The organism is Robertmurraya korlensis NBRC 107688 (assembly GCF_001591645.1).
Taxonomy (GTDB): domain Bacteria; phylum Bacillota; class Bacilli; order Bacillales; family Cytobacillaceae; genus Robertmurraya_A.
Window position 1 is genome coordinate 57,099 of the sequence record NZ_BCVH01000001.1, and the last position, 57,671, is coordinate 114,769.

A 57,671-nucleotide genomic window follows, 5' to 3' on the forward strand; every position below is an offset into this window, starting at 1 on the left:
TTGTATAAGTAATTTCAGCATGAAGTTTTCCGGAAATCCAAAGTCGATTCGCCACTAGGTTTATTTGATATTCAGGTGGATTGGTAGTCCAATTAATATCGAGAATTTTATTTGTTCTTTCACTGATTTTAATGGTTTTATTGATGGTAAAGTCAAATTTAGAGTGAACGATTTCAACAGGACCTCTCGTATAACGTGGGACAGAGTTAGAATTTGGTGAGAGCGGTTCATGAGAGTGATTGTTATTTCTTGTTTGATCATTCATAAAATCCCTACTATCGTATTAATGTTTTACTTAAAAATATGATATTTACTCAACAGTTATCACAAGTCGGACAAAGTTTTGTTTTTGCTCGTACATAATTGATCATATATATTCAAGTTGTGGTATTTCATATATACTTAAAGAACTAATACAATTAGGGTGGACGTCATTCATGGACCTAATAAACAATGAATATTTTCATATGGAAGAGGAGAACGGAGTTATATTTATCACTGTTTCACGGAAGGGTTACTCACTTAGTAAACTTGACCAGCTTGTTCGAGAGCATCCGAGAATAACAATTACTAATTTTGCAGAGTTGAAAGCTAGTTTGGAACAGGCAACGAATGAGAAGACACAGATTGGTGAATGGAAGCCTCTTATTTCTGTCTCTATTAGTGAGGATAAAATGGTTGCGAAAATGCGCATTCATGTAACAGAAGCTCAACTATATAGTGAGCGGGAGAAAATAGATTCAGAAATAATGGATGCTCTTCATGCACATGGAATTAATAACGGAGTATTAGAGATGCAGGTAAAGCAACCACTTGCAAATAAAGAGTTTGTCATAGCAAAAGGTGAACCAGCCCTAGCTGGGGCGGATGCAGTTGTCCGTTATTATCAATTATCTGATCGTAAACCGATGATTCGTGAAGACGGGAAAGCTGATTTCTTTGATCTGCAATTTATTGATGAAGTAAACGTTGGAGATTGGCTTGGTGAAAAGGTGCCATTTTCAGAAGGTGTTCCTGGAAGAACAGTATTGGGAGAGGTTTTGCTTCCGAAAAAAGGGAAAGATAAGCCATTGTTTTATGACCCTAAGACAGTTGAAAAGATAGAAAACGACGATGTAACGATTTTAAAGGCCCTAGTTGATGGGGTTGTTCAATACATTGATGGGAAAATCTCAGTAGGCAATCATCTGATGATTAATAGTGATGTTGGAACCGGTACGGGAAACATTCATTTTGATGGAAGTGTCACAATTAACGGAATTGTTTCGGCTGGCTTTAGTGTGAAAGCTACTCAGGACATTTCAATTTTAGGGGAACTTGGTATTAGTGGAGTCAAAGAAGTTGAATCCGAAAGTGGAGACATTTTTATTAAAGGTGGAGTATTTGGTAATAACTTGACCGTTATAAAAGCTGCAAAAAATATATTCTTAAAACACGCGAATGAATGTACACTAGAGGCTGGAGAAGACATACATATTGGTTATTATGCTTTAGGAGCAAAGATAAAGGGAAGAAATATAATCGCGAATGAACAAAAAGGAAAAATCATTGGCGGAACCATTGAGGCGAAGGGGAAGGTAAGTGCAGCCGTTTTTGGCAATAGGCTTGAAAGAAAAACGTATATTCACGTTGAGGGATTTAATCGCTTTGAATTAGAACAAGAGCTTTCTGAGTTGTTGCCTAGGTATAAAGAAAAGATTATTTATGTGGAAGGGATTAAGAAGCAACTTGATTCATTTGAGGACCTACAACAGCATTTAAATGAAGCTCAAAAAAGCCAATCTGAACTATTAAAGGCTAGGTATGAGAATGAAATGATGGAAGTCTCCTTTTTAGAGGTGCGAAGAAAAAACATAATGAAGCTACTAGAGACAAAGGGAGAAGGTCAGGTATGTATTCAGGTTGCAGCGTATCCTGCAACGACTTTACAGATCAAAAATCAAAAAAAACATGTTGAATCATTAATAAAAGGCACGATTTACTGGGAAAAAAATACACTTTACTCTGACTAATGGGGGGCTTAATCGTTATGACAGAAGTAATTGCACATAGGGGCTATTCAGCTAAGTTTCCAGAGAATACCATGAAGGCATTTAAAGAGGCTGAAAATGCAAATGCGGACGGGATAGAGTTAGATATCCAGCTTTCAAAGGATGGTGAAGTTGTTGTCATTCATGATGAAAAGCTAAACCGTACGACAAGTGGAAAAGGCTATGTGAAGGACTTTACTCTTCAAGAATTGAAAAAACTGGATGCGGGAATATTGTTCCCTGATTTAAAAGAAAAACAAACGATTCCCACGTTAGAGGAAGTATTGGCTTGGCTAACTACAAATACGTTAACTTGTAATATTGAATTAAAAAATGGTGTGTTTCGTTACCAAGGAATGGAAGAGAAAGTAATCCAATTAATACGTGATTACAGTCTCTCAACAAGAGTGGTTTTTTCTTCGTTTAATCATTATAGTATTGTTCATTGCTATAGACTTGCCCCAGAAATTGAAATAGCTCCATTGCTTTCAGAAGGCCTTTATATGCCGTGGGTATATTCAGCATCTATTCAAGCAAAAGGGTTTCACCCCCATTATTTAGCTGCGCCAAATGAGGTAATCGCAGCCTCTTTAGAGGCAGGGATTGCTGTTAGGCCATATACAGTAAATAAAGAAGCAGAGATGGAGAGATTATTTCAGCTTGAGTGTTCAGCGTTTATAACAGATCAGCCGACTAAGGCGGTTGAATTGAGAAAAAAATACAAAAAAGACAAAGCATAGTCTGACTCTACGCTTTGTCTTTTTTTGAGTTGCGAAACCGAGCTTGTACTTTGTTTTTTTTACGATCTCTGTGAAGGATAAATCCTGCAACAAAAGATAGTCCAGCGATAAATAGAAACAAACCTATAAGAAACTGTAGCCAAAGATAAGGAAAAGGTGATAGAAGAATCCCGAACATCATATCACGCATTAGTTTTATACCATATGCAGCTAAAAAGCCAGGTATTAATAAGATAAGTAACGCAAATATTCTAATCATAGGCATTCCCTTCAAACCGAAAGTGTTGTCTCCTCTGCCATCATAAATTATTCTCCCGATTTGTCAAGACAGAACATTCACATTAAAATAGAGATATGCAATATTTTTCATTATTCATATAGAGTAGGTGATTTTTTGCAGACAGTCATGATTGTAGGAGCCGGTAAGGGCGGTACATCCATATTAAAGATATTGAAAGAAACAGCTATTCTAGATGTAAAAGTAGTGATTGATCGTGATTTAGAAGCGGAAGGTATGAAGTACGCCCAAGAGGAAGGGATCATTACAGATAACGATTGGCGAAAATATATTGAAACAGTTGATATTATCATTGAGGTAACGGGTGACGAAAAAGTATTCCGCAAGTTAAGAGATGCTCGCTCAAAGAATACCGTTCTTATACCAGGGAGTGTAGCCTTTCTTGTTTCTATGTTAATTGAAGAAAAAGAAAAGCTGCTAGATAAAGTGCGAAATGATGCTTACAAGCATGATTTAATCTTTAATTCAACTGACGATGGAATGATCGTAGTGAATAAAGAAGGAATTGTCACCCTTTTTAATAGCAGTGCGGAGAGGATGACGGGGATAAATTACAAAGAGGCAATTGGAAAACCAATTGTCCAGGTTATTCCAACAAGTCAGTTGCCGCGCATATTAAAGACTAAGAAAATTGAAGCGAATCATGAATTGGTATTAACGAATGGGATGCATGTTATTACCACTCGAATCCCGATGATTGATGAAAATAATCAGTTAATTGGGGCGTTCTCTGTCTTTAAAGATAAAACAGAGTTAATGAACCTAGCGCTTGAAATAACGAATTTAAATGAGATAAAGACGATGCTACAAGCAATCATTCACTCAAGTGATGAAGCAATCTCTGTTGTGGATGAAAATGGAAATGGGATCATGATAAACCCTGCATATACAAGGTTAACGGGTCTTACCGAGGAACAAGTTATTGGACAACCAGCCAGTGCAGATATTTCCGAAGGGGAAAGTATGCATATGAAGGTGCTCCAAACGAGAAGACCGGTAAGAGGAGTAACGATGAGAGTTGGACCAAATAAAAAAGACGTCATTGTCAATGTTGCTCCTATTATCGTTGATGGAAAACTTAAAGGTAGTGTGGGCGTTATCCATGATATGTCAGAAATACAAAGTTTAAATAAAGAGTTAAGTAGAGCGAGACAAATCATTCGTACCCTAGAAGCAAAATACTCCTTTGAAGACATAATAGGACGATCAGAGGAAATTCAGCTTTCAATTGAGCAAGCTAGACTTGGTGCGAAAACTCCTGCAACGGTGCTGCTTCGTGGCGAATCAGGAACGGGAAAAGAGCTTTTTGCACACGCAATTCACAACGGAAGTGATCGGAAATATAACAAATTCATTCGTGTGAATTGTGCTGCATTATCAGAAAGTTTACTTGAGAGTGAACTTTTTGGGTATGAGGAAGGTGCGTTCTCAGGTGCGAAACGTGGAGGGAAAAGAGGGTTATTTGAAGAAGCGAATAATGGAAGTATTTTTCTTGATGAAATAGGTGAGTTAACGGCGAATACTCAAGCTAAGCTACTAAGAGTTCTGCAGGAAAATGAAATAACAAGAGTTGGTGGAACAAAACCAATATCTATTAATGTTCGTGTGATTGCTGCTACGAATGTAAATATTGAGAAAGGCATTGTGAACGGTACTTTTCGGGAAGACTTATATTATCGGCTTAATCGCATGCCTATTCATATTCCTGCTTTGAGGTTTAGGAAAGAGGATATTCCGCTACTATGTGAAAGACTCATACAAAAAATCAATCAAGATTATGGTCGCAACGTGGAAGGGATTACCCCACTCGCGATGAAACAACTTATGCGATATGATTGGCCAGGTAATGTTCGAGAATTAGAAAACATTCTAGGGCGTGCGATCATTTTTATGAATAACCATGAAACAGAAATTGATATCATACATGTTCCTGCGTTAATAAAGGAGCAAGATCAGTTGCCGAAGGTTTCAGCTGGAGACCAGCAGGGGGAAGAAAAGGAATCCCTTGCGGAGCTAGTCGAAGAGTTTGAAGCGAAAATCATTGCTCAAACATTGGCAGAATTAAAAGGAAATAAGACAGCCGCAGCCAAAAAGTTGGGCTTATCGGTCCGAAATTTGTATTATAAGCTGGAAAAATATAATCTTGCTAAAAATGGCGTGCAATAAATTTCATAGTCTGAAATAATTTGCAGGTTAATTTGTGCAAAATAAAACGTTTTCATATTTTATTTTTTGGCATGCTTCTTGCATAATGTTATACAGGAGTATCGCAAGCTTGGGTATAAAGGGGTTGAACTTACATGACATTGGATTTGCTAATTGATAGAGCAACCCAATATGAAGAAAAGACCGTGGCAGTAGCTGCGGCAGCTGATGTAGAGGTAATAGAAGCAGTTATAGAGGCTCTACGGCTAAGGTTAGCAAATTTTTTTCTATATGGAGATAGGGAGCAAATTTTGTCCATACTGAGGGATAAGGCTCCTGAGTTAGTGAAAAGTGAAAAAATTAAAATTTTCCATACGAACTCAAATGCTTCTGCTGCTGAGCATGCAGTTAAAGCAATTAAATTAAATGAAGCGAATGTACTTATGAAGGGAAATGTTCCAACTGCCACTATCTTAAAAGCAGTGCTCAATAAAGACTATGGCTTACGAACAGGAGATGTTTTGTCACATATCTCCGTTTTTGAAGTTGCAGGGTACGATCGTCTTACGATTGTTACAGATGCAGCAATGAACATAAATCCAGATTTAGAAACAAAGATTCAAATCATAAATAATTCTGTAAAGCTTGCGAAATCAATTGGAATTGAAACACCTCGTGTTGCTGCCATTGCTGCGGTAGAAGTCGTAAATCAATCGATGCCAGCAACTATGGATGCGGCAATCTTAACTCAAATGAATCGGCGAGGCCAAATAAAGGATTGTATTATAGATGGTCCATTTGGTCTTGATAATGCGATTTCTCTCGAAGCTGCCAAGCAGAAAAAAATTAACAGTGAGGTGGCTGGACGAGCTGATATTTTATTGGTGCCAACTATTGAAGTAGGAAATACACTATATAAATCACTCGTTTATTTTGCTGGTGCAAGGGTAGGAGCGATTATCGCTGGAGCAAAAGTACCAATTGTTTTAACATCTAGAGCAGACTCAGCAGAAAGTAAAGTGTACTCACTTGCACTTGCTATTTGTTCTGTTTGTAAATAAAGAAAACATTGTGGTTGAGGAGGAAAGATAAATGGAAATTTTTAAATATATGGAGACTTATGATTACGAGCAATTGGTGTTTTGCCAAGATAAACAATCTGGATTAAAGGCGATTATCGCTATACATGATACAACGTTAGGACCTGCTTTAGGTGGCACGCGTATGTGGACATATGAGTCAGAAGAAGCTGCCATTGAAGATGCCCTACGACTAGCAAAGGGAATGACATACAAAAATGCTGCGGCAGGATTAAATCTTGGCGGTGGTAAAACCGTTATTATTGGTGATCCGCGTAAAGATAAAAATGAAGAGATGTTCCGTGCATTCGGTCGTTTCATTCAAGGATTAAATGGTCGTTACATTACGGCAGAAGATGTAGGAACAACAGTTGCAGATATGGACTTAATTCATGAAGAAACTGATTATGTTACTGGGATCTCACCAGCATTTGGTTCTTCAGGTAATCCATCACCTGTTACTGCATACGGCGTATATCGTGGGATGAAAGCTGCAGCAAAAGAAGCGTTCGGTACAGATTCGCTTGAAGGAAAAGTTGTTGCCGTACAAGGTGTAGGAAATGTAGCATATAACTTATGCCGTCACCTTCATGAAGAAGGTGCACAATTGATTGTTACGGATATAAATAAAGAAGCTGTTCAAAAGGCTGTTGAGGAATTTGGAGCAAAAGCGGTTGAACCAAATGATATTTATGGCGTCGATTGTGATATCTATGCCCCATGTGCACTTGGTGCTGTAGTCAATGATCTTACCATTCCACAGATTAAAGCGAAAGTGATTGCAGGAGCGGCAAACAATCAGCTACGTGATCCACGCCACGGTGACATCATTCATGAAATGGGAATCGTTTATGCCCCAGATTACGTGATAAATGCTGGTGGAGTAATAAATGTTGCAGATGAACTTTATGGTTATAATTATGAGAGAGCAATGAAAAAAGTTGAGACCATCTACTCTAATATTGAAAAGGTAATTGAAATTGCGAAACGCGATGGAATTCCAACTTATAAAGCGGCTGATCGAATGGCAGAAGAGCGAATTGAAAGAATGCGTAATTCTAGAAGCCAATTTCTACAAAACGGACATCATATTTTAAGTCGACGTTAATTCAGGTGACAAGAGTAGGCTGAAGATTTCAGCCTCTTGTCTTTTTACATACAAGCAAGTATTTAGCTCTATACAATGGAGGTTTACACGTTGCACGAAATAATGAATCGAATTCTTGTGATCAATCCTGGTTCTACATCAACGAAAATCGGAGTATTCGATAATGACCTATCAATTTTTGAAAAGACCATACGACATGAATCGGATCAGATCAATTCGTTTGACAATATTATTGACCAATATGAATTCAGAAAACAAACGATACTTGAGGCACTTGATATAGAAGGAATAAACATATCCAAGCTTAGTGCCGTATGTGGACGTGGTGGCTTACTTCGACCAATTGAAGGTGGTACGTATGAAGTAAACGATATGATGCTTTTAGATTTAAAGGCGGGTTATTCAGGGCAACATGCGTCAAACCTCGGAGGGATTATTGCATTTGAAATTGCATCAGGATTAAACATCCCAGCTTTTATTGTTGATCCGGTCGTTGTCGATGAACTAGATCCTATTGCACGTATTTCTGGATTTCCTTTAATCGAACGGAAAAGTATTTTCCATGCGTTAAATCAAAAAGCAGTTGCCAGAAGGGTGTCAAAGACGCTTAGAAAAAGGTACGAAGATCTGAATTTGATTGTGACTCATATGGGTGGAGGTATTACCGTTGGCGTCCATAAAAATGGTAGAGTGGTTGATGTGAATAATGGGCTACATGGTGATGGGCCTTTTAGTCCAGAGCGTGCTGGTACGGTACCAGCAGGTGATCTAATTTCCTTATGCTATTCAGGAGATTTTTATAGAGAAGAAGTTATGAAGAAACTGGTTGGTCAAGGTGGGCTGGTTGGATATCTTGGTACAAACGATGCACCTAAAGTAGAAAAGATGATCGATAAAGGCGATAAACATGCAAAACTTGTCTACTCTGCAATGGCGTATCAAGTTGCGAAGGAGATTGGTGCGGCAAGTAGTGTATTGGCAGGGAAAGTGGATGCGATTATTCTTACGGGTGGATTAGCGTATGGTAAAGGGTTTGTGAAAGAAATCAGCGATCGTGTCAATTGGATAGCGGACGTCATAATTGAACCTGGTGAAAATGAGTTACAGGCTCTTGCGGAAGGTGCCTTAAGAGTCATCAGAGGGGAAGAAGAGGCAAAGCATTATCCAAATGGTGTAAAAGATACAGCTATAAGTAAGTAATGAGGAGGGTTTTGGTTTGGCAGAAGAATATGATTTAGTTATTTTAGGTGGAGGTACTGGAGGGTATGTTGCAGCGATTCGTGCCTCCCAGCTGGGCTTAAAGACGGCAATTGTCGAGAAAGCGAAGTTAGGTGGAACTTGCTTACATAAAGGTTGTATTCCTAGTAAGGCGTTACTTCGGAGTGCAGAGGTATATCGAACGACTAAGAAAGCACAAGACTTTGGTGTAATAGCCACAGATATTTCATTAGATTTCGGTAAGGTTCAAGAAAGAAAGAATAAAATAGTAGAAGGGCTTCATAAAGGAGTACAACACCTCATGAAGCAAGGGAAAATAAGTGTCTATGAGGGAATTGGTAGAATATTAGGTCCGTCTATTTTTTCGCCGATGCCAGGTACGATTTCGGTAGAAATGAATAGCGGTGAAGAGAATATGATGCTAATTCCGAAAAATGTGATCGTCGCCACTGGCTCGCGTCCGCGTACATTAGAAGGCCTTGAGATCGATGGCACACAGGTTCTTACTTCAGATGAGGCATTGCAACTCACCTCTGTTCCTAAATCGATTATTATTATTGGTGGTGGTGTCATCGGAATTGAGTGGGCTTCCATGTTATCAGATTTTGGAACGGAAGTAACAGTTATAGAGTATAGCGATCGTATTATTCCAACAGAAGACCGTGAAATTTCAAAGGAAATGCAGCGCTTAATGAAGAAAAAAGGGATCAAATTGGTTACCAGTGCAAAGGTATTACCAGAAACGATAATTAAAGGGAACGATGTTTCAATTAGTGCTGACGTAAAAGGAACGATTAAGGAATTTTCAGCCGAGAAGCTGTTAGTTTCTGTTGGGCGCCAAGCGAATGTTGAAGGAATTGGTCTTGAAAATACGGATATTGAAATAGAAAGAGGCGTTATAAAAACAAACTCTTTCTACCAGACAAAGGAATCACATATTTATGCAATTGGCGATTGTATCGGAGGTCTTCAGTTGGCTCACGTTGCGTCCCATGAAGGAATGGTTGCTGTAGAACATATTGCTGGGGAGAGTCCTTCACCCATCGACTATAGCCTAATACCTAAATGTATTTACTCAAATCCAGAAGTGGCCAATGTTGGATTCACGGAAGAGGAAGCAAAGGAAAAAGGATTCGACGTGAAGGTAGGGAAGTTCTCTTTCCGAGCAATCGGAAAAGCGCTTGTATACGGTGAATCAGATGGATTTGTAAAAATCATCGCGGATAAAAAAACAGATGATATTTTAGGTGTTCATATGATTGGACCACATGTAACTGATATGATTTCGGAGGCTGGGTTAGCAAGGGTGTTAGATGCTACTCCATGGGAAATCGCTCATACCATTCACCCGCATCCTTCGTTATCTGAGGCAATCGGTGAAGCAGCTCTTGCAGTCGATGGAAAATCGATCCATGCATAAAAAAGAAGTGTCTATTCCATAAATACAAATGTCTACAAAGGGTGTCAGACACCCTTAAATAGGAGGTAAATCATATGGGTGAAAATCGCCATCATGCGTTAGGATTGAGTGATGATACCGTTTTAGAAATGTATGAAACGATGCTGCTTGCTCGTCGAATCGATGAGCGGATGTGGCTGTTGAATCGAGCAGGTAAAATACCGTTTGTTATTTCATGTCAAGGTCAAGAGGCAGCCCAAGTTGGTGCCGCATTTGCATTAGATCGGGAGAAGGATTATGTTCTTCCTTACTATCGAGACATGGGAGTTGTTTTAACCTTTGGTATGACGGCAAAGGATTTGATGTTATCAGGATTTGCGAAGGAAGAGGATCCAAATTCCGGAGGCCGTCAAATGCCTGGTCACTTTGGACAGAAGAAAAACCGGATTGTCACGGGTTCTTCACCAGTTACGACACAGGTCCCTCATGCAGTAGGTGTGGCACTTGCTGGTAAAATGGAAAACAAGGATTTAGTAACGTTTGTAACGTTTGGAGAAGGTTCGTCAAATCAAGGGGATTTTCATGAAGGGGCTAACTTTGCTGGAGTACATAAGCTTCCAGTGATCTTTATGTGTGAAAACAATAAGTATGCGATATCTGTCCCGATTGAAAAACAGCTTGCTTGTGAAAATGTGTCCGATCGAGCAATCGGTTATGGGATGCCGGGAGTCACTGTTGATGGAAACGATCCACTTGAAGTATACAAGGCAGTGAAAGAGGCTGCAGACCGCGGACGTCGTGGAGAAGGCCCAACATTGGTAGAAACCGTATCATACCGATTAACACCTCACTCCTCTGATGATGACGACCGCAGCTATCGTGGTCAGGAAGAGGTAGCAGAAGCGAAGGCGAAGGATCCAGTTCTTACATTTGCTTCCTACTTAACTGAGGTTGGAATACTAAATGATGATATAGCTAAGCAAATTAATGACCGAATTATGAAGCAAGTAAATGAAGCAACCGACTATGCAGAAAATGCACCATATGCAGCTGCTGAAAGTACATTAAAGCATGTGTATGCTGAGAAGTAAGGGGGAAGAAATCAATGCCTGTAATCTCATATATTGATGCGGTAACCATGGCAATCCGTGAGGAGATGGAGCGCGATTCGAAGGTTTTTGTTTTAGGAGAAGATGTTGGGAAAAAGGGTGGTGTGTTCAAAGCCACTCAAGGCTTATATGAGCAATTTGGTGAGGCGCGAGTGATTGATACACCTCTAGCTGAATCAGCCATTGCAGGAGTCGGAATAGGAGCAGCAATGTATGGTATGAGACCAATTGCTGAAATGCAGTTTGCTGATTTTATTATGCCCGCTGTGAACCAAATTATTTCAGAGGCAGCAAAAATCCGTTATCGCTCTAACAATGATTGGAATTGCCCGATTGTTGTCCGTGCTCCTTATGGAGGGGGGGTTCATGGTGCACTGTACCATTCCCAATCTGTTGAGGCAGTGTTTGCGAATCAGCCTGGTCTAAAAATCGTCATGCCTTCTACTCCTTATGATGTAAAGGGTCTGTTAAAGGCTGCTATTCGTGATGACGATCCGGTTCTATTTTTTGAACATAAGCGTGCCTACCGCCTAATTAAAGGGGAAGTTCCGGTTGACGATTATGTCCTGCCAATCGGAAAGGCGGATGTAAAGCGAGAGGGAGAAGACATTACCGTTATTACGTACGGTTTATGCGTGCATTTTGCTCTACAAGCAGCAGAAAGATTAGCGAGTGACGGGATTTCAGCCCATATCCTTGACTTACGAACTGTGTATCCTTTGGACAAAGAGGCAATCATTGAAGCAGCCTCTAAAACAGGAAAGGTGCTGTTAGTGACGGAGGATAACAAGGAAGGTAGTATCATAAGTGAAGTGGCGGCGATTATTGCTGAGAATTGCTTGTTTGATTTAGATGCACCGATTAAGCGTTTAGCGGGTCCGGATGTACCTGCTATGCCATACGCGCCAACGATGGAAAAGTACTTTATGGTAAATCCTGATAAGGTTGAAAAAGCAATGCGTGAGCTTGCCGAATATTAATTGGATATATGGGTAAACAAGGAGGTAATGAATTGGCTATCGAACAGATCAAAATGCCTCAGCTTGGGGAGAGTGTTACGGAAGGAACGATTAGCAAATGGCTCGTTTCAGTTGGTGACACGGTCAATAAATACGATCCGCTTGCAGAGGTAATGACTGATAAAGTAAATGCAGAAATTCCCTCGTCCTACTCTGGGAAAATTGTGGAACTTCTTGCAAGTGAAGGAGAAACATTAGAGGTCGGTGCGATTATTTGTACGATCCAAATAGAAGGGGAAGAGCCTTCACCTCAGGGAAAGACAACAGAGAATCAAACAGAGAAATCGGTAAAGAATCCTGAAGTAAGTGATGCACCTAATAAAGCACGTTATTCACCAGCAGTATTAAAGCTATCTGGGGAGCATGGAATCGACCTAAATCAGGTGTCAGGCTCTGGTGCGGGTGGTCGAATTACTCGTAAAGATCTTCTAGCAATCATTGAATCAGGAGCCATTCCGACGCCACAACCAAAAGTTGAAGCAACACCAATGCCGCCAGCTCCAAAAGCTGCAGAAAAAGTTGCACCTGCTCCAATCGACATCCCTGTTACAGTGGGGGATATGGAAATTCCAGTTACAGGAGTTAGAAAAGCAATAGCGGCTAATATGGTACGCTCCAAGCATGAGGCACCACATGCCTGGACAATGGTTGAAGTCGATGTGACAAATTTAGTTACATATAGAAACTCAATCAAATCAGAGTTTAAGGCTAAAGAAGGATTTAACTTAACGTTCTTTGCTTTCTTTGTCAAAGCAGTTGCTCAAGCGTTAAAGGAATTCCCACAAATGAATTCCATGTGGGCAGGGGATAAGATTATCCAGAAGAAGGATATTAATATATCGATCGCCGTTGCAACAGAGGATGCTTTGTATGTTCCTGTTATTAAACTTGCGGATGAAAAAACCATTAAAGGAATTGCGAGAGAAATCACTGAATTAGCAGCGAAAGTAAGAGCTGGAAAATTAACAGGTGCGGATATGCAAGGAGGTACGTTCACTGTAAACAACACGGGCTCGTTCGGATCCGTTCAATCCATGGGAATTATTAATTATCCTCAAGCGGCAATCCTACAGGTTGAATCCATCGTTAAACGACCAGTTGTTATGGATGGCGGCATGATTGCTGTGAGGGATATGGTTAATCTTTGCCTATCGCTTGATCACCGTGTTCTTGATGGTCTTGTATGTGGAAGATTCCTAAAACGGGTAAAGGATATTCTCGAGGCAACTACAAAGGAAAATACATCTATCTACTAAAGCCCAAAAACCGTTGTCTATAGACAGCGGTTTTTCTTCTTTGCAATTATTCCCATGTGTACTACAATAAGAGTAAGATCGACAATTATGAATTTTACCTCAATTTATCTTTCGGAGGGAGGGAAGCCGTGGCTTATTTGACACGGCATAAAATGCAAATCAAAGACATGAAAAATAAGTCATTCCCACTTTGGCAAGAAAGAGACTGGACAGAGAAAAGTGGACAGTCTTTGAAAGGAAAAAAGGTAGAAGATCTAAATAAACATACATACGAACAGATAAAATTGAAACCGCTTTATTTTAAAAAGGAACAACAATGTTCCCAATTTCCTGGCCTTCCTGATTATCGAAGAGGGATTGATCCCTATCGGGGTCAAACGCAACCATGGAAAATAGCACAGGCCATTCACGCATCTACAGTGAATGAGCTGAAAAACAAGATGGAAGAGGCTTTAAAGGCAGGCCAAACTGCTGTCTCCTTTACTGTCCAAGATAATACCTCTTATCAATCAATATTTGAAGCATATGCGAATCGCTATCCATTTTGTGTGTTTGCTTTGAATGGTAAGCAATCCAATCTCCTCTTAGAGTTAAGTAACGTCAAAGAAGGAAAACATATTCAAGGCTTTATCGCAACGGATCCATTAGCTCAATTAGTTTCAAGTGGCTATTTAGAACAGCCAGTAAACGATGTGTATGATGAATTAGCAAAAAATATCCAAATTGCCTCACAACAATTCCCTGAACTAAAAACAATTCTCGTTGACACTACCCCCTACCACAATGGGGGCGCTAATGCAGTCCAAGAGATTGCCATTTCTCTTGCAACGGCCGTATTCCACCTAGAAGAACTCTCAAACAGAAACATACCGACCGAAATAATTCTTTCAAACTATATTTTTCACTTCTCAGTAGGAGCCAATTTCTTCATGGAGATTGCTAAGTTAAGAGCGGCCCGTATGCTTTGGAGTGAAATAGCCAAAGCATACGGAGCGAGTAACGAAAATCAAAAAATGGTCATAGCGGCACGAACCTCAAGCTTTACCAAAACAATCTATGACCCTTATGTAAATCTTCTTAGATCAAGCAACGAAGCGTTTGCGGCTGTAATTGGAGGGGTTCAATATTTACATGTTAGTCCCTTTGATGAGTTGGAAGGGAACGGTACAGAGTTTTCTGAACGAATTGCTCGAAATGCTCAGCTTATCCTAAAAGAAGAAGCACTATTAAGTAAAACCCAAGATCCATCTGGAGGTTCTTGGTATATTGAAGAACTAACTGATGAAATTGCTAGTAAGGCATGGGAGCTATTTTTACAGATTGAAGACTATGGGGGAATGCTTTCTTCTCTTGTGGATGGAGACATTCAAACACAAATCGATAAAGTATTACAAAATAGAAAGAATGATAGCTTCACGAGAAAACAAACAATTATCGGAACCAACATGTATGCAAATCTACAGGACCAACCATTACAATTATGCTTACACGAAAAATCATCTCCTGAAACAGCGGTTATAAAGATACCCGAGCTTAAGCAATATAGGCTCTCAGAGCCCTTTGAAAACCTTCGAATACTTTCTGAAAAACTAGAACAGCGACCAGTGGTAGGGTTAATTTGTATAGGTGGGGTAAAACAGTTTAAGTCACAAGCTGATTTTATTACAGGCTTTCTTTCACCTGGGGGGATAGCCGCAGAGGTAAGTGGAGGAGCTGACAGTTGGAAACCAATTCAGAAGTTTATTGAAATTAGTAATTACTCAACGTACTGCTTGTGTGGGGCGTATGGAGAATTGGAAGACTTGGGGCTCTCCATTGTGAAAGAATTTCAGGCCAATTATCCAGAAAAACGACTATATATGGCTGGCCTTCCAGAACAAAAGGATGTCTGGCTTCAATTTGGAATTGCTGACTTTTTTCATAGACAAAGTAACTGCTACAATTCTCTAGCGAGTCTCTTGACTGAAATGGAGGAAACGTCACATGCATAACAAACCAAATTTTCGTCAAATCCAAATACCCTCATGTAAAAAAACCACAAAGGGAGAAATAAGTAATCGAGAAAAAAAAGAAATATCTGCCTTAGTGGAGGATTTATTTTTTGAAACAAATGAACAGATTCAAATAAAATCTTTATATACAAAGGATGACCGTGATCATTTGCCTCATTTAGGAGATTTGCCAGGTCTGCCTCCTTACACAAGAGGACCTTACCCAACGATGTATGTAAACAGGCCTTGGACGGTCAGACAATATGCGGGCTTCTCTACGGCTGAGGAAAGCAATGCGTTTTATCGAAGAAATTTAGCAATGGGGCAAAAGGGATTGTCCGTTGCGTTTGACTTAGCGACCCATAGGGGCTATGACTCTGATCATCCACGGGTAGAAGGTGACGTTGGGAAAGCAGGTGTTGCCATTGACTCTGTGCTAGATATGAAAACCTTATTTAACGGCATTCCTCTTGACCAGATGTCAGTATCGATGACGATGAATGGAGCCGTGTTGCCGATTATGGCTTTTTATATTGTAACTGCTGAGGAGCAAGGGGTAAGAAAAGAGCAGTTATCAGGGACGATTCAGAATGATATTTTAAAAGAATATATGGTTCGTAATACGTATATTTACCCACCGGATATGTCAATGAAAATTATCGCTGATATTTTTTCATACACATCTAGGTATATGCCCAAATTCAATAGCATCAGTATTTCAGGTTATCATATGCAGGAGGCCGGAGCACCAGCTGATATCGAGCTTGCTTATACATTAGCTGATGGGCTCGAGTATGTTCGAACCGGTCTAAAAGCTGGGATTGATATCGATTCCTTTGCACCAAGATTATCCTTTTTTTGGGCGGTTGGGATGAATTATTTCATGGAAGTGGCAAAGATGAGGGCAGGGAGATACATTTGGGCAAAAATGATGAAGTCGTTTTTTCCTCAAAATGAAAAATCAATGGTATTACGTACTCATTCACAAACATCTGGTTGGAGCTTAACTGAGCAGGATCCGTTTAATAATGTGACTCGGACACTCATTGAAGCACATGCAGCAGCGATGGGTCATACTCAATCTCTTCATACGAATGCCCTTGATGAGGCTATCGCTCTTCCAACGGATTTTTCTGCTAGAATTGCGCGCAATACACAGTTATTTCTTCAGGAAGAAACAGGAATCACGAATGTGATTGACCCTTGGGGTGGATCGTATTATGTAGAAGCCTTAACAGATGAGCTCATTAAACGAGCTTGGGAGCATATTGAAGAGATTGAAGAGCTTGGTGGAATGGCTAAAGCAATTGAAACAGGATTGCCAAAAATGAAGATTGAAGAAGCAGCAGCTAAGCGTCAAGCAAAAATAGATTCAGGTGAGGAAACGATTATTGGTGTTAATCGTTATCGAGTAAATAAGGAAGAAGCAATTGACATTTTGGACATCGATAACACGGCTGTAAGACTAAAGCAAATTGAAAAGCTAGCATATGTTAAGGCTAATAGAGACGAGAAGGAAGTAAAGCGAACACTAGAAGCATTAACGAATGGGGCACAAACAGGCGAAGGAAACTTACTTGAGCTTGCCGTGGATGCAGCAAGAGCTCGTGCAACCATCGGAGAAATTTCAGATGCGATTGAACTAGTCGCAGGAAGACACAAAGCGATCATTCGCTCCATTAGCGGAGTATATAGCTCTGCGTTCTCGAATGAAGAGGAAATGAAAGAAGTTCAGCGTATGACAGAGGAATTTCTAGAAAACGAAGGACGCCGGCCAAGAATCCTTATCGCAAAGATGGGACAGGATGGTCATGATAGAGGGGCAAAGGTGATATCAACTGCTTTTGCTGATTTAGGATTTGATGTGGACATTGGACCATTATTCCAGACACCAAAGGAGACCGCGTTACAGGCGATTGAAAATGATGTTCATGTCATCGGAATAAGCTCACTTGCGGCCGGCCATAAAACATTGCTTCCACAATTAATGAAAGAATTAAGAGACTTAGGTCGTGATGATATTTTAGTAGTAATCGGTGGAGTAATACCTGCTCAAGATTATGACTATTTATATAGCCAGGGGGCTGCCGCTATTTTCGGACCAGGTACTGTCATTCCTGTAGCTGCTCAAAAGGTGGTAAGAGCAATCTATGAGCGATTAGGCTATGAGGAAGTGGAGAAGTAATGAAAGATAATCAAAAAGACAATCCCATTTCTTCTGCAAAACGATTTCGAAAAAAGGTAAATAACGAACCCACGGTCGAAGAGCTTTGTTCAGGGGTAAGAAGCGGAAGGCGTTCTATGCTTGCTAAGGCTATTACATTAATTGAGAGCAATGCTGATCACCATTATAAAAAGGCACAGGAACTGCTTCAACAAATTCTTCCCTTCTCAGGTAACTCGGTCCGAATTGGAATTACAGGTGTACCCGGAGCAGGAAAAAGTACCTTTATTGACTCTTTTGGTATGTACTTATGTAAGAAAGGAATAAAGGTAGCTGTTCTAGCTGTTGATCCAAGCTCTTCGCTGAGTGGGGGGAGCATTTTAGGAGATAAAACTAGAATGGAACAACTAGCAAGAACGGAGTTAGCCTTTATTCGGCCGTCCCCTACAGGAGGAAAGCTAGGGGGCGTGCATCGAAAAACGAAGGAGTCGATTGCGCTTTGCGAAGCGGCAGGTTATGAAGTGATTATTGTTGAAACAGTGGGTGTAGGTCAAAGTGAAGTTATGGTAAGAGATATGGTAGACTTCTTTATACTCCTTGTTCTAACAGGAGCCGGTGATGAACTGCAAGGGATGAAAAAGGGAATCATGGAACTTGCTGATGCCATTGTTGTTAATAAGGCGGATGGGATAAATGAGGCTTCTGCTCGAAAGACAAGGGATGAGTATAATCAAATTCTTCACTTCCTACAGCCTTCAACTCCGGGTTGGGAGACAAGAGCTCACCTATGCTCAAGCCTTTACCATAAGGGAGTCGAGGAGATCTGGAGGATGATTGATCAGTTTACCCATCAGACGAGACAATCAGGTGTGTTTGCTGATCGTAGAAGTCAACAAACTAAGGATTGGTTGCATGCGTTAATCACTGATCAGCTTCTAATACAGTTTTATGGGCATGAAAAAATAAAAGAATATCTTCCTCAGCTTGAAAGAGCTGTTGTTGCCGGTGATCAGACCGTTCCCTCTGCGGTAGAGGATTTGTTCAGTTATTTTTATGATAGAAAATAAAAAAAGAAGGTCACACATACGGTGACCTTCATCTAAGGAGTAGGGGTATGATCTAGCTGTGCTTATATCATACCCTTTTTTCATTGGCTTAAACCTTTCTGATTGTATATTTGTATCTCATATTGGTATATTGAATATATAAATTGAAATGATGGAGGTAAATTTTCATGAATATGGACTTTAATTTATTTATGAACGACGTTGTTAGACAAGCGCGACAAGAAATTGTTGCTGCTGGATATACCGAATTAAAGACATCTGAGGAAGTGGAGACTGCATTAAATAAAGAAGGCACAACACTTGTAATGGTGAACTCAGTATGTGGTTGTGCAGGTGGAATTGCTCGTCCAGCAGCGATGTATTCTGTACACTATGATAAAAAGCCTGATCAGTTAGTAACCGTTTTTGCTGGTCAAGACAAAGAAGCAACAGCAACTGCCCGCACTTATTTTACTGATTATCCGCCATCTTCACCTTCGTTTGCTTTATTGAAGGACGGGAAAATTTTAACGATGGTTGAACGCCATGAAATTGAAGGCCATGAGCCAATGGCAGTTGTACAAAAGTTACAAGAAGCATTTGATAAATATTGTGAAGAAGTGTAACCTCAGGGCTCTGAGGTTTTTCTTTTTGTAGTTCTTTTAGGTTATTAGTTGAATCGAAAGCGCTATCAAGGGTAAGGTAACTAATGGGAAAGTAACATATAGGAGAAAAATAAATATGGAATTTAAAATTGGTTACCGAACGATAAAGACTGCATTAGGAGCAGCTGCGGCCATTATGATTGCTCAGGGGTTAGGACTATCGAGTTTCACATCGGCGGGTATCCTTACCATCCTTTGCATTCAAGTAACAAAGAAGAAAAGTGTACGTGCTTCCTGGGAACGGTTTTTAGCTTGTATGGTGGCAATGGTGTTTTCAATTGTTATTTTTGAAGGAATTACTTATCACCCTGTCATGATTGGACTTTTATTATTACTATTTATACCAACAGCAGTTATGGTTGGAGCAAGTGATGGGATTGTATCGAGCACGGTTATTATTTTACATTTGTATTCTGCTGGACATATTACAAAGAGTTTATTATTTAATGAATTGGGCTTAATCATTATTGGAATTGGCGTGGCATTAATTATGAATTTATATATGCCAAGTTTAGAAAATAAGCTTATTGATTACCAGAGAAGCATAGAGGAAAACTTTAAAGTCATCTTTGAGGAAATTATTCTTTATTTAAAGAATAATAAAACAGATTGGGATGGTCACGAAATTCCCGAAACGGCAACCCTTATTGATGAGGCAAAGACCTTAGCCTTCCGTGACGTTGAAAACCATTTCCTGCGAAACGAGAACTTATATTACCACTATTTTAAAATGAGAGAAAAGCAATTTGAAATTATAGAAAGAGTACTGCCTCTTGTTAGTTCTATATCTCTTACAGTGGAACAAGGAGAGATGATTGCAGAATTTATTGAAGATCTTTCAAATAATATCCACCCCGGAAACACAGCTGATATATATATAGAAAAGCTAGAGGAAATGAGAGTGGAGTTTCAAAAAATGGAGCTTCCTAGAACACGTGAAGAATTTGAGACACGTGCGGCTCTGTTGCACTTCACGAAGGAAATGGAACAATATTTAACCATTAAAAAGGACTTTGTCGGGATGAAAAAACCAAAAGTGAATAAAAGAAAGAGGATGCTACAAACTACTAAGGAGAAATAATACGGAAGGTGAACATATGGTATCCTTTCTACTAGCCTTAGTGTTAGCATTCACTTCAAATCCTATATGGCCATTAGGAGATAATCCTCTCCCAGGGGATCCTTTTATAATTGTCAATAAAGCGACGAACGAAGTAGCTTTGATTAATGAAAATCGAGTACAAACAGTGGTAAGCGCGGCAACAGGTAAAACGGATGAGCTTACGCCTGAAGGTTTATTCACCGTAACGGTCAAGGCAAAAAATCCTTACTACCGAAAAAGCAATATTAATGGAGGAAATCCAGAGAATCCATTAGGGACGAGATGGATCGGATTTGACGCAAATCGGACAGATGGGAGAATATATGGCCTTCATGGGACGAATAATCCAAGTTCCATTGGCAAGTATGTATCTCAAGGATGTGTAAGACTTCAGAATGAAGCGATCGAATCCCTCTATGATTTTATCCCCCTAGGGACAAAGGTATTAATCACAACGACAAACGAAAACTATGTAGAAATAGCAAAAGACTACGGTGCTATTACAAAATAAAAGGTCACTTAAGGCAAACCCTTAAGTGACCTTTTGGCTTTTTTATAAAAATGCAACGACCCCAGCTAGTATAGTAGATGCTAGCATCGCAAAGAGCATTAAATAAACAACAATTTTTTGTGTTTTTTTATTTCCCATTTTCTATCTCCTCTCAGTCAGAAACTTTTCTACGTTTATTTTACTAGGAAAAGATAAATTGAACAACCGCTCAGGTTCTGGAAGGGTTTTTTATCAAAAAAGCGAATAGTTATAATTATATTACTTTTGAGGGAGATGGAAAAAGTGATAAAAAATGTCGATCATATTGGGATTGCCGTAAAGTCAATTGATTCAAGCTTGCCTTTTTACATAGAGGTTCTTGGATTGAAGCTTGTAGGTATTGAGGAGGTCCCATCAGAACAAGTAAAGGTAGCCTTTATTGACACAGGAAACGTGATGTTAGAATTACTTGAAGCGACAAATTTTGAAAGCGCTATCTATAAATTTGTCGAAAAGCGCGGGGAAGGAATCCATCACATTGCTCTAGGGGTAAATTCAATTGAATCTAGGATTCAAGAATTAAAAGAGAAGGGTGTTCAAATGATTCACAACAATCCAAAAGAAGGAGCACATCATGCGAGAGTAGCGTTTATGCATCCGAAATCGACGCATCATGTGCTCTTAGAATTGTGTCAAAGGGATGGGGGGAGTCAAAATGATCGACATTTATGAGAAAATCAATGATTTATATGACCGGAAAAGAGAAGTAGAGTTAGGTGGAGGAGATCAAAAAATTGACAAGCAGCACGAAAAAGGAAAGCTGACAGCTAGGGAGAGAATTGAGCTTCTCGTTGATAAAGGAACATTTATTGAGCTGAACCCTTTTATCGAACATAGATGCAAGGATTTTGGCTTGGAAAATCAAAAAGGACCTGGCGATGGGGTAGTTACTGGCTATGGAAAGGTTAATGGTCGTCCAATCTATTTGTTCTCACAAGATTTTACTGTTTTTGGTGGAGCTTTAGGGGAAATGCATGCGAATAAAATAGCAAATGTAATGGATTTGGCTGCTAAAAATGGAGCTCCTTTTATTGGACTAAATGATTCGGGCGGAGCGAGAATTCAAGAAGGGGTCGTGTCTCTTGATGGCTACGGTAAGATTTTTTATCGGAATGCCATTTACTCTGGAGTCATTCCGCAAATATCTGTAATTATGGGTCCTTGTGCTGGTGGAGCCGTATATTCCCCAGCCATCACTGATTTTGTGTTTATGGTCGATCAAACAAGTCAAATGTTCATTACAGGACCAAAGGTAATTGAAACGGTAACGGGTGAGAAAATCAGTCCAGAGGATTTAGGGGGAGCGAAGGTTCATAACTCGATAAGTGGAAATGCACATTTCCATGCAGCTTCTGAGGAAGAAGTTCTTGCACAAGTCCGTCAACTACTAAGCTATTTTCCGCAGAATAATGAAGAAAAGGCACCAAATGGCAAACACGAGGATGATTGGGATTACCGTCCGGATTTAACGGATATTGTACCGTTTGACGCAGTTCGTCCTTATGACGTAAGAAAGGTGATTGAGCAGGTAGTAGATGAGGATTCTTTTATGGAGGTACAAAAAGATTTCGCAAAGAATATCGTTGTCGGGTTCGCTCGAGTAAAGGGTGAAGTAATTGGTTTGGTATGCAACCAACCGAAGTTTATGGCCGGCGGGCTGGATATAGACTCTTCTGATAAAGCAGCTAGATTTATACGTTTCTGTGACTCGTTTAACATTCCGATAATTACGTTTGAGGATGTTACAGGCTTCTTCCCTGGTGTAAAGCAGGAACATGGTGGAATTATTAGACACGGAGCAAAAATATTGTACGCCTATTCGGAAGCCACTGTTCCGAAATTAACTGTTATTTTGCGAAAAGCTTATGGAGGCGCATATGTAGCACTTAATTCCAAATCTATCGGGGCTGATCTAGTATTTGCTTGGCCCAATGCCGAAATAGCGGTGATGGGACCACAGGGAGCTGCGAATATTATTTTTGCTAGAGAGATCAACCAAAGTGATGACCCAGAGGCAACAAGAGCACAAAAAATTGAGGAGTATCGCGAAAAATTTGCTAATCCATATGTGGCAGCAAGTATGGGGATGGTAGACGACGTCATTGACCCGCGTGAAACGCGAATCAAAATCATCCAATCGCTAGAAATGCTTCGTAATAAAAAAGAAACTCGTCCTAATAAAAAGCACGGAAATATTCCCCTGTAAACCCATTCATTTGCTGATTATGATCCGAAAAAGTTATACTACAAGAGTGAGTGAATGATTGATGGAGGGTACAAGATGATTAATGAAGAAAGATTATTAAAGGAATTTCTTGAGCTTATTCAAGTGGATTCAGAAACCAAGCATGAGGCAGAAATTGCAAAGGTATTAAAAAAGAAGTTTTCAGATCTAGGGGTTGACGTTGTTGAGGATGATACAACTGCAACGACTGGACATGGGGCAGGAAACCTAATCTGCACTCTTAAAGGCTCAAAGGAACAGGTGGACCCTATCTATTTCACCTCCCATATGGATACGGTTGTGCCAGGTAAGGGAATCAAACCAAGCGTAAAGGATGGATATGTCATTACTGACGGTACAACGATCCTAGGTGCAGATGATAAAGCAGGACTTGCCGTTATGCTCGAAGTGGTTCGAGTATTAAAGGAACAATCCATTTCGCACGGAACGATACAATTTATCATTACTGTTGGAGAAGAGTCTGGATTAGTTGGTGCCAAAGCATTGGACCCATCCTTACTCATAGCAAAATACGGGTATGCTTTAGATAGTGACGGAAAAGTAGGCAATATTATTGTTGCGGCACCAACTCAGGCAAAAGTAAAGGCAACGATATTTGGAAAGACCGCTCATGCTGGGGTAGCACCTGAAAAAGGGGTATCTGCTATTACGATTGCTGCGAAAGCTATTTCAAGAATGCCATTGGGTCGCATTGATGAGGAAACAACTGCAAATATCGGTCGATTCGAAGGTGGAACACAAACCAATATCGTTTGTGATCACGTGGAGATTTTAGCCGAGGCTCGGTCATTGATAAATGAAAAAATGGAAGAGCAAGTGGAAAAAATGAAGGTTGCATTCGAAGATGTTGCCTCAGAAATGGGTGGCAGAGCAGAGGTAGATGTTCAAGTAATGTACCCTGGCTTTAAATTTGGAGAGGGGGACCATGTGGTAGAAATAGCTAAACAAGCTGCCAAAAAAATTGGTCGATCTTCTGAGCTGCTACGAAGCGGCGGGGGCAGTGATGCGAATGTGATAGCTGGATTTGGGATACCTACCGTTAACCTAGCTGTGGGGTATGAAGAAATTCACACAACGAACGAAAGAATGCCTATTGAAGAACTCAATAAATTAGCAGAGTATGTTATTGCTATCATTGAAGAAGTTTCTGCGTAAGAGAGGCAGAGTGAGGACGGATCCCTCACTCTTTTTTTGTTACTTTTGATAGACAAAATAGATGAAATGTTAGTATGATACAGGTATAAAGTATGATTCTTTTAAAGCTAGATTGGAGCGAGTAACCATGCTTACAGCAACAAAAGTAGTCGTTTTTCAAGTAAAGACGGAAGAATACGCGATACCAATTGAACATGTTATTTCAATTGAAAAGGTGGAAGGAATAACACCTATCCCTCATTTACCTGTATACGTGAAAGGAATTGTGAAGGTGAGAGGAGAGTTATTACCTGTTCTTGATTTTGAGGAGATTTTATATCACCGTTCCATTCAGTATAATGATCAAACAAGGATGATTGTGGTTAAGACAGATGAACTATCAATTGGAGTCCTAGTTAACGACGCAAAAGAGATTATTGACATTGAACAGGAGAATTTAAAGCAGTTAGGGTTAGTAGCATTTACTAAAACGAGTTATTTTTCTTGCATTGCCAACTTGGATTCTCGCTTGATTACAATGATCGATCCATCTAAGCTTGTTCAATCGTTAGAAGGGATTCATGAAATCCAACAATATATGAAAGAACACCAAGAAGAGTAGCCGATTAAGGCTGCTTTTTTTCGTCTTGCGTTTTCTTTGGTAAAATAATAGTGAAAGTGGTGAGGAGGTAGAAGGTATGAAAGAAATGTACCCGAAAAAGGGTCGTGTCATTCTTCATGTGGACATGAATAGTTTTTATGCGTCTGTGGAAATGGCTTACGATCCTCGTTTAAAGGGGAAACCACTTGCGATTGCGGGGAATGTAGAGGAAAGACGTGGAATTATTGTTACCTGCAGCTATGAAGCAAGACAGGTAGGGGTTAGAACAACCATGCCGTTATGGGAAGCTAGAAAACTCTGCCCCGATTTAATCGTGATGAAACCAAATTTTGAACGATATCGAGCTGCCTCCACCGCTTTTTTTGATCTGCTAAGGCAGTTTTCAGACCTTGTTGAGCCGGTTTCCATTGATGAGGGATATGTAGATATTACAGAAAGCTACGAGTTTGGATCACCAATTGAAATAGCAGAAACGATTCAGGCACGTATGTTAGAACAATTTGATCTCCCTTGCAGCATTGGAATTGCTCCAAATAAATTTTTAGCAAAAACAGCTTCTGATATGAAAAAGCCACTAGGGATAACAGTACTAAGAAAGCGAGATATCAAACATGTTCTTTGGCCCATGAATGTCGGTGAGATGCATGGTGTTGGTCAAAAGACAGCTGAAAAGTTAAAAACAATATCCATTCATACCATTGGTGACTTAGCAAAAGGAAATGAAATTCAGTTAAAATCACTGCTCGGAATCAATGGTTTACGGCTGAAAGAAAGAGCAAATGGAATGGACGTCAGAGAAGTTGACCCGAATTCTGTATCAGATTTTAAAAGTGTTGGGAACTCAACAACTCTTCCAAAGGATGTTACAAATGTTAGAGAGTTAAACGAAGTTCTTGAAAAGCTAGCAGACACAGTATCAGCTAGATTAAAGGCCAAACAAGTGTTGGCAACAGGATTAAGTGTAACGCTACGATATAAGGATCGAAAAACGTTGACTAGAAGTAAAAAGTTAAATAATCCGGTGGATAAACAAGATGAAATTTCTCAACTTGCAAAGAATATTTTTCATTCCCATTGGAATGGGAACGCCATCCGTCTTCTTGGCATTACAGGTACAGACTTGATACATGTGAATGAAGCAGTGAAACAACTCGACCTTTTCTCTTATGAACGTGATGCAAAAAAAGAGCCACTATTAAATGCTGTTTCAAAATTAAAAGAGAAGTACGGTACAGCTATCATAAATCAAGCAGGGATGGCTCGGAAGAAAAAGCAACCTCCGTCATTCGGGACAGACACAAGCTTTAATAAAGATTTTTTACATAGGGTGAGAGATAGGGAAGAAGAGTAACATAGATAAGAAAAAATCAGGAAAAAATATATTTGAATATTTAATTAATCACCTTACTTGCGCTTTTTGCTTAATCTTGCTAAAGTAAAGTGGATTCTTATGTATATAAGTATTTAGCTAGAAGGGAAGTAAAAAAATGACAAAACAACAATTTGGTGTTATTGGGTTAGCGGTAATGGGGAAAAACCTTGCTTGGAACATCGAGAGCAGAGGCTATACAGTCTCAGTTTACAATCGTTCAAGCGAAAAAACAGATGAAATGCTTGCGGAATCAAATGGAAAAAATATATTTGGTACATATAGCATGGAAGAATTTGTTCAATCACTTGAAGTGCCTCGTAAAATCATGCTTATGGTTAAAGCTGGTGGGCCAACTGATGCAACAATTGATCAATTAAAGCCATTACTTGATAAAGGTGATATCGTTATTGACGGTGGAAACACGTATTTTGTTGATACACAGCGCCGCAATAAAGAACTTAGTGAATTAGGAATCCATTTTGTTGGAACAGGTGTTTCAGGCGGAGAAGAGGGTGCTCTTAAAGGTCCTTCTATTATGCCAGGTGGACAAAAAGAAGCATATGAATTAATTGCACCTATCTTTAAGGATATTTCCGCAAAGGTTGACGGTGAGCCTTGTACAACGTATATCGGTCCAGATGGAGCAGGCCACTATGTGAAAATGGTTCATAACGGAATTGAATATGGAGACATGCAGTTAATCTCTGAGTCATACTTCCTATTAAAGCATGTACTTGGCTTAAGCGCAGACGAGCTTCATGAAGTATTTGCTGAATGGAACAAAGGTGAGCTTGATAGTTACCTAATCGAAATTACAGCTGATATTTTCACGAAAAAGGACGAAGAAACAGGTAAGCCTCTTGTTGACGTAATTCTTGATACGGCTGGGCAAAAGGGTACAGGTAAGTGGACAAGCCAAAGCTCTCTTGACCTAGGGGTACCACTACCAATCATTACTGAGTCTGTATTTGCTCGTTTCCTTTCAGCGATGAAGGAAGAACGTGTACATGCTAGCAAGGTATTAGGTGGACCAACTGCGAAGGAATTCACTGGTGATAAGAAGGCATTTATTGAATCAGTTCGTAAAGCTCTATATATGAGTAAGATTTGTTCATATGCACAAGGCTTTGCACAAATGCGTGCGGCTTCAGAAGAATATAACTGGGACTTACAATATGGAGAGATTGCGATGATCTTCCGCGGGGGATGTATTATCCGTGCTCAATTCCTTCAGAAGATTAAAGAAGCGTATGACCGTGATGGACAGCTTAAAAACTTGTTACTTGATCCATACTTCAAGGAAATCGTTGAAAGCTACCAACATGCTCTACGTGACATTATGGTTGTTGCGGTTCAAAACGGAATTCCTGTACCATGTTTCTCTGCTGCGCTTTCATACTATGACAGCTACCGTACAGAAACACTTCCAGCGAATCTGTTACAAGCTCAACGTGACTATTTCGGTGCACATACGTACCAACGTACAGATAAAGAAGGAACATTCCATACAAACTGGTTCTAAGCCTTCTAGAAGCCAAAATAGCCTACCCAATAGGGTAGGCTATTTTGCGTGCCTGTGATTAGTCTTGAAAGCATAAAAAAGGCCCCTATCCTTAAATGGATAGGAGCTTTTCTTTTAGCACTTATCAACGTCAAAGTTAGAGATTGGCCACCAATGGAATCCATCCTTCTCAAGTAGCTCATCTGCTTCCCGAGGACCCATTGTACCTGAAGCATAGTTAGGGTAGTTTTCAGCCTTTTGATTTTCCCAAACATCAGAAATCTTATCAACAAAGCTCCAAGACAGAGCAACCTCATCCCAGTGAGTAAAGTTTGTTGCATCCCCACGCATGCAATCAAAAAGAAGTTTCTCATACGCCTCAGGTGTATTGATACCATCGATTCCACGATTTGCATAATTTAACTTAACAGGAGTGGCTGCGATGTTTTGACCTGCTTTTTTCGCATTTAAATGCAGTGTAATGCCTTCATCTGGCTGGATATGAATCACTAGTAGGTTCGGATTCAATGTCTCCTCAGGGCTATAATACAGGTTCATAGGAATGTCTTTAAATTGGATTACAATTTTTGTAGATTTGGCATCCATTCTCTTTCCTGTACGTATATAAATTGGAACACCTGCCCAACGGAAATTGTCAATCATCAGTTTTCCAGCTACGTATGTTTCCGTATTAGACTCTGGGTTAACCATTTGTTCCTCTCGGTAGCCTAATACTTCTGTGCCTTCAACCGTACCTTTGTCATATTGACCGCGAACAAAGTATTCCTTTACTTCTTCTCCCTCAATTGGACGGAGAGCTCGTAGGACTCTTACCTTTTCAGAGCGGATCTCTTCTGTTGTTAGCTTTATTGGTGGTTCCATCGCAAGTAATGCGACCATTTGTAGCATATGGTTTTGAACCATATCTCTTAACGCACCGCTTTTCTCATAGTAGCGTCCACGCTCTTCTACCCCAAGAACTTCACTGGAAGTTACTTGAATATTCGAAATATAGCGGTTGTTCCAAAGCGGTTCGAAGATCGCATTGGCGAATCGAATAACTTCTATGTTTTGAACCATTTCTTTACCTAAGTAATGATCAATTCTGTACACTTCATCTTCAGAGAATGCAGTTCTAATTTGGTCATTTAGTTCTTGTGCAGATGGTAAATCATGACCAAATGGTTTTTCAATGACTAAGCGTTTAAACCCACTCACATCGGTCAAACCATCTTCTTTTAAATGTAGTGCAATCGTTCCGAAGAACTCGGGAGCCATAGCCAAATAGAAGATGCGATTACCTTGTAACTGATAATTTGTGTCAAGTTGACTCGCTAGCTTGTTAAGCGTTGCGTATGAATTAGAATCGGTTACATCATGTGAATGATAGTAAAAATGAGATGCAAACTCATCGATTCGATCCTCTTTTTGAATAGATGTCTTTACCGATTTTTTGATGTTTTCTTGGAATTCATCATTTGTTAATGGTCTTCTTGCAACTCCGATAACAGCAAATTTGTCTGAAAGGTTTCCTTTTTCAAACAGCTTGTAGAGCGAAGGATACAGTTTTCTATTCGCTAAATCACCAGTTGCTCCAAATATCATGATTAATGCAGTCGGTTTCTCGTTTTGCGTCACGTTAAGAACCTCTCTTCCAGGGTATTTCCATGTTATATATGTATTTTTATAAAAAAAAATTGACCTATACAAGTACAGAATTTTATCGGTTTCTATCGAAATAAGCAAATAATTCTTCACGAATTTACGTATTTATTTTAATCCAAATCGCTTGAACTATCCTGAATGATTATGAAAGCGCTATTTATTTATTTTATGAAATGTTTTAATAAAAATATTTCATAAAATGATTGTTGCATTTTTTTCCATGTAGTATGATGGTGTTAGATAGATCAACTGTCTAAAAAGGAGGCTTTCTTTATGAATGTGATTGAAAGCAATCAGTTAACAAAAGTCTACGGAAAAGCTAGAGGAATATCCAATGTTACTTTCTCAGTGAGAGAAGGGGAAATTTTTGGCTTTATTGGACCAAATGGAGCTGGGAAATCAACTACTATTCGAACCTTGCTTGCACTCATTTATCCAACTAGTGGTAGTGCTACGATCTTTGGGAAGGACTGCATTAAACATGCTCCCGAGATTAAAAAGGAGATTGGGTATCTGCCTTCAGAAGTCTTTTATTATGACAATATGAAGGTTATTGACTTGCTAAAGTATTCAGCAAGCTTTTATAAAAAGGATTGCACCAAACGAATGAAGGAGCTTGCCGATGCGTTAAACCTAGACCTTTCCAAAAAAATTGACGATTTATCGTTAGGCAATAAAAAGAAGGTTGGTATCGTTCAGGGGTTATTACATGAACCGAAGCTTATTATTCTAGATGAACCGACAAGCGGATTGGATCCACTCATGCAACAGAAATTCTTTGAATTATTAAAAGAAGAAAATAAGAAGGGGGCAACCATTCTCTTCTCCTCTCATATTTTGAGTGAGGTTCAAAAGCTTTGCGACCGTGTGGCCATCATTAAAGAAGGCGAAATTGTTAAAGTGGAAACGATGAGTGCACTGACGGAGAATAGTTACAAGAAATTCAGACTAGAAACGATAAATGAGGTATCTCCAGACTTTTTTAAGTTAGAAGGGGTTACTGACATAACGAGAAAAGAAAAGACTTTATCATTTATTTATAAAGGGAACATAAATACCATTATTACCAAAATAGCAGAAATCCCGCTAAAAAATTTATGGGTAGAAGAACCAACCCTTGAAGAGATTTTCATGCACTACTACGAAAAGGAGGAGTAGAAGGTGAATATCTTTCTTCATGAATTAAGAGCATATCGAAAGTCGACGATTATCTGGACGATTTCTCTTATGGTGCTCGTACTCTTTTTTATGGCACTTTTTCCTTCTTTTACGAAAGATGCGGAACAAGTGAACGAGCTCTTAAAAACTCTCCCGGAAGCATTGCGTAAAGCGGTTGGGATTGAGATTGGTAGCTTTACAAGCATTCTTGGTTTTTACTCATATGTTTTTATGTATATTACGTTGTGCGGAGCAATACAGGCGATGATGATAGGTGCTTCTATCCTATCCAAGGAGGTACGGGAAAAGACTGTAGATTTTCTTCTTACCAAGCCTGTTTCAAGGTCAACGGTGATCGTGTCAAAGCTCTCTGCAGCATTTGTCTCTATTGCAATTACTAGCTTGTTCTTCGTTCTCTGGGCTTACTTCATTGCTTTATACGTAAGGACGGATGATTTTAATGAACAAGCATTTTTTCTTCTTTCCTTTACTCTCTTTTTTGTTCAGGTGATGTTTTTAGCCATAGGAGTTATTGCATCTATGCTATTGCCTAAGTTGAAGTCAGTACTTTCTATATCACTAGGTGTCGTATTTGCTTTCTTTTTTATTGGAATGTTTGGTTCTACAGTGGGCGAAGCTTCTGTTCGATATATTACTCCATTCAAGTATTTTGACTCGATGTATATTATTAAAAACAGTCAGTATGAATGGTCATATTTGATCGTCGGATTGATGTGGGTTATCACAGCTCTTGTCGCTAGCTTTTTTATCTATACTAAAAGAGATATGGATGCTGTGTGAGGAGGGAGGGGGTTTTGGTGAATGTATTTTTAAGAGAGTTAAAAGCACTAAGAAAGTCACTCGTTATATGGTGTATAGGAATTCTAGCTATGGTAGCTGGAGGAATGAGTAAGTACGGGGCAACAGAATCTGCTGGTCAGTCTATTAATGAACTCATGGTCAGTATGCCAAAGGCGTTGCAGGCCATTATGGGAACTGGCTCGTTAGATTTAACGACTGTTAGCGGCTATTACGGGATTTTGTTTTTATATTTAATTGTGATGACTACTATTCATGCTGTGATGTTAGGTGCGAACATTGTCTCAAAAGAGGAAAGAGATAAAACAGCCGAATTCTTGTTAGTGAAACCAATATCTAGAAAACAGGTGATCTTTTCAAAATGGATGGCTTCCTTGGTAGCTATTATTGTAATAAATCTCGTCACCTTTTTGATTTCTCATATAATGGTCGATTACTATAATAAAACAGATGATTCCTACCTGATTGATATTGCTGAATTGATGGGTGGTATGTTTATTCTGCAACTTCTGTTTTTATGCTTAGGGACGTCCATTGCTGCTTCCATGAAGCATCCTAAACGAGCTGCAAGCATATCTACAGCTGTGTTACTAATTACCTTTTTCTTATCAATGGTTATTGATCTAAACGAAAATCTAGAGATTCTTTCAGTCTTTACTCCTTTTAAATATTTTGAGGCAAAAGACATCATTGGTGGAACTGGCTATGAAGCGCTATATATAATGCTAAGCATCATATTAGTAGTAGTCCTGACGATCTATACTTTTATTGCTTATGAAAAGAGAGATCTGCATATATAGTAAGAATCTCGTAACAAATATGGTATAGTGAAAGTAAGAATGAATTTATCTCCGATGTCTGTGATGACGTCGGTTTTTTTACATAAAGGAGCGTTTGAAATGGATGTTTTATTTCTTGGTACGGGGGCAGGGGTTCCGGCAAAAATTAGAAACGTAAGCTCTCTTGTACTGAAGCTGTTGGATGAAAGAGGGACACTGTGGATGTTTGATTGTGGTGAGGCTACTCAGCATCAAATTTTACATACGTCTATTAAGCCACGACGCATAGAAAAGATATTTATTACTCATCTTCATGGCGATCATATATATGGTTTGCCGGGTTTCTTGTCCAGTCGATCCTTCCAAGGTGGAGAGTCACTAGTTACGGTTTATGGCCCTAAGGGGATAAAAGAATATGTCAATATCTCCTTGCAGGTAAGTAGAACGTACCTAAAGTACCCTTTAAAGATTGTAGAAATTGAAGAGGGGATTGTATTTGAAGACGAGCAGTTCAAGGTCGAAGCTCGTAAATTAGAGCATGGAATTCCATCATACGGTTATCGAGTTGTAGAGAAGGATCGTCCAGGCTCTTTATTAGTAGACAAGCTTCAGGAAGCAAATATTCCACCTGGACCTTTATACAAAAAAATAAAGGCAGGGGAAAATGTCGTTTTAGAAGATGGAACAAACCTCGATTCTTCTGAGTTTCGTGGCGAGGATATAAAGGGGAGGATCGTGACAATTTTAGGTGATACAAGACTATGTGACAACGCCTATACACTAGCTTCAAATGCTGACCTTCTCATCCATGAGGCCACGTTTTCTAAGGGAGAGGAACAGCTTGCGTATGATTATTTTCATTCAACCACTACACAAGCAGCACAGGTCGCACGAGACGCTGGAGTGAAGCAGCTGTGCCTTACTCATATCAGCTCTAGATATGATAGAAGAGCCTCCCAATTACATGTAGAGGAAGCGAGAGAGGTATTTCCGAATACAGAAATCGCCGACGATTTTAAAGAAATCTCTATTCCAGTTAACAAATAAATCGGGACCCACTTTGGTCCCGATTTATTTCTATATCATTAATTCCAGCCTCTGCTATATGGAGCAGGAGATTCTAGTTCCACTCCAAGTTCCTTCGCAGCAGTTCTTGGCCAGTATGGGTCACGTAAGAGCTCTCTAGCTAGGAAAACAAGGTCCGCTCGACTATTTTGTAAAATCTCTTCTGCATGTAACGCATGAGTGATTAATCCAACCGCTCCTGTAGGAATCTGTGCTTCGCGCTTAATTTGATCGGCGAACGGAACTTGGTATCCTGGAAAAGTTGGGATTTTAGCTGGAACAACCGCTCCGGAACTCACATCAATCAGGTCTACTCCTTGCTCCTTCATCCATGTGGAAAGAGTAACATAATCGTCTACCTGTAAACCAGCTTCCGTCCAATCGGTTGCTGACACTCTAACAAATAAGACACCGGTCCATTCTTCTTTCACTGCTTCGATTACTTCTTGTAGGAAACGGTAGCGGTTTTCAAGTGATCCTCCGTATTCATCCGTACGTTGGTTCGATAATGGCGACAGGAATTCGTTAATTAAGTAGCCATGCGCCGCATGAATCTCGATCACATCAAATCCAGCTTCCTTCGAACGACGTGCAGCTTGCTTGAAGGCTTCCACCGTTTCTTGAATATCTTCTACAGTCATTTCCTTTGGTGTTTTCATTTTGTCGTTAAAAGGTACCGCAGATGGGGCAAGGATCTCACCCTCTAGTTCTGCTTTTCTACCAGCATGTGCGATCTGGATGCCAGTCTTAGCTCCATAGGCCTTCATTCCGTCAGACAATTCCTTTAAACCAACAATATGCTCATCATTCCAAATTCCTAAATCATATGGAGAAATTCTTCCTTGAGGCGTAACGGCTGTTGCTTCCAAAATAATAAGCCCCACTTGACCAACCGCTCTACTAATATAGTGAGTGCGATGCCAGTCTTGGATATGCCCATCTTGATTATGACTAGAGTACATGCACATAGGCGCCATAACAATGCGATTTTTAAACGTAACATCTTTGATGGTATAAGATTGAAATAATTTACTCTCCACTTTCTTTCCTCCTAAGTGTTTCGTTATGCTAAATATCAATAGTATAGCAGGAAACAGCTTTTCTGGAAAAAATTACGCCTTGTTATCACGTAAATCTTTTAATCGATATTTCGTTCCTCTCCAAATGATCCCGCCTCGCATAAAGGTAAGGAAGCAAGCACGAATGATGGAATAAATAAACAAGATAGCCGTAAAAGGAAAGAGTAGAAACATCCAGGGTGAATAATTAGTCATTCTTTTAATAATCATGGAATAGATCATCCCGAGTAAAACAATATTCCCAATGCTTAAGGTAATAAGTGTACGGTCAAAAGCAAATAGCGTAAGGAAGGGGAGAACTTGTGATACAAATACTCCGAAGATGGCAAATAGCACCATACTAACTCGGTAATGTAACCCTGCAAACGTATTTTTCTCTAAACCAATTAGTGCTTCTTTTAATGTTGAATACCACTCTACCTCAAGGAGAGTCAGAGCGGTGATCATCCGATGTTTAAAACCCTTTTCCTTCATCTTTTTCCCGAGCATTAAATCATCATCCGGACGCATTTTTATTACTTCGTGAGTTCCTAGCTTCTCATACGCTTCTTTTCTCACTAAGTTAAACGCTCCAATTCCAATTCCTACTTTAGAACGAGGATTGTTAGCTAACCAAGGACGTTTAAAATAAGAAAATCCAAACATAAAAAAAGCAATAAAGCTATTTAACCAAATACGCTGACCTCGTAAATTAGGGGCAGCTGTTAAGTGATCCAGTTCATGTTTGATAAAATAATGGATTGCTTTTCCGATTGCCTCCTTATGAAATAAGACGTCTGCATCCGTGAATAAGAGAAGCTCTCCTCTCGCTTGCTTAGCTCCAACAAATAGTGCATGATTTTTACCTAACCATCCTAGTGGAAGATCCGTGATGTGGATCACGTTTACATTTTTATTTGCCGACTGCCTCTCGTTCATAATGTTAGGAGTGTTGTCGGTGGATCTGTCGTTAACCAAAATCCACTCCAAATGGTGATAACTTTGCAAAAATTGACTTTGTAAGCTTTTTCTTACAGCCTTCTCCTCATTACGGGCCGCAACAATAATGGAGACAAGAGGGCCATCCTGAGCCACCGGTTCGTCTTCAAGACGATTGATTTTTTGAAGTCCGAGCTTTGCATCAATAAAAATAAGTAGCCAGACAACTATACTTATAGTTAATAAAGTAGAAACGATAAAAAATAAGGACATTTAAACACCCTTCTGTTTGTAAATAAATTTATTGCAGTTTCGATTATACGGCCTTTGTTAAATATGGAAAAGAGCTAAAGGGGAATTAAATCGGAGTTCTATATTGGAACTCCAATTTAAATGGAAATAATACCCTCTATAATGCTTCTAGCATGATCCCGCAAGTAACGAGATAGGCCATACCACTAATAAGAAGTACGATCCCAGATATAGCAAAGGCCACATCACTATTCATCCGTTCCACTAGAATAGTATTAAGTACATTTAGAATAATCAAGCCAACACAAAACGCTAATGTAACCCACAGTACATTTACCCCCAAAATGCTCCCACCTTTATTAATTGTTAAAAATTAGTTTTCTCTCTTACTAGCTGTCTATACACGGTGTTGGGTATACATTAGAAAAAATAGAAGACAATCTGTTGTTAGGTCAAAAAAATGTAAAATTCGTTGTGATATAATAGAGAAGACAATTGCATAAAGCAGGGTGGGGCGATTGATCCTTCCGTGAAGGGGGGTGATAATCGTGGATTTAGATACAGCGATGTTTATGATTGCGCTGGTTACTCTAATCATACTTTTGATTGATAAAATAAAAAAGTAAAACCCACCCTGATCTTGGCCGACAGGTGGGCTCTACTTCTAGAAAACACTAAGTTCATGCCAATCGCACACTTTTGCGATTATGCGTTGTCAGAGTAAGCGTAGTGTTACCAGCACTGCGCTTATTTTTAATATACGGATTATCTACCCTTATTATAGACTAAATGTACGAAAAAATAAATGAATGAAAAATGTAATCTAATAAGCAAGTAATTATTAAAGATTTAAAAGTAATGTAAGTTTCTTTATGAAAACTTTACCCTCCCTTTATTTAAGTGTAAAAGTCATAATTTACCCTAAGAGTATATCTGAAGGGAGGGTTTGAAAATGTCTAAAGCTCACATCATGATTCCTCTGTTTATCTTGTTCCTTTTTATCGTTGGGTCCTATAAATTGGCGGAGACCAATTTTAGCCAGTCCATATCAGACCAGAATGTTCAGGTTCAATTGTTAGGCGTAAATGATCTTCACGGTCAACTAGACAAGGATCAAACCCTATTAGGGGCTAAAGTTGGCGGTGCTGAATACTTGTCAGCCTACCTAAAGAAATATAAGGGATTAAACGAAAATACACTACTTGTTCATGCTGGTGATATGATTGGAGGAAGCCCCCCACTTTCTTCTCACTTTCAAGACGAACCTACGATTGAACTTCTTAACCTACTAAAGTTTGATATTGGTACACCTGGAAATCATGAATTAGACGAAGGAGTCAAAGAGATGCAACGACTGATTGATGGAGGTTTTCATGAAAAAACAGGTGATTTTCCAGGTTCCACTACCTCTTATATTTCTTCAAATATTATCAATAAAAAAACGAACACCCCACTATTACCACCATACGTCATTAAACAAATAAATGGAATCAAGATTGGGTTTATAGGCGTTTTAACAACTGAGACCAATCAGTTTGTTCTCCCGGAACAACGAAAAGAGATTGAAATTAATGATGAAGTATCCGCCGTTAATCAATCGGTGCAGCTTTTAAAGGAAAAAGGAGTAAAGTCCATTGTTGTTCTTGCTCACGTGCCAGTAGAATCTAATGAAGAAGGAACGAATCCACAAGGAGATTTAGCAGAGATGGCATCAAAAATGGATGATGAGATTGACGTCATTTTTGGCGCTCATAATCATCGTTATGCGAATACGATAGTTGATGGGAAATTAATCGTCCAATCGTATTCTTATGGAAAGGCTTTTTCTCAGGTGCTATTAAGTATTGACCCGACAACAAAGGACGTTGTTCAGAAGGATGCCAATATTATAGTTACATCACAAGATTTAATAGAACCAGATAAAGAAACGTTGGTGCTTCTTCAAAAATATAGAGAAAAAATAGAGGGGAATTCAAATACGATCGTTGGTGTAATTCCTGAAGGATTTTCACGGAAGAAAAATGCCAATGGCGAATCTCCTCTGGCAAAAGTCATTGCTGAATCTTCTAAAAATACAATGGATACAGAAATTGCTTTTGTGCATCACGGAGGAATTCGAGCTAGTATAAAGAAAGGGTATATTTCTAAAGAAGACCTTTATACCGTTTTGCCTTTTGACCATACGCTAAAAAAACTAACCATGACAGGAGAGCAGATAAAGCTCGTGTTAGAACAGCAGTGGACGGAGGATAAGGAAAATATTTTACAAGCAGTAGGAGTAACCTATCAATGGGACTCTGATGCCCCGGTTGGCAGCCGGATTCTTGAGGTGATTGATCGGGAGGGAAATGTTCTTGAAACAAAAAAAGAATATGAAGTAACCGTAAGTAATTATCTAGCATCTGGAGGAGACGGATTCACGGCCTTTAAAGAAGGTAGATTGGTAGAATCGGGTCCTAGGGTTGTTACGGCTCTTATGGATTATATTCAGCGGGAGTATTCTTATTGAAAAATTTGGTGTGTAAAAGTTTCGATAGCATTGGGTTGACTTTTCTTACTTGAAAACCTTGTAATGTTTACACAGTCCACGCACGTTGAGGTAGTATCGCAGATGATTTTAAAAGAAGAAGCAGGTTCCCGGTAAGGGAAAAACCTGCTTCTATTCAAATGTTGGGGCGGCAAATCGGTAATAAATGACCGGTGTGCCGTCTTCCTTTACATCGATTCGATTAATGAGGCGATGTAATATTTCAGGTGTTAATTCATCAAAGTTAAGAAATTGAAGAAGTTCTTGTTTAAGCTTGTCGATATTATCAATGATTTGCTCACTTTCGAGCATCGAAATCATTTCATTTTTCTTTTCTGCAAGCTGAGTGAGTTCGTTATTGTTATCTTCTACCATTTCTAAATACTCATCATGATTGATTTTTTCATCGGCGAGCATATTGATGAATTTCTTTTTTCGCGTTTTTAACACTTCAATTTGCTTGTTAAACTTATCCAGCTTTTGTTGGATATCCTTCTTTGATTTCTTCGACTTCGCCTCAAGTTCTTTCAGATATTGTTCTTTATCAATTTCTTGAACAAGTTTTTGGATATCATATAAAATCGTTTCTTTGAGAAAATCCTCTTTAATCGTGTGAGAGCTGCAAGCCTTTTTACCGTGACGAGCGTAATTACCGCAAATGTAACCATTCGGTCTATTGCTTCTATACCACATGCCCTTACCACAGTCGGCACAGAAGAGGATGTTCGTAAATAAGTGAAGCTTCGGAGCCGTAATGAATTTTTTGCGCTGCTTCATCAGATTTTGTACTGCTTCAAACATATCCCTTGAAATGATGGGTTCATGGGTATTTTCAAAGATATACATTTCATCTTTCTGTTGTTTCTTTCGTTTTCTGCTTGTGACACTTACTGTGGTCGTGCGCCCTTGAACTAAATCCCCAACGTAATGAGGATTTGTAAGAATGAGCTTGATTGTGGAATCATTCCATTTATCACTCGCATTTTTCTTTCCTGCAACATCAGCTGGTGTTTTGACTCCTTCATTGTAAAGCCGTCGTGCGATACTTTCACGACCACTTCCTTCAAGATACTCCTTGTAAATTCGTCGCACAATTTCAGGTGCCTCATCTTTGCGTATATAAAGTTTACCCTCTACAACCTCATAGCCGTATGGAGGATTGGATCCTTTAAACAAGCCCTTTTTTGCACGTGTTTTCAATGTTTCTTTTACACGATTACTTGTATTTTGAGATTCTTGTTCATACATCCAAGCGTACAAACCAAACATATTGGTATTGCCCGTTAATGTGTTGATAGCATTATCCAATGTGATAATGTGAATCCCTTGGTTTTCACAAAGGTTTTTGATTTTATATGACAATTCACCATTACGAGCAAGCCGTGATAACTCTTTGGCTAAGATGATATCGAACTTTTTAACTTGAGCGTCTTCAATCATTCGTTGAAGGTTTTTTCTCTTTGCTGTTGTCCCGGATTGAACATCTACGTAAAATTCGTAGATGTCCCATCCTTTTTCTTCAATGAATTTGTAAAACAATTCTTTCTGATATTTTAGTGAGGCTTTTTGTTCCTCTTTATCTGTTGATACTCGAATATAAATTGCACATCTCATGAAGCACCTTGCTCCTTATCGTTTGATTGAGATGTAGCAGTGTTCACCTTGTTAGCAGTATTGACAAGTTCCTCAATTTTATTATCAATGATTGCTTTAATTACTTGAGTAAATGCCAGCTTGGAATCTGTGTAGATTCGTTCTGCAGAAAGAGTGTTTTTACTCATTAAGACCGCCCCTTTCTATTTAAGTTAAGGACGTTTGTTGTAACATTATTTTTACTAGAATCATATAGGAATTCAGATAACAATCCTTCTGCTTTTTTTAGATATTTGAATGCTTCAGGATTCATTCGGCTGTATAACTCACCTTTGCTAATATTACTTGTTTGCATTGATTAATGCTCCTTTCATAATAAAAACCGCAGAAAATTACATAGTCATCTAATGATGGCTATGTAATCGCTGCGGTTTTCGCTTGTTGTTGGGTTACAATATTTTTTTGAAAATTACTTAATTTGTTCTTCTAATATGCGTTTCTTCTTACCATATTTGATTCGTTGGCTCATGATTTGAGTTTCATGTTCAATTATCCAAGCATAAATACTAATTAAATCTACATTTCGTTGCTGAGTATTAATGGAACCATCTAATGTTATAATATGAATTTCATTCATTTCACAAAGCTTCTTCATTTTAGACGATTGTTCAGGATTTCGAAATAATCGTGAGGGGTCTGTCGAAAGAATAACATCAAATTTATTATTTTGAGCATCTTCAATCATCGCTTGTAGATTTTTATGCTTATTGGTACCTGAGCCAATATCAATATATGAATTGAATAACTCCCATTTGCGTTCTGCAACATAGCGTTCAAGTCGCTCAGTTTGTGTTTTTAAGTGGTAATCTTGATTGTTTTTGCTTGCTGTTCGAATATAAATTGCACAATTCATTATAATAATTTCTCCTTTAAGTTTTTAAAATTGAGTAAACTAAAGTTGTCTAATATATTTAATAGCTATTTAATTTCCTCTAAAATCTTTTAATCAGTAATTGGTTAACCGGAATACATTGTATCTTCGTATTTTTATATTTGAAGACTTTTTCGTAAAAAATTATGATTTTATTGCAGTTTAAACTTTCGGTTTTTTGACCATAAAGTAAATATATGGTTCGGTTTTATGGCTATCGAAGTATTCTTCGATGGTCAGAAAACCGAAGAGCTACTCCAAAAAAGCCTTGATAACAAGGGTTTTCGGAGTAGGGAGCTTACGATATTACTTTTTTTATTACTTTGTTGAGAATACTTTCGGTTTCTTAACCAGTCAAATTCTCTCTATTTACCAATTTTTTCGGTTAGCTGACCAGTTGTGTCTTCTAACGAAATAAATGGAGAAAGACGATAACTAATCTGGATTTCGTTGTTTTTATCAAAATCAATCATCACTTCATCGAAATACATTAGGAAGAATACGCGTAATTCGGTATCTGAAAAGTCGTAAAAACTTTGCTGTATCAGCTCATTCATTAATACATCAAGAAAGTTGTCTTCAAGTAATCGATTGATTTCATCCATTGTTGAATTGATATACATAATCTCACCTTCCAAGTGTTTTTGTGAAACTGAAAAAGCTTCAGCCAATAAGGTGTTGGTCGTAATATCAGGTGTGAGCATTTTCTCATTATAGAGTAATTTTTCTAAAAGTCCCTTTAGATCATTTTTAGCCTTTAGGAGTTTCGTAGACCAGCCTTTCAGTTGTTCCTTAGCGCTTGTTATAAAGGTTGGAAGCTGTGTATTCCACTTGCGTTGTAAATCATTTAAAACGGTTTTGTGAAGAGGAATTATAGATACAGCTTTCTTGCATTCTGTACACCGATAGATCATGTATTTACCTTTTTTACCTTTGGGAGAATTGTCTTTTGCTTGAAGTAAAGCACCACATTTCTTGCATTTAATTATTCCACGAAGGTAATAAGGCGTACTCATTGTACCGTATTGAGCTTTCAATTCGTTGATTTGATTTACCAAATGAGCAAGTGTTGGACTGACAATGTAGTCATGCGAATGCCTTAACAAATTAATTTCAGATTCCGGTTTAGGTTTGCTGATTTCATAGCTCGTTCTAACATTCCAAGCTAAATTTCCAGAATAGACGCGGTTTGATAAAACATAACCAATGGTGCTACTATTCCAATACTTAATCTTGTTCGTTGTTATCCTACATTTGTTAAAATACTCAGCTATTACATCTTGCGAGTGTCCTAGACTTGCTAGATAAAAGATGAGTTCTACAATTGGAGCATCTTTATTTGGATATAAGATACCATCAACCATATCGTAGCCCACGGGTACACGAGAGCCGGGACGTTTTTTTTCTCCTAGTAAACTTGCTTGAGCATCCTTTGCTCGGACGGATTTTATTTCCGATTCCTCTGCAGCAAAAACAAGCTTGGCTTGTACAATAGGGTCATTCGGATTCCACACACCATCATATTGAGTGCTGAAAAACCTTACAAACGGATAATGCTGTTTAACAGGGGTGTAGACCTCATTATAAAAATCCGTGATACTACGGGTAATTCTCGATTCTTCGTAGAAGCAGATAGCTTCAGCTCCATTTTCGATATCCTCTAGAATCATCTGTATACCCTGACGTTTACTGGCATTATTGTGGTAGGCACTTGTTGCTTTGTCCGCACGCCATTCAACAATTTCTAGATTTTCTCTTTCAGCCAACAGTTGGATTTGGTTTTTCTGAATTTCTAATGAATGATTGCCCTCTTGTTTTTTATCTGAATAACGTAAATAGGCGGTTGCTTTTGTCCTCATGATGCATTCCATTCCTTTGCAAATGTTGAAAAGAATAGATTAATTCCTATATTGGATTCATGAACTACGACATCATGAACAAGCAATTCCGTTAATCGTTGAACATCTTGTTGTGAGAGGCTTAATTCTTGTTGAGATAAAATCTTATCAATGCTTTTAATCTCATTACTTAATAATTGTAATGCTACTAAATCTTGCCCAATCTTATTGGATTTGTCCTTTAACATTTGAATTCTATCCAAGTATCTAGAAATAACAGACTTGCTACTTAGGTTAATGGTACTTAGCTCAAGTGAAGATTCAAGATATTCTGATGTTGCGATATCCTTTTCATGTTCTAATCGTTTCTTAGTATTAGCAATATATTTGGACATAATCTTACTGGCTAACTGGGCAGACATAGACTGTACATGCTCCAGAACCGCGTACTTAACGGAATCATTTAATTCAACAACTGTAATCATCAGCCTTTTATGGTTGGCACTGCAAACGAAATAACCTTCATCCAGAACGTTTTGCTTGCGATGCTTCATTTTATTTCCGCATTTGCCGCACAATGGTGTTGTCATGAACAGGTTACTAATCTCATTAAGCCTTTCTTTATAGATAGCTAGAAATTCATCTATCTGAGACTTGGCTGCCAAATATAAATCCAAACTGATTATAGGTTCTACATGATCCATTGGGTGCAATCCATTTTTCGATTCGTAATGAGCAGCGTAAAATGGATTGGTTAAAATTCGTAGTCGTTTCTCAGGTTGATTTAGGCCCTTGTGGCGTGTCATAAAAAAGTTAAAAAATCGCTCTTCGTCTTTCACATTACTAAACTCAGTGAATAGTGAAACAATAGAATCTCGCTTTTCCTCATTCACGACAAAATAAACTTGATTTTCTTCCTTTATACGCTTATATCCAAAGATATTGGAAGGATATTGCTTGCGGGTATCACTGGTACGTGTTCGAATATTTTCTCCTTCCATCTGTCCGAACATTCCATAAAATGCTTCTAGAGCTAACTTATTTCGGAATGTCGGTTCATTGCTAGCTGTATAAACAACTTCCACATTATATTTAATAAAAACTCTCGTGATATCCACAAACTCATAAAAGTTTCTAGCGAAGCGATCCCGCTTATATCCAATAACCTTTTTAACTTTACCTTCTTGTATTAGTTGGATTAACTCCATCAGTTTTGGTCTATCCTTCATTTTGAACTTTGTTGCAGAAACGTCATGATCGGTTAGTTCGATCACAAAGTCCTCTTTTCCGGTTAAACCCTGTGATTCAAGGTATCTCCTAGCTGCAGAAAGCTGTAACTCAAGACTTTGGGCAGCTGAACTGACACGGCCATAAATGACCGTTAAATCTTTTTCATTCATGGTAAAATCCTTTCAAATTATTATTTTTACTAATCAATAAAGCCTGAAGTCTATAATCGTCTTTAGTAATATGGTCCAACAACGCCTTCTCAATAAAGCGCTTGAACCACAGTTCTGAGTCTGACGATAATTCCTCGGAGTAACTGACTTTAACGACACGATACTTCTCGGTCATAGCTTCCCCTCCCATCAAGTATTTGCTTACCATCTTTGACGTGAGGGGAATGATTTATACGTTATTTCATTGAATCTTGCTTATTTGGTTCCATCTCTATATCAAAAGATAATTGGATGCCATCTGAAATTTCTTCAGCTTTGGCTGATTTGTTCTTACGAGGTACAATTATCACTTTTGTTTCATATCCGGGAATTTCAAGCTTCTTTATGATCTGGTTCATGTTTCTTTTCTTGTAAGTGGATGAACAATATCATGATAGTTTTAGAGATTCCAAGTGAATCACAATGCTCAAGGCATGATTTCATCCAGTCTGTATTTGTCTTCTTTTTCTTGTCCTCCACTCTTGGAGACCTCCTTTCCTGTTTACTTTTAATGCAAATGGCCATTTACGGAGTACATAATAGCTTCGATTTATCTTTGTTCGAAGACCTTTTCAGAAAAATTTTAAGATATTGAGGTTTAAAGAGATGAATGAATTTACTGATAAAGCTTTTTTGTTATAAAGCGACAAAAAATATCAAGGATATGGAAGTTAACGGAGAGTTATAACATAATTAGAGGTAAAATAAAAAACAAAAAATGGATTAAATATGGGGGCCATTCTGCACAGGTTATATTTCGAACCTACTAACAGACCTAAATTTACTTATCTCTGATTAAAAAGAAGTTTAGTTAAAGTCGAGACTATGAAGGATCAGGAAGCAGGTTTTTTGGTATGAAGTGCGAATGGACTTTAGAAAAACAATATAAGCGGTGGAATCGTATAAACTATTTAAGAAAATCCGAAGAAGTGTAAATATCAGTATAAAAATAGGTTTTCCGTAAAAAGTTATGAAGAACACAGGAAATCGATAGAGACTGCAGGCGTATAAGTAAAAAAACTTACTTTATCAATGAGTGAGAAGAAGTTTTGGAAGTATTTTTTTGTGAATTTTGGATTTTAATATGATTTTTTATAATTTATGTGGAAGAAGGTGGGAATATATTATGGGAGATCCTAAAAGAATTAAGAGGATATTAACTTTACTTCATCAGATTTGGGAACACCAACCCGATGTCAGATTCAATCAATTGGTATCAAATTTGCAAAGCCTCTACTCTCAAGATAATAACAGCTATGGTCGTAGAGAAGTATATACTAAAAACTCTATTAACCTAGAGAAAACATCTTACCTAGACTTTTTCTACTTTGAGGATGATAAGTGGGAGGAATTTCTTGCTTCTTATTGGTCAAGCATTGAACAAGAAATAATGCTACGAAGAGTAGAAATAAATGAGGATGTACTTGCGGAAGTAATTGGGCTATTTATCCATGCTGGGATTGCAAGTGAGCAGATAACCGATGCCTTCAAAGAAAACCTAAAGGCGTTTTTTATTAAAGAAAGTAGATGGTTAACTGTTGAGGCAATAGTGAAATTGATTAGGAATTTTACTAAAAATGAAAGACAAGAACTTTTTGAAAAGGTAAAGCGGTATTTGTAATTGCATTTAAATAGAGTATTCCATAACCAATATCAAAAACAGAAGGAGTTATTTTTTCTCCTTCTGTTTTGACATACAGATTGCACTAACATTTAAATGATTGCCAAACGACAGTAATATTAAACAGAAGCCTGTATTATTTTTTTCTAATACATTCACCGCCATCTCCACCTCGAATAACAGGTAATAAAAGAAATACACAATGTTGTACTTGAGGATTCATAGTATTGAACTTAACTAGGAGCCTCTTAGGTATCCCTCCTTTAACCAAGAAGCCAATAACCATATGCTATGAAGGCTAGCTTTCCCACCTCTCCGTATAAAGTTATGGAAGGTAATTGTCTTCGCAAAATACATACTGAAGGAATTTGTATACAAAATTTGTCGGTTCAAAATTAATTATGGAAGATTATAAAATAAATTGACATAAAATGTAGAAAGATTTGATGTAAAATATTAAGATTGTATTGAAAGGAGATGGATAGTTTTGGAATATAGAGGGAACCGGTGGTATAAAACAGATTTACATTTACATACCCCTGCTAGTAGGTGTTTTAAAGACCAAAATGTAACTCCAGAACAATGGGTTAATAGATGTTTAGAGCAGAATTTAGATGTGGTTGCTGTTACGGATCATAATACTGGAGCGTATATAGACAGTATTAAAGAGGCTAGTATAAATACACCTCTAACAGTTTTCCCCGGTGTAGAAGTAACTTGTGGGGAATCAAAAGTTCACATATTAGTAATATTTGATAAAGATAAAGGAACCCAATTTGTTGAAGATTTTTTATTGAGTATTGGTATCGAACGTAACGCATTTGCTACTTCAGAAGCATACACTCCTTTATCGTCAATTGATCTAATTAAAAAAGTAGATGAAAAAGGTGGAATTGCGATTCCTGCCCATATAGATGAATTTAATGGGTTATGCGAAATAGCACATATCAATAGGGTAGAATTACTTAATTCACCATTAATAAACGGAGTTCAAGTTGTTTATAAGATGTTCCTAAGCAACAATATAGCTAACTTAGAAATAGAGAGAACCTTGGAAGAATATTATAGTCGATCAATAGGTGAAGAAACCTATAAGAAATGGAAAGTTACTGCACAACTTGCAAAAAGCCATAATAAATCTATCCTTACATTTTCTGATAATCCTGATAGTCAAGGAGACTCTAGACATGGCCTTTGGGGAATAGGAAATAGATTTACTTGGATTAAAATGGATGAAGAAAGTAGTTTTGAAAGCCTGCGGCAAGCACTTCTTTTACCTGAGCATAGAATAAGAAATGATTTTATGTCTGAAAGCGCACCATATAATTATCCAGATTCTTGGATAAAAAGTTTAAAGGTGAATAATACAGAACTAAATGAAAATGAAGTAGAATTCTGTTTTAATCCCCAAATGACAACAATTATAGGTGGTAGAGGAACTGGTAAGTCAAGTTTATTAAGGTTTATTCGTGGTGTATTCAATAAAATTACTGATTTAAAGGGCTTATCAAATTTATCAGAAGAACAACAAAACTTCTTTAAAGTAAAACAAAATGATGATGGTGTGTTAAAAAAAGAATCTATTTTAGAAATGGTAATTGTAAGATTCGGTAAAGAGTTTAAAGTATATTTATCAGACTTCAACAAGAATGGTCCAGAAACTGTGTTGGTCTATGAATATGACAATAATCAACAAGAGTTTTTACCACTAGAGAGCAGAGACATATTAAGTATTTTCAATATTGATATTTTTTCACAAAAACAAATATTCGAGATAGCTAAAAAACCTAATGCTCTAAGAGAACGTATTGATAATCCAATAAAAGAAATTTCTATTATTAAAGAGGAACTCAATAATATAAAGTCAAAGTATCTTGAACAATCTTTTAAAGTTAGAAGGATTAAATTAGGCATTGAGAGAAAGCACAAGTTAATTGCAGAGATTAATGATAAAAAGGAGCAAATTAGTTCCTTTAAAGAAAGTGGCTTCGAAAGCCTAATTGGTGAATATAAAAATTACAATAGTCAATTTTCTGAGCTTAAAACCTTAATAAATCAACTATCTCAGAAAGAGGTTTTAATTAAGACTGTTGCTGAACAATTAGAATTAAAAGAAGTACCTAAAACCGATAATATTACATCTGCATTTAAAGAAGAAGTGGATTTAATTATTAACGAAACTTTAGAGCAATATATAAAAATTCAAAGCTTAGTAGAAGATGCGCAGACAAGGACAACTAAATTAATACACGAATATAAAGATAAGTTAGACCAAACCGAATGGAGTAAAAACTATAGCAGAATAAAAAGTGACTTTGAAACAACGAAGAATGACTTATCTGAAAAAGGTATTACCGATTTGTCTAAACTTCAAAGTGTTACGGATGAACTTACTAGTTTAGAAGATAGTTTGAAAAGTATTATTGAACTTGAAGATACTTTGGAGAGTGAAATTGAAAAACAAAAAGAAATCAGGGATGAGTTTATTGAAAAGAGAAAAGAAATAACAACCAAAAGAAGAGAGTTTATTAATAGTGTAATCTCTGATGAGGATAATATAAAAATTGAAATAAAACCATACAGAGATTCGCAAAATTTTAAAGGATTATTCCGTAGCATTATTCAAAAAGAGACCGGTTATGATGATGATATAAATAAAATTGTTCAAAGTTGTTTTACTGGTGGAGATGTTATTTCAAATATTGCAAGGTTGGTTAATGAATTTAAAAATATTAGGGGTAAGACTTCATCGAATCTAGAATTGGGCGGAAGAATGATAAATGTGATAAAGGGATTAAATGAAGAACAAATAGATGAATTAACACTTTTAATCCCTGAAGATGAAATTGGGGTCAAATATAAACCAAATGGATCTTCTTCATTCAGAGTTCTTACTAATGCTTCTGCAGGGCAGAAAACATCGGCAATATTAACTTTTCTGTTGTCTTTTGGGGAAAATCCTTTATTACTTGATCAGCCAGAGGATGATTTAGACAACCATCTAATTTACGACCTTATTGTTGAAAGATTAAAGCGTACTAAAGAGAGAAGACAAATAGTAGTTGTAAGTCATAATGCTAATATTCCAGTAAATGGTGATTCAGAATGGGTTATTTGTATGGATTCTGAAGCAAGTGGTATTAGTTTGCTTTGTAGCGGAGCTGTTGAGGATGGGGCAGTTAAAAGAGAAATTTGTGATGTCATGGAAGGTGGCGAGAATGCCTTTAAACTTAGGGCTAGAAGGTATAATATAAGCTGAAAAACCTATCACATCAAATGAAAGATGTATCTAACCTAATTTAAAGAGTGCGAATATAAAAATTTCGTACTCTTTTTCAAAATAATTAATTTTTAAAACAAAAATTTATTAAAGAACAAATTAAAGTAAATATCTCTCAAGAAAAGTGGAACCTTATTAAGTCTTATACTTTTAAAACAAAATAATTGAGGAAATAAAGGACATGAATGAATTAGTTAAGTTAGTTATAGACACAATTACTAAGTTATTTGGAGAAAATTATTTAGACTTTCTAGTTTTTTTATCAGTTTTGATTATAGGTATTTTATTATTTAGAGAATTTAAATTAAGAATTACTGAGGAAATAAATAAAAAAAATGAAAAAACCGAAATAGCATTACAAGTATTGTATGATTTGAAATTTGAATTAGAGATTTATACAAATTCCAATAAGAACATAGAAGATTATCTAAAATTAAAGGATAAGGTAGTATTAGCTTTACCTTATCTATCTTATAAGTTGACTTTAGAATTTAGTAAACTAAATCAAACAGTAAGTAATAGTGAGATACTGACTATGTGTAAAGGTTTAGAGAGTGAAATAAGTTTACTAAAATATAATCAAGATAGTGCAGTAGTAGCCTTAAATAACAAAACACTCATTGACAATATTGATTACTTATATAAATCTAAGTTTTACCCTATTTTTATGCCATTCATGTTAACTATTTTTACTATAATAATTATTTCACTTCTCTTAATAACCTATTTTTCATTGTCGAGTATAGAGTCGGCTTTAATGAAATACTTCTTAATTCAGATGTTAGTTAATTTATTATTTTTATTATTCTATATTGTAATAATAGGAAGTTTAATACAAACTGATAAAATTAAAAAAGGTTGGAAAACATGGACTTATGTATTGATTAGTATATTAATATCGATATTGATAATAGCTTTTTATGAAAAGTATATGGTACTGTCAATGATACATTTTGTACTATTTATTATTATGTTTGTTGTATTAAAAAAGTACTTTGTAAAATAGAGTGTTCTATTAAAGCCCATCTGAAGGGTTAGCACAATACGTTATAAGATGAGGTGACAGTGTGGCAAAAAATAAAAAGAAAAGAGATAAAAAAAATAAAGAAAGAAAAACAAAAATTGAGATAGAACAAGGTAGAACGGGTGGCCAAATAGCTTTGATGGGTTATGAGTATCAACTTGTTTATTCCTGCTATAGAGCATTAGAATTTTTGGATATGGAGAATAAAACCATAAAATTTGAAGGTATTGAGGATGTGGACACTTTTAACTCGACGTTGGAAGATAAAACAATCATAGAACATGTCCAATTAAAACATTCAAAAGACAAGCAAGATGCCAGTTTTTTTGATAGTATTTTATCTAATTTTTTAGAGGTATATTTAACAGATAAACAAAACACTAATAGCTATTTTAAATTAGTGTATGATATGGAGATTGCAAAAGGTAATTTTACGAAGTTAATTACTAACACTTTAAATAAGGAAGCTATCCAATTTTGGACAAATAAAATTGATAAGATAAAAGAAGAGAATTACCAATGGGATTGGAACAATTTCGATTTTGAAATTTTTATTAAGCAACTAAGATTTGAAAAACTAACTCAGAATGAATTAGAACAAAGAATTATTAGACTTATGATTAATAAATTCAACATAGATACAGGCAATGAGAGACTTTTTATTGACTCCTTATTTTATAGTGTATTCCAAGCAGCAAAGGATAGAAGGAAGATAACTCTTGAAACATTAAAACAAGTTGTTCAAAAAGTTAAAGATGATATAGCGAAGGGTAGTCAAAATCCAGCGTTTCATTGGTTTGAAAAGATAGACTTTGAAAAATATAAAACAATAAAAGAAAATTTTGAATATTATGAAGGTAAAAAAGCAACTCCTGCTGACATAGTAAAGGGTCTACCTATTAGAAGGGAAAATTTAGAAAAAGAAATAGAAGAATCTATTAGAGATAATAAAATCACGGTAATAAAATCTTCTAGTGGCCAAGGGAAAACCACATTAGCTTGGCAAGTAGCATTTAATTTATCTAAGGAATTCTCTGTCTATAAATTAAACTGGTGTAAGGATACTAAAGAAATTGATAATATAATTGAATATATAGAGTCAAGGGCAAAACTTGGAGAGAAAACATTAATTGTCTTGGATAATTTAGATGTTGATTTAAAGGAATGGAATAAACTTGCACAGTTATTAGAGGATAGGATTACATTAAACTATCGCCTATTAATCACTTCAAGAGAAGATGATTGGTACACATTCGCTGGAGATCAAAGCAACTTAGTTAATTTGAAAATTATTAATATAAACTTAAATAGAGAACAAGCAATAAAAATTTATGATAATTTAAAAGAAAAAAATAAGATTCATAACTCTGTTTTTAGTTGGCAATCTGCATGGGAAAAAGTTGAAAATAATCAAATTTTAATTGAATATGTCTACTTGTTAACGCATGGAGAGATGCTAGAAAACCGTCTTTCTCAACAATTGAAAACCATTAATTCAGAGGAAGACTCCTTAATTAAAATAGATATATTAAGAATAATTTCTTTTGCAGATGTTATAGGGATTAAAATAAGGAGTGACAAGTTAATACAAGAAATAACTGATGAAATAGACTTTAATCATGATATAAACGAAATACTTGAAAGTTTAGAGAATGAGTTTTTCTTAAAAACGAAAAAAGGTTCTTATGTTGAAGGATTGCACCCTGTTCGCTCACAACACATATCAGATAAATTACATTCGTTTTATCCAACTACAAAAACAATTATGAAATTACTAAACATAGTTGATGAAAGGTATATAGCAAAACTCTTCTCGCAAATTCCGCTCCATATCAATGTAGAACATGATGAGTTTTACCCATATATATCTAGGAAAATATCATTAAAACCTTATGCCATTATTGTAAAAACATTAGAGGGATTATTTTCAGGATCCGTGTTGAAATATTTTAATGAGAATAAGAGTTTCTTTAACAAAGCTGATGATCGAGGGGGATTACTACTCTTTTTAGTGGAGATTGGACCATGGACTACTATAAAAGACATGGGAAACAGAGTGAAAATGTTAAAAAATTTACAAGAGGTAATGCCAGAAAACGAAAATATAAAATATTTACTGAATTTGACCGAGGAAATAAGAGGTTTTAATATAGAGTCATCGGATATTTATGTATATGCATATTACTTATTTAATGAGTTATATGATAAGAGGTTAAAAAGAAATAAAGATAGATATAGTATCTTAGCTAGCTGGTTAGGTCGAATGAATAAGGAGTTTGATATTGTAACTACTCTAGATTTCGATGTGATTTGGGACAAGAGACAATTATGGAAATTTGAAGAATTATCATTATTAATGTATGAATATCACTCACTAAATCCTGCTCAATACAACCAGTTTATTGAGCGCCACAAAGAATCAATATTCAAATATTTAAAGGTAAATACAGACTCTCTTAATATATATGAATCGGGAGAAGATATTTTTATTGAATATCTATTAATTCCTCAAGAATTTGCAGAAGCTAATACTAGAAGTGTAAGTCGCATTAAAGCAGTTTGTCGGTTCTTGCCTATTTATAAGAAATATATTACTAATGGTATTAAACCAAAACTAGAATTATTAAGAGGATTAAATTTACTTGATGAATCTTATAAAGCTATGCCTATCGAGAATATAAAGTTAAGCTTCCATACAGATTTGACTACACTATGGAAAAATAGTATTTTATCCCATTTTGAATATCAATCTATCTATGAATGGCAAGAATATTGGATAAATATCCGTTCTAGTCTTATTAAATTTATGAAATTAAATATTAGCTTTTTAGAGCTTATTCTAAAGCAGCAAACTAAGTTGACCCCGGATGTAAGTGTTATAGATGAAGTAAGAATAGACTTAGTTAAATCATTAATAAAGGAAAAATTATTTCCACGAGAGAATAGACCTTTTGAGGATCCAACAGATTTAAAGGATGAAATCTCTAAAGTAAAGAATGGTTACGTTTCTTCAATAAAGAACTATATAGAAAATTATTTAAATATTGTGATGAAAAAAACAGAAAATAATGCTAGTAGTATTTCAATGTATAATTTAAAGGATGCAAAAGACAAATTAAGTGAAATGCAGCAAAGTTTTCGCAATATCTGTGAAAATACAACCTATTATTTTGAGTTAGATGAAATTGAGAAACAAGAAATACTATGGCTAGATAGATTAATAATCCTTAATGAGTTTTATTTGAATCATATACCTAGAAAAGGTGGATATTCTCGTTTAACTATTAATGATTGGCAAATGGGAAAGGAACTAGCCAATATACGATTAATAATAAAAAAAATTAATACGATATCTAAAGAGAGTAGTTTTAATTTTGTAATTCCCAAAAAGGTATATCGTGAGAAGAATCTAACTTACCTGCCAATTGGTGTGAAGGACGTGAATGTTTCAAATGAAGATGAAATGGGGAGACTTATTTTTACAATATTTGAATTAAATGATCTAGATGTGAACTATATTGAACTGATTTTTTTAAACAATAATTTTGAGATTGTCGGAAATGGAGTGAGAATTGCTACATCTTATTTAGATAAAAGTAAAGAAAACCTTTTGGCTGGAAGGGAAATTACAGAAGACAATATATTCACACCTCTTCCAATAGAAATTACCCAAAAACATTTAGAATGTTTTGAGGAAAATCTAAAAATATTGAGGATACCAGTTGAATACTCATTTAAGGGTTTAGATATATTTTTAACACTATTATGGAAATATCATCAATATCAAATTAACTTTAATAAGGATGATACTATTGAAAGCAATCACCTATTATCTATAAATAAGAAATTGTTAACAGAGGTAAACGCACAATTGTTAGAATTACAGGAATATTGCCCATCAAATTATATAGATAGACTGAATAGTCTCAAAAATGATGTTCTAGAGAATAAAGTACCATTTACTGATATCGAATTAAATGAATGGTTAAAAGAAATAAACGTAATGCAAATTATGTCTAAGTAAATACTGTTACAATATTATATCTGTACTCTCTATTCAAGTAGTTGTTAGGTTGTTGCAAAGAAATATTTAGATGAAGAAGCAGGGACCTAATAGGTTCCTGTTTTTTACGATTTTGGGAATTATATTGTTGAGGTTAAGATAGGGATACGATTGAAGTAATTGTATTTTCATTGATAAATGTAATATTAAGACCAGATGAAACGTTACATAGTATAACAAGTCTTAATATGAAAAATATATTAAATACAATATGTTGTAAAATTAAAAGGGATTTTAGTAAGTTATCACAGAAGTGGTCAAAAGCGGATTGATAAAGAGATAAAAAAGAAAAATACTAAATAACTTTGAAGCAGTGGGATAATTCCTTTTTAATAGAGAAGAAACTAATTATCCTTAAAAACCTGATTATTGCGGATGAAGAGAGCCACTTGTGCGGAGTTTTGTCCCATTGATTGCGTAAGATAGAGCCACTGTTTGCGGATAGGAGAGCCAACAATATACTAAGAACAACCTCTTTTATAATAAGAATTGCGAATCTTTACCCCCTTGGTTTTTTATCTAGAGCGGTTTTTCGTTGTAAATGACTTACATATTTAAGTAGTTCAGTGTAAACTGAAATTATGGTTGTCTGAATATTAAAAAAGGAGGGAACTTATGAAAAAGTATATTTGTAATGAGTGTGGAGGAGAATTTTCCAAAAATCAACTCGATTTAGAATTACTGGTAGATGGTGAGTCTTTCTGCAAAGGATGTGCTAGCAGCTTAATGGAAGCTGGAAGAGACTTTGTAGATCCTGATCATAATTTTGATTCGTATGAAGACTGGGACAAAAATGGACGTTAACTAAAATAACAGAAGTATTAAGAATAGACCTCAATTTATTTGGTTAAGATTTTTTATTATTTCTTTGCTTACTATACTGGGTGCTATAGTATATTCGCTTTCCGAAACAATCAATCTTTTTTTGAAAAAACAATCTTATATCTGCTCGATAAGAACCCATTTTGATCAATCTTTTGACAAATTGGGTTCTTATTACTTATTGTAGCATGTGTGTTTGGGACGTGCTTATGAACAAACCTCATTTATAAGCTACACAAGTGGCTCACTCACCCGCAGTCACTGGCTCTATTGTCCGCAAACGAGGGATTTAAACTCCGCACAACGGGCTCATTCTGTCCGCAATACTCAAAACCTGTATTTTATCATTATTGAATGTTGATATACTTAGATTAAGTAAATACTAAAACGAAAGTTGTTATCTCGAACATTATATTTAATATAAGGATTTTAGAAGTATTAGCTTAGATACATAGAGTCTAATATAAATGAGGTTTAGGTGATTAAATTGATAATAAATAGAGTATCTTATGCAGGCGAATTTTTAATTACAGTTTTACATAGGGGGATTGAAGACGAGGATTGCTCGTATGGAAGAAAAATTATTAAAGAAAAGATTAATCGAAATAATTTAATCTTTGAGCAATTCATAGTTAACGATGATATATTAAGGGATTTAGGCCAAATAATTACTATAGAAGAAGGTTTTTTAACACCCAAAGATGATTTAAATATCTATTCCAATAGTGTATGTGCAAAGATTACAAGATATGTTTCTGGAATAAAACCTAGTAAAGTTATTAAAACATTGGAAAATAGATTTGAGTTTAGATTGCCAATAGATATAATAATTCAAATAAATGAATTTATAAAAAAATATACGGGTATAGATATAAATAAGAATCCCATATTCTATGGTGATACATTCATATATGAACCGATTGCAGTTGATTTTTCTGAAAATGATAGGAACGGAATAACAATAAAAAACTTAGAAGTAAACTCTGAAGTCATTATCAAGTTTAAAAGAAATGGTTTAATAGTTCATTCTTGTAAAGAAATATGTGTAAATATAGCACAAGAATTAGAAATTAACTCGAATGTTGAATGGGCTTCTTTCGATATTGAAGTATATAAAAATAATGAATTGTTATATTTTAATTATGATATTTCTTATATGAAATCACTACATTTAAGTATGGGTGTAGTTAACCAACCTAAAAATGTAAGATTAAATCATTTATCATCATATTTTGAAATACCAACTGAACCTTCCATAACTGAGTCAATAATTGGTGAGAAACGTGATTTTATAGAAGAGCTTTATTCTAAATCTAATTTTGAAATGTCACGACAAATACAGAATGTACAGGAAGAGGGCAATATTACATTTATTAAACCCGGTGAGACAAGTTTAGCTCTTAAAATGATAACAAACTTTCTGAATAATCATTATAAAGAGCTATGGATATATGACCCTTACTTTACAGATAAAAGTAGATTTAATAAAACACTAGATTGGTTAAGGATTTTTATTGAACTTTCTAATCATAAGATAAATATTGTTTATTACTGTAAAGATGAGGACAAAGCATTTAATTTTAATTCTATAAGAGAAGCACTTCTGCAGGACAAAGTATTAAATAGAACTTTACATAATAAAACATTAAATTGGACTTTTATAGAAACAAAATCACCTATTCATGACAGATTTATTTTTGGTGAGGGAAATGACAATCAATTTTCTGGATTAACGATTGGGACTTCTTTAAATTCTGTTGATACTAATCACTTTTGTATAAATTATATCAATCATACATCCACTAAGAGTATTTTATATGAACTAAACAATTATTTAAACGAAGGTAATATAGAAGGTCAGTGTACTATTTGAGGAGTAGAAATTAATGGATAATATATTGCTTCAGAATCTAGCTGATATGTTAGTTGATAACTGGGAGAAAAGAGAGGGAGATATTAAAAAGCGTTTAAATTCATTGCTAAGAAAAAAGTCTAATAAAAGAGTTATTTTAGAGCTATCTAAAGCAATCGAAAGTAGAGAGGTTCTGGACAAGAATAAAGCTGTACTAGTGACAACACTCACGTTAATTCGTAGGAACTTAGATTGTAAAAAGGAAGTAGGAGAATTATTAAAAAAATATAATATGATTAATTTACTATATGGTGGATTAATAAAATTATTAAATGGAAGATCTGATACGTTTAAAATTCAAATTAGCTGGAACCATAATACTTTTGAGAATAAATATGAGTTTATTGATAGATTTCCAGTTCCTGAACATTGGAGATTTATAGATTTGATAATAACTGTATCAATTTTAATTGAAGAGAAGGTTGAAAAATTTGAATCTGTTTTGATTAAGGACCATACGGATTTATTATTATTAAACTATATACATGGGGTAGAGAATTGGAATATAAGTGAAGCATTTATAAATAACCTATTAAAAGATGAAACAAATGCATTAAGAAGAAGTATAGGATTTTATCTTTTAATACAACCTATTGAACGACTTTTTTCAACCCCTTTAGAAACAAATCGAGAAAAATCAAATTTTAAAAATAAAATAAAGAGTTTTATAAGAGTGTTTGAAAACGTTCCATTACAAGTTCAAGCTGAATTGTTAATTAATTATTTCATCACAAATAAGAGAGTGAAAAGTATACCTGCTTTTTTAGCTAAACAAATGGTTAAGATGAATTTGACGGATTGTCTGGTATTAGAAATCAAATCTAACAAGGTAAGGACTCTTGATGATATTTATATTTTGTTGTTTATTATAAAATCAATTAGAATTAAGTCACAAGGCGATAAATCTTATAAAAACACCTTATATGATGCTTTACTAAAAAAAATAATATTATTTATTGAAGAGAATAAAGGTATATATATTTGGGATAAAAACACAGAGAATCTATTTGCTGAGATTTATAAGATGTTCCCCAAACGATTTAAAAATAGATTAGAAAAAAGTATCGTAAAGACAAGTGAAAGTTTAATGATA

Annotated in this window: 50 protein-coding genes (2 of these 50 cut by a window edge); 34 read left to right on the plus strand and 16 right to left on the minus strand. The window is 36.5% G+C overall.

Annotation, left to right across the window (positions count from 1 at the left end; all coding sequences use genetic code 11):
• Positions 1–265: the beginning of a hypothetical protein gene (locus tag BKO01S_RS00320; protein WP_066047199.1), read on the minus strand. It extends 326 nt beyond the left edge of the window; only the first 265 of its 591 coding nucleotides appear in the window; it begins with the start codon at positions 263–265; the stop codon falls past the left edge of the window.
• Positions 266–437: 172 nt separating this feature from the next.
• On the opposite strand from BKO01S_RS00320, the gene BKO01S_RS00325 reads away from it, so the two are divergent.
• On the plus strand, positions 438–2,012 hold the full coding sequence (locus BKO01S_RS00325) for a flagellar assembly protein A (protein WP_066047204.1): 1,575 nt from the start codon (positions 438–440) through the stop codon (positions 2,010–2,012).
• A 17-nt stretch (positions 2,013–2,029) separates the two neighbouring features.
• Entirely contained in the window at positions 2,030–2,770 is a 741-nt protein-coding gene (locus tag BKO01S_RS00330; RefSeq protein ID WP_066047207.1) for a glycerophosphodiester phosphodiesterase, read from the plus strand.
• A 7-nt stretch (positions 2,771–2,777) separates the two neighbouring features.
• Here the strand turns inward: BKO01S_RS00330 and BKO01S_RS00335 are convergent, their stop codons facing one another.
• The gene (locus tag BKO01S_RS00335; protein ID WP_066049422.1) at positions 2,778–3,029 is read right to left on the minus strand and encodes a DUF2627 domain-containing protein; all 252 of its coding nucleotides are present in this window, start codon (positions 3,027–3,029) and stop codon (positions 2,778–2,780) included.
• Between the two features lie 135 nt (positions 3,030–3,164).
• On the opposite strand from BKO01S_RS00335, the gene BKO01S_RS00340 reads away from it, so the two are divergent.
• The 14 genes from BKO01S_RS00340 to BKO01S_RS00405 all read left to right on the plus strand — a co-directional run bounded on the left by BKO01S_RS00340 (position 3,165) and on the right by BKO01S_RS00405 (position 20,880).
• On the plus strand, positions 3,165–5,234 hold the full coding sequence (locus BKO01S_RS00340) for a sigma 54-interacting transcriptional regulator (protein ID WP_066047209.1): 2,070 nt from the start codon (positions 3,165–3,167) through the stop codon (positions 5,232–5,234).
• Positions 5,235–5,368: 134 nt separating this feature from the next.
• Positions 5,369–6,274 (plus strand): phosphate butyryltransferase, encoded by a 906-nt coding sequence (gene yqiS, locus BKO01S_RS00345; RefSeq protein WP_066047212.1) that lies wholly within the window; start codon positions 5,369–5,371, stop codon positions 6,272–6,274.
• 31 nt (positions 6,275–6,305) lie between these two features.
• Positions 6,306–7,400: a branched-chain amino acid dehydrogenase gene (bcd, locus tag BKO01S_RS00350; protein WP_066047215.1), complete on the plus strand. Its 1,095-nt coding sequence runs from the start codon at positions 6,306–6,308 to the stop codon at positions 7,398–7,400.
• Positions 7,401–7,475: 75 nt separating this feature from the next.
• Positions 7,476–8,600 carry a butyrate kinase gene (gene buk, locus BKO01S_RS00355; RefSeq protein WP_198158743.1) on the plus strand — a complete coding sequence of 375 codons (1,125 nt, stop codon included), beginning with the start codon at positions 7,476–7,478 and terminating at the stop codon, positions 8,598–8,600.
• Between the two features lie 16 nt (positions 8,601–8,616).
• Complete coding sequence (gene lpdA, locus BKO01S_RS00360; RefSeq protein ID WP_066047222.1) at positions 8,617–10,038, plus strand: dihydrolipoyl dehydrogenase; 1,422 nt, start codon at positions 8,617–8,619, stop codon at positions 10,036–10,038.
• Positions 10,039–10,112: 74 nt separating this feature from the next.
• Positions 10,113–11,108, plus strand: coding sequence for a thiamine pyrophosphate-dependent dehydrogenase E1 component subunit alpha (locus BKO01S_RS00365; protein WP_066047226.1), 996 nt, complete (start codon positions 10,113–10,115; stop codon positions 11,106–11,108).
• A gap of 14 nt (positions 11,109–11,122) precedes the next feature.
• The gene (locus BKO01S_RS00370; RefSeq protein WP_066047229.1) at positions 11,123–12,106 is read left to right on the plus strand and encodes an alpha-ketoacid dehydrogenase subunit beta; all 984 of its coding nucleotides are present in this window, start codon (positions 11,123–11,125) and stop codon (positions 12,104–12,106) included.
• A gap of 32 nt (positions 12,107–12,138) precedes the next feature.
• Positions 12,139–13,401, plus strand: a complete 1,263-nt coding sequence (locus BKO01S_RS00375; RefSeq protein WP_066047232.1) for a dihydrolipoamide acetyltransferase family protein — start codon at positions 12,139–12,141, stop codon at positions 13,399–13,401.
• 128 nt (positions 13,402–13,529) lie between these two features.
• Positions 13,530–15,392 carry a methylmalonyl-CoA mutase family protein gene (locus BKO01S_RS00380; RefSeq protein WP_232311132.1) on the plus strand — a complete coding sequence of 621 codons (1,863 nt, stop codon included), beginning with the start codon at positions 13,530–13,532 and terminating at the stop codon, positions 15,390–15,392.
• A complete protein-coding gene (gene scpA / locus BKO01S_RS00385; RefSeq protein WP_066047235.1) occupies positions 15,385–17,577 on the plus strand; it encodes a methylmalonyl-CoA mutase in 2,193 nt (730 codons plus the stop codon). The genes BKO01S_RS00380 and scpA overlap by 8 nt, the downstream gene beginning before the upstream one ends.
• Positions 17,577–18,623: a methylmalonyl Co-A mutase-associated GTPase MeaB gene (gene meaB / locus BKO01S_RS00390; RefSeq protein ID WP_066047238.1), complete on the plus strand. Its 1,047-nt coding sequence runs from the start codon at positions 17,577–17,579 to the stop codon at positions 18,621–18,623. The genes scpA and meaB overlap by 1 nt, the downstream gene beginning before the upstream one ends.
• 167 nt (positions 18,624–18,790) lie before the next feature.
• Positions 18,791–19,228, plus strand: coding sequence for a BrxA/BrxB family bacilliredoxin (locus BKO01S_RS00395; RefSeq protein ID WP_066047241.1), 438 nt, complete (start codon positions 18,791–18,793; stop codon positions 19,226–19,228).
• Between the two features lie 115 nt (positions 19,229–19,343).
• On the plus strand, positions 19,344–20,348 hold the full coding sequence (locus BKO01S_RS00400) for an aromatic acid exporter family protein (RefSeq protein WP_066047244.1): 1,005 nt from the start codon (positions 19,344–19,346) through the stop codon (positions 20,346–20,348).
• A 16-nt stretch (positions 20,349–20,364) separates the two neighbouring features.
• Positions 20,365–20,880, plus strand: a complete 516-nt coding sequence (locus tag BKO01S_RS00405; RefSeq protein ID WP_066047247.1) for a L,D-transpeptidase — start codon at positions 20,365–20,367, stop codon at positions 20,878–20,880.
• 42 nt (positions 20,881–20,922) lie between these two features.
• Here BKO01S_RS00405 and prli42 read toward each other — a convergent pair whose 3' ends face one another.
• Positions 20,923–21,018 carry a stressosome-associated protein Prli42 gene (gene prli42 / locus BKO01S_RS24175; RefSeq protein WP_157077246.1) on the minus strand — a complete coding sequence of 32 codons (96 nt, stop codon included), beginning with the start codon at positions 21,016–21,018 and terminating at the stop codon, positions 20,923–20,925.
• A gap of 135 nt (positions 21,019–21,153) precedes the next feature.
• Here prli42 and mce point away from each other — a divergent pair, with 135 nt between their 5' ends.
• The 6 genes from mce to gnd all read left to right on the plus strand — a co-directional run bounded on the left by mce (position 21,154) and on the right by gnd (position 27,814).
• Positions 21,154–21,591, plus strand: a complete 438-nt coding sequence (gene mce, locus BKO01S_RS00410; RefSeq protein ID WP_066047250.1) for a methylmalonyl-CoA epimerase — start codon at positions 21,154–21,156, stop codon at positions 21,589–21,591.
• Positions 21,575–23,125 carry an acyl-CoA carboxylase subunit beta gene (locus BKO01S_RS00415; RefSeq protein WP_066047251.1) on the plus strand — a complete coding sequence of 517 codons (1,551 nt, stop codon included), beginning with the start codon at positions 21,575–21,577 and terminating at the stop codon, positions 23,123–23,125. The genes mce and BKO01S_RS00415 overlap by 17 nt, the downstream gene beginning before the upstream one ends.
• Before the next feature lie 75 nt (positions 23,126–23,200).
• The gene (locus BKO01S_RS00420) at positions 23,201–24,319 is read left to right on the plus strand and encodes a tripeptidase T (RefSeq protein WP_066047254.1); all 1,119 of its coding nucleotides are present in this window, start codon (positions 23,201–23,203) and stop codon (positions 24,317–24,319) included.
• Positions 24,320–24,446: 127 nt separating this feature from the next.
• A complete protein-coding gene (locus tag BKO01S_RS00425; RefSeq protein WP_066047257.1) occupies positions 24,447–24,920 on the plus strand; it encodes a chemotaxis protein CheW in 474 nt (157 codons plus the stop codon).
• 76 nt (positions 24,921–24,996) lie between these two features.
• Positions 24,997–26,271 (plus strand): DNA polymerase IV, encoded by a 1,275-nt coding sequence (locus BKO01S_RS00430; RefSeq protein WP_066047260.1) that lies wholly within the window; start codon positions 24,997–24,999, stop codon positions 26,269–26,271.
• Between the two features lie 136 nt (positions 26,272–26,407).
• A complete protein-coding gene (gene gnd, locus BKO01S_RS00435) occupies positions 26,408–27,814 on the plus strand; it encodes an NADP-dependent phosphogluconate dehydrogenase (RefSeq protein ID WP_066047263.1) in 1,407 nt (468 codons plus the stop codon).
• 114 nt (positions 27,815–27,928) lie between these two features.
• On the opposite strand, the gene zwf is transcribed toward gnd, so the two are convergent.
• Positions 27,929–29,398 carry a glucose-6-phosphate dehydrogenase gene (gene zwf, locus BKO01S_RS00440; RefSeq protein WP_066049428.1) on the minus strand — a complete coding sequence of 490 codons (1,470 nt, stop codon included), beginning with the start codon at positions 29,396–29,398 and terminating at the stop codon, positions 27,929–27,931.
• Between the two features lie 333 nt (positions 29,399–29,731).
• On the opposite strand from zwf, the gene BKO01S_RS00445 reads away from it, so the two are divergent.
• From BKO01S_RS00445 to rnz, 4 genes are all read left to right on the plus strand, one after another.
• On the plus strand, positions 29,732–30,616 hold the full coding sequence (locus tag BKO01S_RS00445; protein WP_066047266.1) for an ABC transporter ATP-binding protein: 885 nt from the start codon (positions 29,732–29,734) through the stop codon (positions 30,614–30,616).
• Positions 30,617–30,619: 3 nt separating this feature from the next.
• Positions 30,620–31,417, plus strand: coding sequence for an ABC transporter permease subunit (locus BKO01S_RS00450; RefSeq protein ID WP_066047269.1), 798 nt, complete (start codon positions 30,620–30,622; stop codon positions 31,415–31,417).
• 17 nt (positions 31,418–31,434) lie between these two features.
• The gene (locus BKO01S_RS00455; protein WP_066049431.1) at positions 31,435–32,235 is read left to right on the plus strand and encodes a DUF2705 family protein; all 801 of its coding nucleotides are present in this window, start codon (positions 31,435–31,437) and stop codon (positions 32,233–32,235) included.
• Between the two features lie 99 nt (positions 32,236–32,334).
• A complete protein-coding gene (gene rnz / locus BKO01S_RS00460) occupies positions 32,335–33,261 on the plus strand; it encodes a ribonuclease Z (protein WP_066047272.1) in 927 nt (308 codons plus the stop codon).
• A gap of 38 nt (positions 33,262–33,299) precedes the next feature.
• Here the strand turns inward: rnz and namA are convergent, their stop codons facing one another.
• The 3 genes from namA to BKO01S_RS00475 form a co-directional block, all read right to left on the minus strand.
• Positions 33,300–34,319: an NADPH dehydrogenase NamA gene (gene namA, locus BKO01S_RS00465; RefSeq protein ID WP_066047274.1), complete on the minus strand. Its 1,020-nt coding sequence runs from the start codon at positions 34,317–34,319 to the stop codon at positions 33,300–33,302.
• A 72-nt stretch (positions 34,320–34,391) separates the two neighbouring features.
• Positions 34,392–35,549 (minus strand): glycosyltransferase family 2 protein, encoded by a 1,158-nt coding sequence (locus tag BKO01S_RS00470; protein WP_232311133.1) that lies wholly within the window; start codon positions 35,547–35,549, stop codon positions 34,392–34,394.
• Positions 35,550–35,685: 136 nt separating this feature from the next.
• A complete protein-coding gene (locus BKO01S_RS00475) occupies positions 35,686–35,871 on the minus strand; it encodes a hypothetical protein (RefSeq protein WP_066047279.1) in 186 nt (61 codons plus the stop codon).
• Between the two features lie 609 nt (positions 35,872–36,480).
• Between BKO01S_RS00475 and BKO01S_RS00480 the strand changes: the two genes are divergently transcribed.
• Positions 36,481–38,037: a bifunctional metallophosphatase/5'-nucleotidase gene (locus BKO01S_RS00480; RefSeq protein WP_066047282.1), complete on the plus strand. Its 1,557-nt coding sequence runs from the start codon at positions 36,481–36,483 to the stop codon at positions 38,035–38,037.
• 150 nt (positions 38,038–38,187) lie between these two features.
• On the opposite strand, the gene BKO01S_RS00485 is transcribed toward BKO01S_RS00480, so the two are convergent.
• From BKO01S_RS00485 to BKO01S_RS24190, 9 genes are all read right to left on the minus strand, one after another.
• On the minus strand, positions 38,188–39,669 hold the full coding sequence (locus BKO01S_RS00485) for a recombinase family protein (RefSeq protein ID WP_066047283.1): 1,482 nt from the start codon (positions 39,667–39,669) through the stop codon (positions 38,188–38,190).
• Positions 39,666–39,836, minus strand: coding sequence for a hypothetical protein (locus BKO01S_RS24535; RefSeq protein ID WP_198158744.1), 171 nt, complete (start codon positions 39,834–39,836; stop codon positions 39,666–39,668). Before BKO01S_RS24535 ends, BKO01S_RS00485 begins: the two co-directional genes overlap by 4 nt.
• The gene (locus BKO01S_RS24180) at positions 39,836–40,003 is read right to left on the minus strand and encodes a hypothetical protein (RefSeq protein ID WP_157077247.1); all 168 of its coding nucleotides are present in this window, start codon (positions 40,001–40,003) and stop codon (positions 39,836–39,838) included. The genes BKO01S_RS24535 and BKO01S_RS24180 overlap by 1 nt, the downstream gene beginning before the upstream one ends.
• Before the next feature lie 114 nt (positions 40,004–40,117).
• Positions 40,118–40,561 carry a recombinase family protein gene (locus BKO01S_RS00490; RefSeq protein ID WP_066047286.1) on the minus strand — a complete coding sequence of 148 codons (444 nt, stop codon included), beginning with the start codon at positions 40,559–40,561 and terminating at the stop codon, positions 40,118–40,120.
• 383 nt (positions 40,562–40,944) lie between these two features.
• Positions 40,945–42,438, minus strand: a complete 1,494-nt coding sequence (locus BKO01S_RS00495; protein ID WP_066047288.1) for a recombinase family protein — start codon at positions 42,436–42,438, stop codon at positions 40,945–40,947.
• On the minus strand, positions 42,435–43,817 hold the full coding sequence (locus BKO01S_RS00500) for a recombinase family protein (RefSeq protein ID WP_066047291.1): 1,383 nt from the start codon (positions 43,815–43,817) through the stop codon (positions 42,435–42,437). The genes BKO01S_RS00495 and BKO01S_RS00500 overlap by 4 nt, the downstream gene beginning before the upstream one ends.
• On the minus strand, positions 43,810–43,992 hold the full coding sequence (locus BKO01S_RS00505; protein WP_066047294.1) for a hypothetical protein: 183 nt from the start codon (positions 43,990–43,992) through the stop codon (positions 43,810–43,812). Before BKO01S_RS00505 ends, BKO01S_RS00500 begins: the two co-directional genes overlap by 8 nt.
• A 61-nt stretch (positions 43,993–44,053) precedes the next feature.
• Entirely contained in the window at positions 44,054–44,215 is a 162-nt protein-coding gene (locus BKO01S_RS24185; protein WP_157077248.1) for a hypothetical protein, read from the minus strand.
• Positions 44,190–44,336, minus strand: coding sequence for a hypothetical protein (locus BKO01S_RS24190; protein WP_157077249.1), 147 nt, complete (start codon positions 44,334–44,336; stop codon positions 44,190–44,192). The genes BKO01S_RS24185 and BKO01S_RS24190 overlap by 26 nt, the downstream gene beginning before the upstream one ends.
• 646 nt (positions 44,337–44,982) lie before the next feature.
• Here BKO01S_RS24190 and BKO01S_RS24540 point away from each other — a divergent pair.
• The 7 genes from BKO01S_RS24540 to BKO01S_RS00540 form a co-directional block, all read left to right on the plus strand.
• Positions 44,983–45,477: a hypothetical protein gene (locus BKO01S_RS24540; RefSeq protein ID WP_066047297.1), complete on the plus strand. Its 495-nt coding sequence runs from the start codon at positions 44,983–44,985 to the stop codon at positions 45,475–45,477.
• A 487-nt stretch (positions 45,478–45,964) separates the two neighbouring features.
• Entirely contained in the window at positions 45,965–48,736 is a 2,772-nt protein-coding gene (locus BKO01S_RS00515; RefSeq protein WP_066047300.1) for a TrlF family AAA-like ATPase, read from the plus strand.
• Between the two features lie 202 nt (positions 48,737–48,938).
• Positions 48,939–49,763 (plus strand): hypothetical protein, encoded by an 825-nt coding sequence (locus tag BKO01S_RS00520; RefSeq protein WP_066047303.1) that lies wholly within the window; start codon positions 48,939–48,941, stop codon positions 49,761–49,763.
• 61 nt (positions 49,764–49,824) lie between these two features.
• Complete coding sequence (locus BKO01S_RS00525; protein WP_066047306.1) at positions 49,825–53,805, plus strand: P-loop NTPase; 3,981 nt, start codon at positions 49,825–49,827, stop codon at positions 53,803–53,805.
• 654 nt (positions 53,806–54,459) lie between these two features.
• Positions 54,460–54,648 carry a hypothetical protein gene (locus BKO01S_RS00530; protein ID WP_063255066.1) on the plus strand — a complete coding sequence of 63 codons (189 nt, stop codon included), beginning with the start codon at positions 54,460–54,462 and terminating at the stop codon, positions 54,646–54,648.
• Between the two features lie 496 nt (positions 54,649–55,144).
• The gene (locus tag BKO01S_RS00535; RefSeq protein ID WP_157077250.1) at positions 55,145–56,539 is read left to right on the plus strand and encodes a hypothetical protein; all 1,395 of its coding nucleotides are present in this window, start codon (positions 55,145–55,147) and stop codon (positions 56,537–56,539) included.
• Between the two features lie 13 nt (positions 56,540–56,552).
• A protein-coding gene (locus BKO01S_RS00540; protein ID WP_066047311.1) for a hypothetical protein crosses the window boundary here: on the plus strand, positions 56,553–57,671 show its 5' portion. It continues 108 nt past the right edge of the window; 1,119 of the gene's 1,227 nt are visible here — the first part of the coding sequence; its start codon is at positions 56,553–56,555; the stop codon falls past the right edge of the window.

What these genes read in the sequence shown, in the direction of transcription:
- zwf (WP_066049428.1), bottom strand. Translation starts at nt 29,398, where the DNA reads ATGATATTTGGAGCAACTGGTGATTTAGCGAATAGAAAACTGTATCCT.
- BKO01S_RS24185 (WP_157077248.1), bottom strand. Translation starts at nt 44,215, where the DNA reads ATGAACCAGATCATAAAGAAGCTTGAAATTCCCGGATATGAAACAAAA.
- BKO01S_RS00445 (WP_066047266.1), top strand. Translation starts at nt 29,732, where the DNA reads ATGAATGTGATTGAAAGCAATCAGTTAACAAAAGTCTACGGAAAAGCT.
- BKO01S_RS00415 (WP_066047251.1), top strand. Translation starts at nt 21,575, where the DNA reads ATGATCGACATTTATGAGAAAATCAATGATTTATATGACCGGAAAAGA.
- BKO01S_RS00495 (WP_066047288.1), bottom strand. Translation starts at nt 42,438, where the DNA reads ATGAGGACAAAAGCAACCGCCTATTTACGTTATTCAGATAAAAAACAA.
- BKO01S_RS00400 (WP_066047244.1), top strand. Translation starts at nt 19,344, where the DNA reads ATGGAATTTAAAATTGGTTACCGAACGATAAAGACTGCATTAGGAGCA.
- BKO01S_RS24540 (WP_066047297.1), top strand. Translation starts at nt 44,983, where the DNA reads ATGGGAGATCCTAAAAGAATTAAGAGGATATTAACTTTACTTCATCAG.
- BKO01S_RS00335 (WP_066049422.1), bottom strand. Translation starts at nt 3,029, where the DNA reads ATGATTAGAATATTTGCGTTACTTATCTTATTAATACCTGGCTTTTTA.
- BKO01S_RS00330 (WP_066047207.1), top strand. Translation starts at nt 2,030, where the DNA reads ATGACAGAAGTAATTGCACATAGGGGCTATTCAGCTAAGTTTCCAGAG.
- BKO01S_RS00490 (WP_066047286.1), bottom strand. Translation starts at nt 40,561, where the DNA reads ATGAATTGTGCAATTTATATTCGAACAGCAAGCAAAAACAATCAAGAT.
- BKO01S_RS24180 (WP_157077247.1), bottom strand. Translation starts at nt 40,003, where the DNA reads ATGCAAACAAGTAATATTAGCAAAGGTGAGTTATACAGCCGAATGAAT.
- BKO01S_RS24535 (WP_198158744.1), bottom strand. Translation starts at nt 39,836, where the DNA reads ATGAGTAAAAACACTCTTTCTGCAGAACGAATCTACACAGATTCCAAG.
- BKO01S_RS00505 (WP_066047294.1), bottom strand. Translation starts at nt 43,992, where the DNA reads ATGACCGAGAAGTATCGTGTCGTTAAAGTCAGTTACTCCGAGGAATTA.
- buk (WP_198158743.1), top strand. Translation starts at nt 7,476, where the DNA reads ATGGAGGTTTACACGTTGCACGAAATAATGAATCGAATTCTTGTGATC.
- gnd (WP_066047263.1), top strand. Translation starts at nt 26,408, where the DNA reads ATGACAAAACAACAATTTGGTGTTATTGGGTTAGCGGTAATGGGGAAA.
- meaB (WP_066047238.1), top strand. Translation starts at nt 17,577, where the DNA reads ATGAAAGATAATCAAAAAGACAATCCCATTTCTTCTGCAAAACGATTT.
- BKO01S_RS00420 (WP_066047254.1), top strand. Translation starts at nt 23,201, where the DNA reads ATGATTAATGAAGAAAGATTATTAAAGGAATTTCTTGAGCTTATTCAA.
- BKO01S_RS00395 (WP_066047241.1), top strand. Translation starts at nt 18,791, where the DNA reads ATGAATATGGACTTTAATTTATTTATGAACGACGTTGTTAGACAAGCG.
- BKO01S_RS00405 (WP_066047247.1), top strand. Translation starts at nt 20,365, where the DNA reads ATGGTATCCTTTCTACTAGCCTTAGTGTTAGCATTCACTTCAAATCCT.
- prli42 (WP_157077246.1), bottom strand. Translation starts at nt 21,018, where the DNA reads ATGGGAAATAAAAAAACACAAAAAATTGTTGTTTATTTAATGCTCTTT.
- mce (WP_066047250.1), top strand. Translation starts at nt 21,154, where the DNA reads ATGGAAAAAGTGATAAAAAATGTCGATCATATTGGGATTGCCGTAAAG.
- BKO01S_RS00425 (WP_066047257.1), top strand. Translation starts at nt 24,447, where the DNA reads ATGCTTACAGCAACAAAAGTAGTCGTTTTTCAAGTAAAGACGGAAGAA.
- BKO01S_RS00500 (WP_066047291.1), bottom strand. Translation starts at nt 43,817, where the DNA reads ATGAATGAAAAAGATTTAACGGTCATTTATGGCCGTGTCAGTTCAGCT.
- BKO01S_RS00370 (WP_066047229.1), top strand. Translation starts at nt 11,123, where the DNA reads ATGCCTGTAATCTCATATATTGATGCGGTAACCATGGCAATCCGTGAG.
- bcd (WP_066047215.1), top strand. Translation starts at nt 6,306, where the DNA reads ATGGAAATTTTTAAATATATGGAGACTTATGATTACGAGCAATTGGTG.
- BKO01S_RS00530 (WP_063255066.1), top strand. Translation starts at nt 54,460, where the DNA reads ATGAAAAAGTATATTTGTAATGAGTGTGGAGGAGAATTTTCCAAAAAT.
- BKO01S_RS00365 (WP_066047226.1), top strand. Translation starts at nt 10,113, where the DNA reads ATGGGTGAAAATCGCCATCATGCGTTAGGATTGAGTGATGATACCGTT.
- BKO01S_RS00430 (WP_066047260.1), top strand. Translation starts at nt 24,997, where the DNA reads ATGAAAGAAATGTACCCGAAAAAGGGTCGTGTCATTCTTCATGTGGAC.
- BKO01S_RS00325 (WP_066047204.1), top strand. Translation starts at nt 438, where the DNA reads ATGGACCTAATAAACAATGAATATTTTCATATGGAAGAGGAGAACGGA.
- BKO01S_RS00480 (WP_066047282.1), top strand. Translation starts at nt 36,481, where the DNA reads ATGTCTAAAGCTCACATCATGATTCCTCTGTTTATCTTGTTCCTTTTT.
- scpA (WP_066047235.1), top strand. Translation starts at nt 15,385, where the DNA reads ATGCATAACAAACCAAATTTTCGTCAAATCCAAATACCCTCATGTAAA.
- BKO01S_RS00470 (WP_232311133.1), bottom strand. Translation starts at nt 35,549, where the DNA reads ATGTCCTTATTTTTTATCGTTTCTACTTTATTAACTATAAGTATAGTT.
- BKO01S_RS00520 (WP_066047303.1), top strand. Translation starts at nt 48,939, where the DNA reads ATGAATGAATTAGTTAAGTTAGTTATAGACACAATTACTAAGTTATTT.
- yqiS (WP_066047212.1), top strand. Translation starts at nt 5,369, where the DNA reads ATGACATTGGATTTGCTAATTGATAGAGCAACCCAATATGAAGAAAAG.
- rnz (WP_066047272.1), top strand. Translation starts at nt 32,335, where the DNA reads ATGGATGTTTTATTTCTTGGTACGGGGGCAGGGGTTCCGGCAAAAATT.
- BKO01S_RS00485 (WP_066047283.1), bottom strand. Translation starts at nt 39,669, where the DNA reads ATGAGATGTGCAATTTATATTCGAGTATCAACAGATAAAGAGGAACAA.